Annotated in this window: 51 protein-coding genes and 1 riboswitch; of the genes, 23 read left to right on the forward strand and 28 right to left on the reverse strand. The window is 62.2% G+C overall.

The features are described 5' to 3' along the window. Together Q0R02_RS07890 and ppdK are read left to right on the forward strand one after the other, a co-directional pair. The coding region (locus Q0R02_RS07890; protein ID WP_293882195.1) for a glycine--tRNA ligase subunit beta at positions 1-727 on the forward strand (727 nt) is incomplete at its 5' end. Positions 728-788: 61 nt separating this feature from the next. After that, entirely contained in the window at positions 789-3437 is a 2649-nt protein-coding gene (gene ppdK, locus Q0R02_RS07895; RefSeq protein ID WP_293882196.1) for a pyruvate, phosphate dikinase, read from the forward strand. Here the strand turns inward: ppdK and Q0R02_RS07900 are convergent. The 8 genes from Q0R02_RS07900 to Q0R02_RS07935 form a co-directional block, all read right to left on the reverse strand. After that, positions 3430-3669, reverse strand: a complete 240-nt coding sequence (locus tag Q0R02_RS07900; protein WP_293882197.1) for a hypothetical protein — start codon at positions 3667-3669, stop codon at positions 3430-3432. The genes ppdK and Q0R02_RS07900 overlap by 8 nt on opposite strands. A gap of 67 nt (positions 3670-3736) precedes the next feature. Then, on the reverse strand, positions 3737-4735 hold the full coding sequence (locus Q0R02_RS07905; RefSeq protein ID WP_293882198.1) for a type II secretion system F family protein: 999 nt from the start codon (positions 4733-4735) through the stop codon (positions 3737-3739). A gap of 16 nt (positions 4736-4751) precedes the next feature. Then, positions 4752-5726, reverse strand: a complete 975-nt coding sequence (locus Q0R02_RS07910) for a type II secretion system F family protein (protein WP_293882199.1) — start codon at positions 5724-5726, stop codon at positions 4752-4754. 2 nt (positions 5727-5728) lie between these two features. Then, positions 5729-7030, reverse strand: a complete 1302-nt coding sequence (locus tag Q0R02_RS07915; RefSeq protein ID WP_293882200.1) for a pilus assembly protein CpaE — start codon at positions 7028-7030, stop codon at positions 5729-5731. After that, positions 7030-7668, reverse strand: coding sequence for a CpaD family pilus assembly protein (locus Q0R02_RS07920; protein WP_293882201.1), 639 nt, complete (start codon positions 7666-7668; stop codon positions 7030-7032). Before Q0R02_RS07920 ends, Q0R02_RS07915 begins: the two co-directional genes overlap by 1 nt. A gap of 23 nt (positions 7669-7691) precedes the next feature. After that, entirely contained in the window at positions 7692-9374 is a 1683-nt protein-coding gene (locus Q0R02_RS07925; RefSeq protein ID WP_293882202.1) for a type II and III secretion system protein family protein, read from the reverse strand. A 1-nt stretch (position 9375) separates the two neighbouring features. After that, complete coding sequence (gene cpaB, locus Q0R02_RS07930) at positions 9376-10389, reverse strand: Flp pilus assembly protein CpaB (RefSeq protein WP_293882204.1); 1014 nt, start codon at positions 10387-10389, stop codon at positions 9376-9378. A gap of 60 nt (positions 10390-10449) precedes the next feature. Next, positions 10450-10905 (reverse strand): prepilin peptidase, encoded by a 456-nt coding sequence (locus tag Q0R02_RS07935; protein WP_293882206.1) that lies wholly within the window; start codon positions 10903-10905, stop codon positions 10450-10452. Positions 10906-10953: 48 nt separating this feature from the next. On the opposite strand from Q0R02_RS07935, the gene Q0R02_RS07940 reads away from it, so the two are divergent. The 3 genes from Q0R02_RS07940 to Q0R02_RS07950 are packed head-to-tail and all read left to right on the forward strand — an operon-like array spanning position 10954 to position 13203. Continuing rightward, positions 10954-11886 carry an alpha/beta fold hydrolase gene (locus Q0R02_RS07940; RefSeq protein WP_293882207.1) on the forward strand — a complete coding sequence of 311 codons (933 nt, stop codon included), beginning with the start codon at positions 10954-10956 and terminating at the stop codon, positions 11884-11886. Further along, complete coding sequence (locus Q0R02_RS07945) at positions 11883-12989, forward strand: FAD-binding oxidoreductase (protein ID WP_293882208.1); 1107 nt, start codon at positions 11883-11885, stop codon at positions 12987-12989. Before Q0R02_RS07940 ends, Q0R02_RS07945 begins: the two co-directional genes overlap by 4 nt. A 43-nt stretch (positions 12990-13032) precedes the next feature. Beyond that, entirely contained in the window at positions 13033-13203 is a 171-nt protein-coding gene (locus Q0R02_RS07950) for a DUF1508 domain-containing protein (RefSeq protein WP_293882209.1), read from the forward strand. Between the two features lie 3 nt (positions 13204-13206). Here the strand turns inward: Q0R02_RS07950 and rnhA are convergent, their stop codons facing one another. Genes rnhA through ispH form a run of 3 tightly spaced genes read right to left on the reverse strand, consistent with a single transcriptional unit; the run spans position 13207 to position 15568 of the window. Then, positions 13207-13680, reverse strand: a complete 474-nt coding sequence (gene rnhA / locus Q0R02_RS07955) for a ribonuclease HI (protein ID WP_293882210.1) — start codon at positions 13678-13680, stop codon at positions 13207-13209. Next, positions 13673-14626, reverse strand: a complete 954-nt coding sequence (thrB, locus tag Q0R02_RS07960; RefSeq protein WP_293882212.1) for a homoserine kinase — start codon at positions 14624-14626, stop codon at positions 13673-13675. The genes rnhA and thrB overlap by 8 nt, the downstream gene beginning before the upstream one ends. Next, positions 14627-15568, reverse strand: a complete 942-nt coding sequence (gene ispH, locus Q0R02_RS07965; RefSeq protein ID WP_293882214.1) for a 4-hydroxy-3-methylbut-2-enyl diphosphate reductase — start codon at positions 15566-15568, stop codon at positions 14627-14629. A gap of 106 nt (positions 15569-15674) precedes the next feature. On the opposite strand from ispH, the gene Q0R02_RS07970 reads away from it, so the two are divergent. The 7 genes from Q0R02_RS07970 to dcd all read left to right on the forward strand — a co-directional run bounded on the left by Q0R02_RS07970 (position 15675) and on the right by dcd (position 22046). Continuing rightward, complete coding sequence (locus Q0R02_RS07970; RefSeq protein WP_293882216.1) at positions 15675-16319, forward strand: hypothetical protein; 645 nt, start codon at positions 15675-15677, stop codon at positions 16317-16319. Positions 16320-16383: 64 nt separating this feature from the next. Then, positions 16384-16483, forward strand: a riboswitch (glycine riboswitch). 99 nt (positions 16484-16582) lie between these two features. Beyond that, on the forward strand, positions 16583-17749 hold the full coding sequence (gene gcvT / locus Q0R02_RS07975) for a glycine cleavage system aminomethyltransferase GcvT (RefSeq protein WP_293882218.1): 1167 nt from the start codon (positions 16583-16585) through the stop codon (positions 17747-17749). Further along, positions 17746-18123 carry a glycine cleavage system protein GcvH gene (gene gcvH / locus Q0R02_RS07980; RefSeq protein WP_293882220.1) on the forward strand — a complete coding sequence of 126 codons (378 nt, stop codon included), beginning with the start codon at positions 17746-17748 and terminating at the stop codon, positions 18121-18123. Before gcvT ends, gcvH begins: the two co-directional genes overlap by 4 nt. 3 nt (positions 18124-18126) lie before the next feature. Then, positions 18127-19485 carry an aminomethyl-transferring glycine dehydrogenase subunit GcvPA gene (gene gcvPA / locus Q0R02_RS07985; protein WP_293882222.1) on the forward strand — a complete coding sequence of 453 codons (1359 nt, stop codon included), beginning with the start codon at positions 18127-18129 and terminating at the stop codon, positions 19483-19485. Beyond that, positions 19482-21041, forward strand: coding sequence for an aminomethyl-transferring glycine dehydrogenase subunit GcvPB (gcvPB, locus tag Q0R02_RS07990; protein ID WP_293882224.1), 1560 nt, complete (start codon positions 19482-19484; stop codon positions 21039-21041). Before gcvPA ends, gcvPB begins: the two co-directional genes overlap by 4 nt. Before the next feature lie 23 nt (positions 21042-21064). Beyond that, positions 21065-21418, forward strand: coding sequence for an excalibur calcium-binding domain-containing protein (locus tag Q0R02_RS07995; RefSeq protein WP_293882226.1), 354 nt, complete (start codon positions 21065-21067; stop codon positions 21416-21418). A gap of 73 nt (positions 21419-21491) precedes the next feature. Continuing rightward, positions 21492-22046: a dCTP deaminase gene (gene dcd, locus Q0R02_RS08000; RefSeq protein WP_293882228.1), complete on the forward strand. Its 555-nt coding sequence runs from the start codon at positions 21492-21494 to the stop codon at positions 22044-22046. On the opposite strand, the gene rnr is transcribed toward dcd, so the two are convergent. Further along, on the reverse strand, positions 22043-24229 hold the full coding sequence (rnr, locus tag Q0R02_RS08005) for a ribonuclease R (RefSeq protein WP_293882230.1): 2187 nt from the start codon (positions 24227-24229) through the stop codon (positions 22043-22045). The two genes, dcd and rnr, sit on opposite strands and share 4 nt — an antisense overlap. Positions 24230-24284: 55 nt before the next feature. Between rnr and glpD the strand changes: the two genes are divergently transcribed. Together glpD and glpK are read left to right on the forward strand one after the other, a co-directional pair. Further along, a complete protein-coding gene (gene glpD, locus Q0R02_RS08010; RefSeq protein ID WP_367271446.1) occupies positions 24285-25799 on the forward strand; it encodes a glycerol-3-phosphate dehydrogenase in 1515 nt (504 codons plus the stop codon). Further along, positions 25738-27201: a glycerol kinase GlpK gene (gene glpK, locus Q0R02_RS08015; protein WP_293882234.1), complete on the forward strand. Its 1464-nt coding sequence runs from the start codon at positions 25738-25740 to the stop codon at positions 27199-27201. The genes glpD and glpK overlap by 62 nt, the downstream gene beginning before the upstream one ends. A gap of 40 nt (positions 27202-27241) precedes the next feature. On the opposite strand, the gene Q0R02_RS08020 is transcribed toward glpK, so the two are convergent. Next, positions 27242-30100 (reverse strand): TonB-dependent siderophore receptor, encoded by a 2859-nt coding sequence (locus Q0R02_RS08020; RefSeq protein WP_293882282.1) that lies wholly within the window; start codon positions 30098-30100, stop codon positions 27242-27244. A 200-nt stretch (positions 30101-30300) separates the two neighbouring features. Further along, entirely contained in the window at positions 30301-31827 is a 1527-nt protein-coding gene (locus Q0R02_RS08025; protein ID WP_293882236.1) for an aminoacyl--tRNA ligase-related protein, read from the reverse strand. A 65-nt stretch (positions 31828-31892) separates the two neighbouring features. Between Q0R02_RS08025 and Q0R02_RS08030 the strand changes: the two genes are divergently transcribed. Continuing rightward, positions 31893-32801 carry a DMT family transporter gene (locus Q0R02_RS08030; RefSeq protein ID WP_293882238.1) on the forward strand — a complete coding sequence of 303 codons (909 nt, stop codon included), beginning with the start codon at positions 31893-31895 and terminating at the stop codon, positions 32799-32801. Between the two features lie 35 nt (positions 32802-32836). Continuing rightward, the gene (locus Q0R02_RS08035) at positions 32837-34711 is read left to right on the forward strand and encodes a DUF885 family protein (RefSeq protein WP_293882240.1); all 1875 of its coding nucleotides are present in this window, start codon (positions 32837-32839) and stop codon (positions 34709-34711) included. Here Q0R02_RS08035 and Q0R02_RS08040 read toward each other — a convergent pair. After that, a complete protein-coding gene (locus Q0R02_RS08040) occupies positions 34669-35100 on the reverse strand; it encodes a cytidine deaminase (RefSeq protein ID WP_293882242.1) in 432 nt (143 codons plus the stop codon). The genes Q0R02_RS08035 and Q0R02_RS08040 overlap by 43 nt on opposite strands. A gap of 1 nt (position 35101) precedes the next feature. Continuing rightward, the gene (locus tag Q0R02_RS08045) at positions 35102-35584 is read right to left on the reverse strand and encodes a UPF0262 family protein (RefSeq protein WP_293882244.1); all 483 of its coding nucleotides are present in this window, start codon (positions 35582-35584) and stop codon (positions 35102-35104) included. Between the two features lie 128 nt (positions 35585-35712). Here Q0R02_RS08045 and Q0R02_RS08050 point away from each other — a divergent pair, with 128 nt between their 5' ends. Further along, on the forward strand, positions 35713-37203 hold the full coding sequence (locus Q0R02_RS08050; RefSeq protein WP_293882246.1) for a replicative DNA helicase: 1491 nt from the start codon (positions 35713-35715) through the stop codon (positions 37201-37203). A gap of 28 nt (positions 37204-37231) precedes the next feature. On the opposite strand, the gene Q0R02_RS08055 is transcribed toward Q0R02_RS08050, so the two are convergent. The 7 genes from Q0R02_RS08055 to Q0R02_RS08085 form a co-directional block, all read right to left on the reverse strand. Next, positions 37232-37984, reverse strand: a complete 753-nt coding sequence (locus tag Q0R02_RS08055) for a phosphoadenylyl-sulfate reductase (protein WP_293882248.1) — start codon at positions 37982-37984, stop codon at positions 37232-37234. Further along, positions 37977-38420, reverse strand: a complete 444-nt coding sequence (locus tag Q0R02_RS08060) for a DUF934 domain-containing protein (RefSeq protein WP_293882250.1) — start codon at positions 38418-38420, stop codon at positions 37977-37979. Before Q0R02_RS08060 ends, Q0R02_RS08055 begins: the two co-directional genes overlap by 8 nt. Next, positions 38413-40044, reverse strand: coding sequence for a nitrite/sulfite reductase (locus Q0R02_RS08065; RefSeq protein WP_293882252.1), 1632 nt, complete (start codon positions 40042-40044; stop codon positions 38413-38415). The genes Q0R02_RS08060 and Q0R02_RS08065 overlap by 8 nt, the downstream gene beginning before the upstream one ends. Beyond that, positions 40044-40340, reverse strand: a complete 297-nt coding sequence (locus tag Q0R02_RS08070) for a DUF2849 domain-containing protein (protein ID WP_293882254.1) — start codon at positions 40338-40340, stop codon at positions 40044-40046. The genes Q0R02_RS08065 and Q0R02_RS08070 overlap by 1 nt, the downstream gene beginning before the upstream one ends. Next, positions 40340-41137 carry a uroporphyrinogen-III C-methyltransferase gene (cobA, locus tag Q0R02_RS08075; protein ID WP_293882256.1) on the reverse strand — a complete coding sequence of 266 codons (798 nt, stop codon included), beginning with the start codon at positions 41135-41137 and terminating at the stop codon, positions 40340-40342. Before cobA ends, Q0R02_RS08070 begins: the two co-directional genes overlap by 1 nt. 83 nt (positions 41138-41220) lie before the next feature. Further along, complete coding sequence (gene astD, locus Q0R02_RS08080) at positions 41221-42633, reverse strand: succinylglutamate-semialdehyde dehydrogenase (protein WP_293882258.1); 1413 nt, start codon at positions 42631-42633, stop codon at positions 41221-41223. Then, positions 42630-44039 carry a protein adenylyltransferase SelO family protein gene (locus tag Q0R02_RS08085; RefSeq protein WP_293882259.1) on the reverse strand — a complete coding sequence of 470 codons (1410 nt, stop codon included), beginning with the start codon at positions 44037-44039 and terminating at the stop codon, positions 42630-42632. Before Q0R02_RS08085 ends, astD begins: the two co-directional genes overlap by 4 nt. Before the next feature lie 38 nt (positions 44040-44077). Here Q0R02_RS08085 and Q0R02_RS08090 point away from each other — a divergent pair, with 38 nt between their 5' ends. The 4 genes from Q0R02_RS08090 to Q0R02_RS08105 all read left to right on the forward strand — a co-directional run bounded on the left by Q0R02_RS08090 (position 44078) and on the right by Q0R02_RS08105 (position 50014). Further along, positions 44078-44956, forward strand: coding sequence for an alpha/beta hydrolase (locus Q0R02_RS08090; RefSeq protein WP_293882261.1), 879 nt, complete (start codon positions 44078-44080; stop codon positions 44954-44956). Further along, a complete protein-coding gene (locus Q0R02_RS08095) occupies positions 44956-46047 on the forward strand; it encodes a glycosyltransferase (RefSeq protein ID WP_293882263.1) in 1092 nt (363 codons plus the stop codon). Before Q0R02_RS08090 ends, Q0R02_RS08095 begins: the two co-directional genes overlap by 1 nt. Positions 46048-46102: 55 nt before the next feature. After that, positions 46103-47506, forward strand: a complete 1404-nt coding sequence (locus tag Q0R02_RS08100) for a nitronate monooxygenase family protein (protein ID WP_293882265.1) — start codon at positions 46103-46105, stop codon at positions 47504-47506. A 219-nt stretch (positions 47507-47725) separates the two neighbouring features. Beyond that, positions 47726-50014 carry a TonB-dependent receptor gene (locus tag Q0R02_RS08105; protein WP_293882267.1) on the forward strand — a complete coding sequence of 763 codons (2289 nt, stop codon included), beginning with the start codon at positions 47726-47728 and terminating at the stop codon, positions 50012-50014. Between the two features lie 172 nt (positions 50015-50186). Here the strand turns inward: Q0R02_RS08105 and Q0R02_RS08110 are convergent, their stop codons facing one another. Next, positions 50187-51434: an ammonium transporter gene (locus tag Q0R02_RS08110; protein ID WP_293882269.1), complete on the reverse strand. Its 1248-nt coding sequence runs from the start codon at positions 51432-51434 to the stop codon at positions 50187-50189. A gap of 102 nt (positions 51435-51536) precedes the next feature. Here Q0R02_RS08110 and Q0R02_RS08115 point away from each other — a divergent pair, with 102 nt between their 5' ends. Continuing rightward, positions 51537-52013: an SH3 domain-containing protein gene (locus Q0R02_RS08115; protein ID WP_293882271.1), complete on the forward strand. Its 477-nt coding sequence runs from the start codon at positions 51537-51539 to the stop codon at positions 52011-52013. Continuing rightward, on the forward strand, positions 52010-52750 hold the full coding sequence (locus Q0R02_RS08120; protein ID WP_293882273.1) for an A24 family peptidase: 741 nt from the start codon (positions 52010-52012) through the stop codon (positions 52748-52750). Before Q0R02_RS08115 ends, Q0R02_RS08120 begins: the two co-directional genes overlap by 4 nt. On the opposite strand, the gene eda is transcribed toward Q0R02_RS08120, so the two are convergent. From eda to zwf, 4 genes are read right to left on the reverse strand one after another with little or no spacing between them, the layout of a single operon-like run. After that, positions 52740-53354 (reverse strand): bifunctional 4-hydroxy-2-oxoglutarate aldolase/2-dehydro-3-deoxy-phosphogluconate aldolase, encoded by a 615-nt coding sequence (gene eda / locus Q0R02_RS08125; protein WP_293882274.1) that lies wholly within the window; start codon positions 53352-53354, stop codon positions 52740-52742. The genes Q0R02_RS08120 and eda overlap by 11 nt on opposite strands. After that, positions 53351-54319 (reverse strand): glucokinase, encoded by a 969-nt coding sequence (locus tag Q0R02_RS08130; protein WP_293882283.1) that lies wholly within the window; start codon positions 54317-54319, stop codon positions 53351-53353. Before Q0R02_RS08130 ends, eda begins: the two co-directional genes overlap by 4 nt. A gap of 2 nt (positions 54320-54321) precedes the next feature. Then, positions 54322-56133 (reverse strand): phosphogluconate dehydratase, encoded by a 1812-nt coding sequence (gene edd, locus Q0R02_RS08135; protein ID WP_293882276.1) that lies wholly within the window; start codon positions 56131-56133, stop codon positions 54322-54324. Further along, positions 56126-57577, reverse strand: a complete 1452-nt coding sequence (gene zwf, locus Q0R02_RS08140; protein ID WP_293882277.1) for a glucose-6-phosphate dehydrogenase — start codon at positions 57575-57577, stop codon at positions 56126-56128. Before zwf ends, edd begins: the two co-directional genes overlap by 8 nt. Positions 57578-57671: the final 94 nt, after the last annotated feature.

Consider the following 57671-nt stretch of genomic DNA (forward strand, 5'->3'; position numbering starts at 1 on the left):
GGCGGTGAGTTTGGCGGACAAGTTGGATAGCTTGGCTGGGTTTTATGCGATCGGTGAAAAGCCAACCGGCTCCAAAGACCCGTTTGCACTTCGGCGGGCAGCGCTTGGGATCGTAGCGCTTATTGAAAAGAACGGTCTTAGATATTCGGTTTCTGAAATTCTAAGGGTAGCTGATCGCCCATTCGCAGAAAGCGATGCCGGATCAAGCGCGTCATTCAATCAATTGCTCGATTTCACTATCGATCGCCTAAAAGTCCAACAACGCGAAGCCGGTGTTCGCCACGACCTTATCGATTCCATATTTGCCCTAGGAACCGAAGACGACCTCTTCCGCCTTCTCGCGCGCGTCAAAGCTCTGCAAGCCTTCATAACCACGGCAGAAGGCGCAAACCTACTCTCGGGCTATAAACGCGCGTCCAACATCCTGAAGAAAGAAACTTTCAGCACCGACGTAACGCTGCTGTCCTACACCCCCGAACCCGCCGAAAAGGCGCTCATCGACGCGCTCGATTCGGCGGAGCCTCTGGCGACCGCTGCCATCGCGCGCGAAGACTTCGAAGGCGCGATGTCGGCTCTTGCCAGCCTGCGCGGCCCCATCGATGCGTTCTTTGAATCCGTTACGGTCAATGACCCACAGCTCCAAAAGCGCGCCGCGCGACTTGCCCTGCTGGCGCGCATGCGCGACGCCGTCCACCGCGTCGCCGACTTTTCAAAGATTGACGGGTGATGGAAACTTTATTGCTCATCCACTGCGATTTCTGCGACTCTAAGCCCAGTAAGGACTTGCCATGACCCAATATGTTTATCGTTTCGGTGGCGGCATTTCAGAGGGCGGGCAGGACAAGACGCTGCTCGGCGGCAAGGGCGCCAACCTCGACGGGATGGCGTCGATCGGCCTGCCGGTCCCGCCCGGATTCACGATCTCGACGCCGATGTGCGAGCGATATTATGAGGAAGGGGAGGCATTTCCCGTCGAATTGAACCCGCAGGTCGCCGACGGCCTCGCTCATATCGAGGGTATCACCGGCAAGACGTTCGGCGACCCCGCCGATCCGCTGCTGGTCTCGGTCCGTTCCGGCGCGCGGGTTTCGATGCCCGGCATGATGGACACCGTCCTCAATCTGGGGCTGAACGACGTCACGGTGCAGGGCCTCGCCGCCGCCTCGGGCGACGCGCGTTTCGCCTGGGACAGCTATCGCCGCTTTATCCAGATGTATGCCGATGTCGTCCTCGGCCTGGACCATGGTGCGTTCGAGGAAGCGCTCGAAATCGCCAAGGAAGACAAGGGCTATTCGCTCGACACGCAATTGTCGGCGGAGGACTTGCAGGCGCTGGTCGCCGAATATCTGAAGCTGGTGTCCGAACTTTGGGGCAGGCCGTTCCCGCAGGATGTCCATGACCAGCTATGGGGTGCGGTCGGCGCGGTGTTCGGATCGTGGCAGTCAGAACGCGCCAAGGTCTATCGTCGCATCAACAATATTCCGCACGGCTGGGGCACTGCGGTCAACGTGCAGGCGATGGTGTTCGGCAACATGGGCGAAACCTCGGCCACCGGCGTGGCGTTCACGCGCGATCCGGCCAACGGGGAGCGCGCCTACTATGGCGAATACCTCATCAACGCGCAGGGTGAAGACGTCGTCGCCGGTATTCGCACCCCGCAATATCTGACCACCGCCGCGCGGGTCCGGGCCAATGCCAAGCCCCTGTCGATGCAGGAATCGATGCCCGAAGTGTATGCCGAACTGGCGCGCGTCTTCGACCTGCTCGAACTCCACTACCGCGACATGCAGGACATCGAATTCACGGTGGAGCGCGGCAAGCTCTGGATGCTCCAGACCCGCGCCGGAAAGCGGACCGCCCGCGCGGCGTTGAAAATCGCCGTCGACATGGCAGGCGAAGGACTGATCACGCAGGACGAAGCGGTGATGCGCGTCGAGCCTGGCGCGCTGGACCAGTTGCTCCACCCGACCCTCGATCCCAAAGCGCCGCGCGATGTGCTGGTAAAGGGTTTGCCAGCCTCGCCGGGTGCCGCGACCGGAGCCGCCGTGTTCGACAGCGACACCGCCGAACGCCTGGCGGCACTGGGTGAGCCGGTCATCCTCGTTCGCACCGAAACCTCGCCCGAGGACATCCACGGGATGCACGCGGCAAAGGGCATCCTGACCGCGCGTGGCGGCATGACCAGCCACGCCGCCGTCGTCGCCCGCGGCATGGGACGCCCTTGCGTGTCGGGCGCGGGTTCGCTTTCGATCGACGCCAAGGCAAAGGTCGCCAAGGTGGGCAGCCGCGAAGTCCGCGAGGGCGATGTCATCACGCTCGATGGTTCGTCGGGCGAAGTCATGATCGGCGCGGTCGCCACCGTGCAGCCCGAATTGTCGGGCGACTTCGGCACGCTGATGGTCTGGGCCGACGGCGCGCGCCGGATGAAGGTTCGCGCCAACGCCGAAACCCCCGCCGATGCGAAGGTCGCGCGCGACTTCGGGGCGGAGGGTGTCGGCCTGTGCCGCACCGAGCATATGTTTTTCGAAGCGAGCCGGATCACCGCCGTCCGCGAAATGATCCTTGCCGAGGATGAAGCTGGCAGGCGGGTTGCACTGGCGAAATTGCTCCCCGAACAGCGCGCAGACTTCCTCGGCATCTTCGAGGTGATGGCAGGGCTGCCGGTCACGATCCGCCTGCTCGATCCGCCGCTGCATGAATTCCTGCCAACCGCCGAAGCCGACTTTGAGGATGTCGCCAAGGCGGCGGGTGTCGCTGTCGAAGTGCTGAAACGTCGGACGGTCGAACTGCACGAATTCAACCCGATGCTCGGCCATCGCGGCTGCCGCCTCGGCGTAACCTACCCCGAAATATACGAGATGCAGGCCCGCGCCATCTTCGAGGCCGCATGCGACCTAGAGATCTCGCCGATCCCCGAAGTCATGGTCCCGCTCGTTGCCACAAAGCGGGAGCTGGAATTGATGAAGGACGTCATCGACCGCGCCGCAGAAGCCGTTTTTGCCGAACGCGGAAAGCGGATCGACTATATGGTCGGAACGATGATCGAGCTGCCACGCGCCGCCCTAATGGCCGGACAAATTGCCGAAGTCGGGCAATTTTTCAGCTTCGGCACCAATGATCTGACCCAGACGACGCTCGGTGTGTCGCGCGACGATGCCAGCCGGTTCCTGACAACCTATGTCGAAAAAGGCATCTACGCGATCGACCCGTTCGTCAGCCTCGACATTGAAGGTGTCGGCGAACTGATCGCGCTGGCAGCCGGGCGGGGCAGGGAGACGCGGCCTGATATCAAGCTGGGGATCTGTGGCGAACACGGTGGCGACCCGGCGAGCATCGCGTTCTGCGAAGGGGTCGGGCTCGACTATGTCAGCGCCTCCCCCTATCGCGTCCCGATTGCCCGCCTAGCTGCTGCTCAGGCTGCTCTGGCCACTAGATAGGGCGGTGTATGGTGCGGTCCTCGACAGGTGGAATGCGCGTGTCGCTGACCATGCCATGCTGCTGGAGATGCGCGTCATAGTCCCGGCGTAGCGCCAGATGACCGTCGCGTTCGTCTTCATAGGCGCGACGCCATTTGCCGCCGCCTGATCGGCTCATCAGTCCGAGCAGCCAGCCTGCCACCAGCACCAGGACCACGACAGCCCATTGGTTGGTCGTGAAAGGGGTCATCATGGTTCTCCTCCGTTATGAAAGGATAAACTGTCGATGACCCCGGTCGTTCCGCCGCGCCCGTAATGGGTTATTTCTGGATGAAGTTGTCCGAGATTGCGCAGGCTGCTGGTCCGAGAATGACGACGAACAACACTGGCAGGATGAACATGATCAGTGGAATGGTCATAATCGCAGGTAAGCGTGCCGCCTTTTCTTCAGCGCGCATCATGCGCTCGTTGCGGAACTCAGCGGAGAGCACCCGCAACGCGGAGGCCAGCGGCGTGCCGTATTTCTCGGTCTGGATCATCGTGGTCACGACGCCCTTCATGGCATCGAGCGGAACGCGGGATGCCAGATTGTCGAACGCCGCGCGACGGTCGGTCAGGAAACTCAGTTCGATCGCGGTCAATGCGAATTCATCACCCAGTTCGGGATAGGCGCGACCCAGTTCCTTGGCGACACGGCCGAAGGCTGCGTCGACGGTCAGGCCCGCTTCGGCGCAGATCACCAGCAGGTCGAGCGCGTCGGGCAATCCCTTGCGGATCGCGGCAGTGCGCTTGTTGACCAGGTTGTTCACATAAAGATCGGGGCCCTTGTAGCTCAGGATCAAGGCACCAGCGACAATCCCGTAGCGCTTCAGCGGGCTCCACAACGGAAATCCGCCAAGCGCATAGACATAGACGATCATGAAGCCACCAAAGACGATCGGCAGGACCATGCGCGCAAAAATCACCGCAATCGCCATGTCCTTCGAACGGATACCCGCCTGCATCAGCTTGACCTGGGCCGATTTCACCTGAGTGTCCTGCAGCACTTTCAATGACGAGAGGAACGACCGCATCCGGTCGGTCGTCTCGTTCTTTTGCGTCAGTTTTGCCCGGCGGCGCGATGTTGATGCGACGATGCCAGCCTTTAGCTGTTCACGCCGCTCGGTGAGCGCCTTGACGCGCTTCTGCATCGGGTCGCGGACGGTGGTCGCGGCATAGACGGCGAGTATCATCGCGAACGTGGCAACCGCGGCGAGGATCGTCGCCACCCAAAGGACGTCGATACCCATGAAGGTCACAGCGGGCATGGTCGGGTTCATCGCTTGGTGCCCTCGGTCAAATTTCGAAGCTGATCATTTTGGACATGATGAATGCGCCGATGCTCATCCACACGAGTCCACCGGCACCGATGGTCGTCAGTCGGGTGTCGGTAAAGAAGCCACCCATGTACATTGGGTTGATCGAATAGATCAGGCCGAAAACGATGAAGGGTAGCGCGCCGATGATATAGGCCGAAGCCTTTGATTCCGAAGACATTGCCCGGATCTTCAGCTTCATCTGGGCACGCGTGCGCAAAACGGTGGCAAGGTTCGACAGCGTCTCGGCCAGATTACCACCGGTCTCGCGCTGGATCGTCAGGCTGATGCAGAAGAATTGAAATTCGGGCGTGCCCAACCGGTCGGCGGTTTCCTGCATCGCCGCATCCATCGTCCGACCGATCTTGATCTTGTCGCTGACGTTGCGAAACTCGACGCCAACAGGACCAGGGACTTCCGATGCAACCACGCCCAGCGTTTCCGAAATCGGCAGGCCCGAACGCAATCCGCGAACGAGCAATTCGATGGCATCGGGAAATCGCTTGTTGAACAGGCCAACGCGCTTCTTGATTAGGTGGCCAACCGCAATGTGCGGAAATAGCAGTCCGCCAAACGCGCCGACGAACAGGCACAGGAATATCGGCATTCCCTTGATCTTCAGGAGCGTAGCGATGATTAGCATGATGACGACGCCAGCAGTCAGATATTTGCCCGGCGTCCAGTTCTTGCCGGTCATGTCCAGTCGCTTTTTCAACTGCGCCGGGTTTGGCAGCAGCCGGGTCGCGATACCGTCCATCTTGGTTGCACGGGTTGCTTGGATGCGACGCATCTGCGCCTCCACCACAGCCCCCGTTGAGTTGGTGTGGCGGTCGCGCATGTTGTTCAGCCGTCGAGCTTGAATTTTCTGGCCGTTCGGGCCCGAGAAGGCGAAAAAAACCAGCAGCAGTATCGCAAGCGCGCTGCCCGCAAACATCAGGAGCTGCAGGATATCCATGATTATGCGGCCTTTTGCTTGGACTTCTTGGGCAACATCGAGGTGATTCCGCTGATCTTGCCAAGCAGCGACGACTTCCGACTGGGTTTTCCGTCGGTTGTCGCAGCGGTCAGTGCCGCTTCCTCGACCGTCGCGATCAGGCGATTGGCAATCTCGAGCAGCACGGTTGCCAACCTGGTGCCCTTGCCCACCTCGGAAACCGTCTTGCCGAGCTTGGCCGCCTGCGTAGCGACCTTCATGTCGAGCGGCACGATATAGTCGAGCTTGCGTTCGATCGATGCCTCGAAATCCTTGCGGCTGATTTCGCCTGGCCCTGTCGTCGCAACCTTGTTTGCAACAACCAATATGCTCGATTGTGAGGCATTGGTCTTGAGCCATGACAAGATGCGAATGACGTCGCGGGCCGAAGCCAGCGTCAGTTCGGTGGTGATGACGGTCGCCTGAACGTCGCTCATCAAGTGCGGGTGCTGGACCAGCATGCCACGCGGCAGGTCGATGATCGTGCATTCGAACGCCGTGCGCAATTCTTCCTGAAGCTGGAAGAAGGCTGCACCGTCGGTCATCATCGGCTGGTTGATCGGTGCTTCGGCGGACAGCACGGCCAGCTTTTCATTGGCCTTTACCATCGCGCGTTCGATAAACAGTCCGTCGATGCGGCTTGGGTTTTCGATCGCATCGGTCAGCCCGCGCCCGGGTTCCAGGTCGAGCGTGAGCGCGCCGGTTCCGAAATGAACGTCCAGATCGAGCAATGCAGTCGAACGCTGGACCTTTTCACCCAGCAGCCAGGCGATTGAAGTCGCGACGGTCGAGGCACCGGCGCCGCCCCGGGCACCGATGACGGCGGCCATGACGTGCGGGCGTTCGGCGCTGGCATCGACCTGCTTGGGCGCATTGAAGACAGTCTGTGCGTGGGCAAAAGCTTCACGCAGTTGGTCGGCGCTGAATGGCTTCAGGAGATAATCCTGGATGCCGCTGGCTACCAGGTCGCGATAAAGGCGCACGTCGTTGACTTGGCCCGCCGCAATGACGACGGTGCCGGGTTCGCAAACTTCGGCCAGCGCGTTGATATCATTCAGCGGGTCGCCGCTTTCGGACAGGTCGACGAACAGAATTTGCGGGCTGGCCGAGACCGACAACGACTGGACAGCATTGCGCAGTCCACCCTTGTTGACCTTGTCGGGAGCCCAGCCGAGTTCAACGACAACCGGACGGATCTGCTCGGCTGTCAATTCGTCGCAGACGAACGCGGTAAACGGTTCGCGCAGGGCGCCGCCGTTACGCGCAGGAGACCAGGGTGCGTTCATCAGTTACCTCCGCCATTCTTGGTCGATTCTTTGGTCAGCCCGGCGGTCCCGGTCGTCGGTGCCAGGCGATAAGCCTTGATCGCCTTGGTCGAGGTCCAGGCATCAACGGTTTGTTCGCCATCGCGGCCAGCCAGTAGATCATGCGGATCGGCAACCATCGCGGCCAGGTTGGAATTGATGGCGCAACCGTAATTCGATGCCTGCTTGCCGGTGAACTGCGGTTGCGACAGGCGGCCGAAGTCCGGGCAATGCGGGACTGATGCCGTCATGCGGCTGACGATGACGCGAATGGCTCCGGGGGGAATGCTGCCCTCGGTGACCGGCGCGCGCTCTTCGACCAGCAGGCCATAGCGGGCGGTTACATTAGCCACCGCCTGGCGCGCGTAACGGTCGCCGTCGAGGGCATCGACCGAGATGCGGTCGCCGAACCGGAGCTTGATCGACTGGAACCAGCCGTCGAGCCGGTCGGCATCGCGCATGGCAAGCTGGTCGCTGCCAGGTGCGGATACGTCGAAGACATAGTCGGTGCGACTGACGACCGGCTGATGCACCGATTCCAGGCCACTGGTAGCGTCGGTCGCACAGGCCGATAGCGAGATACCGCAGGCAATGAGCGCGAGTACAGGAAGTTTACGCATGGTTTTCATCTCCGTATCTCGGGTCAATTGCCGCTGAAGCCGGGCGTGGGGGCAGCCTTGGCAGGAGCAGACCTGGTGGCAGCGGGACGTCGACTGCCGGTTGCGGCCTGCGGCGCGTAGGCCGATGGGCTGATCCCGCCCGTCGATGGTGCAGGAACCGTTACCGGTGGGGCCATCGTCGGTTTCGGGCGTTCGCCGCCCGACCGGCCGCTGAAGTCCTGGCCGAGCAGGAAATTCTGCAGGTCGGTCGGGTTTTTCAGTCCGTCCGTGGGCAGGTGAATGTCACCGGCCGAGACCGGCTTGACCAGATAAGGCGTCACGATGATCATTAGTTCGGTCTGGGCGCGACGATAGCTGGTTGAACGAAACAATGCTCCCAGGACCGGCACATCGCCCAGGCCCGGAGCCTTCTGGATCGAGTTGGCATTGTTATTCTGCAACAGGCCACCAATCATGAAGCTCTGACCCGAACCCAGCTCGACAGTGGTTTCCGTCCGGCGAGTCGTGATCGCCGGGACCGTGAAACCGTTCAAAGTGACCGATCCTTCGGTCGACAGCTGCGAAACTTCGGGACGGACGCGCATCGAAATGCGGCCATCGGCAAGAACCGTTGGCGTGAACGACAGGCTTACGCCGTATTGCTTATATTCGATCGTAACCTGGCCGAGCGTTTGTGAGACCGGGATCGGAAACTCGCCGCCTGCAAGAAAGCTGGCAGTTTCGCCCGACACTGCGGTCAGATTGGGTTCGGCGAGCATCGTGACGAGGCCATCGGTTTCGGCAAGATCGATTGCGGTGCCGACGTCAACGCCGAAAAGTTTCCCCAGGAAACCAAGTGACGTTGTGCCCGCGCCAAGGCCGAGCTTGGCGAAATCCCCAACGGTGCCGCCTTGTGTAATGAACCGACCCGTCACCGGATCGAATGGCAGCTTCAGCGAACCGGCAGGCAGGCCGTATAGCGACGATGCGTCCAACTGGGGCAGGGCGGTAGTGCTGGCGTTGCCGATCGTGCCAAACCCACGGCCCTGGGCAATACCGACGTTGAAGCCGCCCGTCGTGTCGCGTGTGATCAGGTTGACGCCGATCTGCTTGGCCAGCGAGCGGCTGACTTCGGCGATCTTGACCTGCAGATTGACCTGCAGCGGGGTTGCGGTGCGCAGTCGGCTGACGACCTCGACCTTGTCACCCAGGAAAGCCTTGACCAGACGCTCGGCCTCGGCCCCGTCTTCCGGCGCGGCCACAACGCCGGTGAGCAGCACGAGGCCGTTCATTGAGGTCGCGCGGATCGAGCCATCGGGCATCGCCAGCCGCAACATCTGATCGAGCGAATTCGCATTTTCGCCAACCCGGATGTTGGCGGAGAAAACGACGATACCTGCCTTGTTCTTGGCATAGACACTGGCCTCGCCCGCGGTCTTGCCAAAGATGTGAATCTGGCGGGCCGAACTGACATAAACGTCGGCGACACCTGCGTTCGACGTCCATACGTCGCTGACGCTAGCGGGAAGATTGTAGAGCTCGCCGCGACCGACTGACAGGACGATTTCACGCGAAGGACGCTGGGCACCCTGTGGCAGCGAGACCGATGCTGTCCGGACACCGCGCTTGGGAGCGGCAACCGATGGTGCCGAAGTCGCAAAGACGGCGGCAAGAGTCACGATTGAACTGGCGACGCGACACTGGCGAATGAAGAACTTGCGATCCATCTTAATTTCCTCCTACCGGCGCGTCAGTCACGGTATTGCCGCGGGCGACGTGGACCACTGGCCCAACCGGTTTGTCAAAATTGCTCCCCGAGCTCGTCGTTGGCGCGGGACTTGGCAAAGAGGGGGCCTGCGTCGGCACGGTCTTGCGCTGGAAGCGCGAGACGTCGGCACCGGTGACGTATGTGGAATTGGTATCGATCGGACGGGAGGCGATCTCGACCAAGAAGCGCTTGTCCTTCGGGTCGGTCCCGGCGGGCACCCTGACGGCACCCGACGCAATCGCGGCATCCAGGTCGGACGTGTTGTCGGCAATCGACCGCAACGAAAGCGAAACCTGACCGATGCTTTGTGCAACCTGGATTTTCTCGCCGATGCGTGGCGTGACTTCCAAAGTGACGGTGGCGAACGTCTTGACTTCCTTTTTGCCCTTGTCGTCTTCGGGGACGGTGCGCTGGTCGGTTGCGAGAACGCGGATATTACGGACGAAAGTTTCCGAAGCGCGCAAAGGTGGTCCGCCCGAGCCGCTGCCGCTCCCGCCATCAACTGTCTGCGTAAGCACCAGGTCGACCCGATCGCCCGGGAAGACAAAACCCGCGACGCCCGCCGATGCCGATACCGACACCGTCACAGCGCGCATGCCGGGTCCGAGTGCTGCCGCCAGGAAGCCGCGGTCGCCGGGTCGAACGGTCGACCCTTGCGTTAGTGGCTGGCCCGCCGAGATCTGGGCGCGAACGACTGTGCCGGTGAGCGAGTTGGCATCGGCAGTGCCCTTCAGGTAATAGGCGTTCTGGATCAGATCCTTCGGCCAGGGCTGAAAGCGGAAACTGTCCGGCTCGATGATCGTGCCGATCGGTAGGGCCCGTGTCGCGACCAGAACCTCGGGTCCGGTCGATACGACCGTCACCGCTTGCGCCACAGGAGCAGTACCGCGCCCGAACATGTTTTTCGCCATGACTGCGGTAATCGCTGCGATAAGCAGGGCTCCGACGAGTAGAGCGATCTTTTTAGGTTCCATGTCGGGCAACGCCTCCTTGCGTTGTGCGGGTGTTCGAGCCTCGTTATTCGAGGAAAATGGTTAAGATATCGTTTGGGAGATTTCCCAGAGGGCGGCGAAGGCGATTGCAATTCCATAAGGAATTTCAGGACGTCCTTCCGACTTCTGAATCTTGTGGCGGATCAGCATTGCGACCGTGAGCAAGCCGCCGAGGATCGCCATCACTGTCAGCAGATTGAAAAACTGGATCGGCGTGAACCACAATGCCAGCGCCGTGATCATCTTGACGTCCCCGCCGCCCATCGCACCGAGCGCGAACATCCCCGCAAAGATCGCAAAGGTGATCACCGCCTGCGCGAATACGATGGCGACGTCGGGCCACAGGTCATAACCGTTCAACAGCCACCAGAGCGGCGCCCCGACTGCTATGGCAAGGTTTAGCCAGTTCGAGATCGTGCGTGTGCGCCAGTCGCCGATTGCCGCAATGACCAGCACGACTGCCAGCGCGGTCAGCAAAATGATATGAAGTGTGCCCATTCATTAACCCTCTAGACGGAGGGCGTTGCCAAACCGTAACCGTCGCCGATGATTTTCGATCGCCGCCGGATTCCCGCTGACGCCAGCATCACAATGACACCGGGCAGGGACGGCTGGCCGCTTCGGACCTATTTTCAGCCCGCGCGGGGAACGGTGTGCGGATCGATCCTCTGGCTCGGCGGTCGGGGTGATATATTCGAAAAATATCTTGAGAGCTTCGATGCGTGGACGCAAGCCGGTCGCTCGGTCACCAGCTTCGACTGGCGCGGGCAGGGGGGATCGGGGCGCCTTGGCATCAATCCCCGCATCGGGCACGTCGACGACTTCGCGACCTGGATCGACGACCTCGCCGCGTTCTACGACGACTGGCGGCTGCGCACCCCGGGTCCGCATTTTGTCTTCGGCCATTCGATGGGCGGACACCTGCTCCTGCGCGCACTTTCCGAACGGTGTATCGATCCCGTTGCCGCTGTGTTGTCGGCACCGATGCTTGGTTTCGAAAGTGGTCCAATACCATTCGCCATGGCTGCCGCGATGGCGAGGCTGCTTGCCCGTGTCACGACAAGTCGGAACGCCGCCTGGAAAAGCAATGAGAAGCCCTCGCTACCCGGTGCATCGCGGCAGGACTATCTGACGCATGACCCGGATCGCTATGCTGATGAACTGTGGTGGAAACAGCAAAACCCGGAGCTTGTCCTGGGACCGCCAAGCTGGTCATGGCTTGCCGCCGCCTTCCGCTCGATTGCTGGATTGCGACAACCCGACGCTGTCGAGCACATTGCGGTGCCGATCCTCATCCTGGGCACAGACGGCGACCAGCTCGTTAGCCCAAGCGCAATCAGGGCATTCGCCGCGCGGCTGACCGATGCGAAGCTCGTCATGCTGGGCAAGGATGCCGCGCATGAGATACTCCGCGAACGCGACGGCCCACGCAATTGCATGCTGGCCGCAATCGCCGAATTCCTGGACGGTCGCACGTGAAATATGATTTCGCCGTGATCGGAGCCGGAATCGCCGGTGCCAGCCTGGCTGCCGAACTCGCGCCGCACGGTTCGGTCGTCCTGCTGGAGGCGGAGGCGCACGCCGGATATCATTCGACCAGCCGGTCGGCGGCGCTGTGGCATGAAACGCTGGGCGGACCCCTGATCCAGCCGCTTACGACGGCATCGTTTCCAGCACTGAACGACGGTGGCTTTTTGAAGGCACGTGGTTCGCTCAGTGTTGCCGATGTCGAGCATCTTGATTTGCTCGATCAAATGGCTGGCGACTTTGCCGGCACCGTGGCGCTCCAGCCAATGACTCGCGAGGAGATCCGCGTGCGGGTGCCGCGCGCCAGGCCGGTCCTTGCCGCCGGGCTGCTGGAACCAAGCTGTGCCGATATCGATGTCGCCGCGCTTCATGCCGCCGTGCTCGGCGGCTTTCACCGGGCGGGCGGCATTTTGGAAACCGACTTTCGGGTCGATGCCGTCACGACGTGGGCAAAGGGCTGGCGCATCGCTGCCGGCGCACGATCGATCGAGGCGGAGATCGTCGTGAACGCCGCCGGAGCATGGGCCGACGTTATCGCCGGGCTCGCGGGAGCGCGGCCGCTCAGCCTGATGCCATGCCGCCGCACGATTGCCCAGGTCCGGGTCGATGGCAGCGATGTGCCCGCCGACCTGCCAATGGTAACCGACATTGCCGGCTCCTATTACTTCAAGGCGGAGGGCCCCGATCGCCTGTGGCTGTGTCCGCAGGACGAAACGCTCGTCGAACCGGGCGATGCGGCACCCGAAGAGATCGATGTCGCAATCGCCATCGATCGTTTCGAACGCGTAACAGAATGGAAGGTGTTGGCGGTTGAACGCAAATGGGCCGGGCTGCGCACCTTCGCACCCGACCGGCTGCCAATTTACGGATTCGACCGGAGCGTTCCCGGACTTTTCTGGTGCGCGGGACAGGGCGGCGTGGGCATCCAGACATCTCCGGCGGCAGCGCGGCTATGCGCGAAGCTGCTCCTCGGGGTTCCCTCGGAGATCGACCCGACCCCATTTTCACCGAGACGGTCGGCAATTAGTATTGGCGTCGGTACTGAAACGGGTTAGCCTTTGCCCCGACGTTCTGAACAACTCTGAGACGGAGACAAACATGGCACACAAGTTCGTGATCGAGCAGAACAAGGCTGGTGAGTATGTCGCCAAGTTCAAGTATAATGCGGAAACGATTTTCTGGACCGAAGGCTATGCATCGAAAGCCGGTGCCAAGAATGCCATTGAATCGATGAAGAAAAACGGTCCGGTCGCTGAAACCGAGGACTGATCCCTAGCTTCGCGATGCGTCGATAGCGGCGTCGCTCGCCAATTTATCGGCGCGCTCATTGTCAGCGTGACCCGCATGGCCTTTGACCCAGATCCATTCGATCCGGTGGGGCTTTGTAGCGGCCAGCAACGACTGCCAGAGTTCGGCATTCTTGACCGGCTTGCGGTCAGCGGTTCGCCAGCCGTTTTTCTGCCAGCCGTGAATCCATTTGGTCAGGCCGTCCATGACATAGCGGCTGTCGGTCGAAAGCCTGACCCGACACGGCTGCGTTAAGGCGTTGAGTGCCTCGATCGCCGCTGTCATTTCCATGCGGTTGTTCGTGGTCAGCCTCTCTCCGCCAGCAAGTTCGCGCTCGCGCTGGCCCGACCGAATGATTGCGCCCCAGCCACCAGGGCCCGGATTGCCCTTGCAAGCGCCATCGGTGGCAATCTCGACGTTCGGCATTTCGGCAGCGGTCGGAACAATCTTATCAGTCATGACCGGCGTAATGGTCGAGACGTCGCAGGAAAGCGAGCGGGTCCTTGCGCGTTACCAGCGCATCTGCGGGCGTATTCAGCCAGTCCCATGCCCGCGTCAGCATGAACCGTAGGCAGGCACCCCGCGCCAACGCCGGGAAGGCGGCGCGTTCGGCGTCCGACAGTCCAAAAACTGCCTCGTATCCGTCGATGATCGCATCGCCGATCTCGGCTTGGTAGTCAGTCCCGTCGTCGCCAAAACTCCAAGCGGCGTGGGTAACGGCAACGTCCCAGGCGCGCACTTCGGTGCAGGCGAAATAGAAATCGATAAGCCCGCCGACCTCGTTCCCGCGCATCAGTACGTTGTCGGGGAACAAGTCGGCATGAACGACCGCGCTGGGCAGGTGCGTCGGCCAGGCACTATCGAGCCAGTCGAGTTCGGCCTGCACCCGCGCGCCGAGGGCGGGCGCGATGCGATTCAGATCGTCACCACATCTGGCGGCCAGTTCATGCCATCCGACAGGCCCCATCGTATTGGGCCGCTGCGGCGTAAAATCGGCCAGGGCCGCGTGCATCTGTCCCAATGCCGCACCGGTCGCGCGCGCCTGGACCGGTGTTGGATGGCTGACGGAGACCCCTGTAAGGAATTCAATCAGGCAGCCGGGGCGTCCGGCAACCCGTTGCAGTTGCGCGCCTTCGCGGTCGCGGATGGCGCGCGGTACGGGCAACCCCTTGTCCGCCAGATGATCGAGGAGCGCGAAGAAAAATGGCAGGTCCGCGGCATCCACCCGCTTTTCATACAAGGTCAGGATGAACCGCGCGCCATCGTTGCCGCCGCTTGTGTCGATCAGGAAATTGCTGTTCTCGACACCCTCGGCAATGCCCTTGGCAGACCCCAGCGTGCCGACATCGTAACGCAGCAGCAACGCTGTCATTTCCTCGGCGGAGACATGCGTGTAAACCGCCATTCAGGCGGCGAGACCGCGCGGCAGTTTGAACTCGATCGTCTCGACGGCGGCTTCGACAACCGATTCGGTGATCGCAAAGCGCTCGGACAGCTTGGCAACAACCTCCCGAACAAGGATTTCCGGGGCAGACGCGCCCGCCGTGAGCCCCAGCGATCGGGGCGTGCCAAGCCAGGCAAAGTCGATATCGGCCGCCCGCTCGATCAGGCGCGCCGGCACGCCGTTCCGTTCGGCGACCTCCACCAGGCGCAGCGAATTTGACGAATTCGGCGCGCCGATCACCAGCATGATGTCACACTGGCCCGACATGCGCTTGACGGCCTCCTGCCGGTTCGAAGTTGCGTAACAAATGTCTTCGCCGCGCGGGGCGTGGACTTGGGGGAAGCGCGCCTTCAGGGCAGCGACGATCTGGGCCGTGTCATCGACCGAAAGTGTCGTTTGGGTCAGGAATGCCAGTTGCGTCGCATCGGTGACGGCAAGCGCGGCGACGTCGTCGAGCGTTTCGACGAGCGTCATCTGTCCATCGGGAACCTGACCGAAAGTGCCGATCACTTCGGGATGGCCCCGGTGTCCGATGAACAGGATATGCTTGCCCGATGCGACCAGGCGTTCTGCTTGCCGGTGAACCTTCGATACCAGCGGGCAGGTGGCGTCGAAATACTCCAGCCCCCGTGCGTCGGCATCGGCAGGAACCGATTTCGGGACACCATGCGCTGAAAAAACGACAGGTGCACCGTCAGGAACCTCGTCCAGTTCCTCGACAAAGATCGCACCCTTGGCCTTCAGGCTCTCAACGACGTAGCGATTATGGACGATTTCGTGACGGACATAGATCGGGCTCCCGTATTTTTCGATGGCCAATTCCACGATCCTGATGGCCCGATCGACCCCGGCGCAGAAACCGCGGGGCGCAGCGATGATGAGTTCGAGGGCAGGAAGCGTCATGATGCCGCCGCCATACGCGATTGCTTGCGCACGCGAAACCCGGTTCCTATGAGGGGGGTATCGATATCCGAAGTTCCACGACCCCGGTCCAAAGGTGTGCGTTTCCTTGACGAAAAATCTGGCTTCCGTTGGCATTATCACCGCTCTCGCCCTCCTTGGCGCATGCGCCAAGACTGGTGAAATCGATTCTTCCGGCGGGATTACGGCCGCGCGGTCGGCTTGCCCAGCCGTTGCAATCCCCGCCAGCACGGGTGATGTCACACTGTTCAATCCGGTTAACAGCCGCGACGCCCGCGCGATCGACGTTGTCGCCAGCATCACCAATTTGCGCGACACCTGCGCCGATGTCGGCAGCGACGTATCCGCCGCCGCCACGTTCGAAGTGCAGGCGCGCCGGACAAGTTCGGTTGGTGCCCGCGATGTTGTGCTGCCCTATTTCGTCACCATCGTGCGCGGCGGTGATACCGTCGTGGCCAAGCGTTTAAGCCGCGTCGCGCTGCACTTCAACGAAGGACAACTCCGCACCACAGCCTCGGCAACGGGCGGTGCGCTGATCGATCGCGCGTCGGCGACACTGCCCCAGGATGTTCAGGACAAGCTGCAGCGCAAGCGCAAGGCCGCCGACGCCGATGCCTCAATCGACCCGCTGTCGCAGCCGGATGTGCGTGCGGCCGTGGCGCGGGTGAGCTTTGAAGCGCTGATCGGGTTTCAGCTGACCCCCGAACAGCTCCAGTACAACGTCACGCGCTAAAGGCGGTTGACGCGAATCGAACGGGCAAGCATTGCTTGCCCTGTCGTCCAAAGGGAAACCTTTGGGTGGCCGTGCGGGAGAGTGGCCGACCGTTGACCCGGTGCAGTCACGCCGAAGGAGCAACCACCCCGGAATCTCTCAGGCACCCGGACCGCGCGGACCAAGACAACTCTGGAAAGCGTTCCTGTAACAAGCAGGGACCACCGAAGGTGTAAGCTGGTTCGCCAGCGAAAGCTCTCAGGTTTCCGTGACAGAGGGGGTCGATGAAGTGGCTGGAAGGCCGCGCATTGGCCGTCCATCCGTCCCGTGGAGACCAGCCGTTGAGCGAAGATTACGAAATCCCGATCGAACCGCTCCCGCTCGACGCCTGGCATCGGGCAAGGGGTGCGCGCATGGTCGAGTTCGCGGGCTACCACATGCCGATCCAGTATGAAGGCATCATCGCCGAACATCTGTGGACGCGTGAGAATGCCGGGCTGTTTGATGTCAGCCACATGGGGCAATTGCTAATTTCCGGAGACGGTGCGGCAGCGGCACTGGAGGCCATCCTGCCGAGCGACATCATCGGGCTTGCGACTAACAAGATGCGCTATTCGCTGCTGTTGGATCAGGACGGCGGGATCCTCGACGACTTGATGGTCAGTACACGCGAAGAGGGTATCTACTTGGTGGTCAACGGCGCGGTAAAGCACGAGGACATCGGCCACCTCCGCGAATTCCTGCCCGACGAAATCACCATGAACCACATGGAAGACCATGCCCTGCTGGCGTTGCAGGGGCCCACAGCCGTTGATGCCCTGTCGCGGGTTGTTCCGGGCGTTGAAAACCTGTTCTTCATGGACTGCGGCGTCTTTGGTGATTTGTGGATCAGCCGTTCGGGCTACACCGGCGAGGACGGTTTCGAAATATCGGTTCCTGCCGACCGAGTCGAAGCGCTCGCCACCGAACTTTGCGACCAGCCCGAGGTGAAGCCGATTGGTTTAGGTGCGCGCGACTCGCTTCGGCTGGAGGCGGGCCTGCCGCTCTATGGCCACGATCTCGATCCCGCCACCGATCCCGTCAGTGCGGGCCTGACGTTCGCTATCCAGAAGCGCCGCCGTGAACAGGGCGGTTTTCCGGGTGCTGAAACTATCCGCCGGCACCTGTCCGAAGGTGCGCCGACCAAGCGGGTCGGCCTGGACGTCGCCGGTCGCCAATCCGCCCGCGAAGGGGCCGATATCTACGCCGGGGACACGCTCGTCGGAAAGGTCACCTCAGGCGGATTTTCGCCCAGCCTGCAATACCCGATTGCAATGGGTTATGTCAGCGCGGCCCTCTCAGAACCCGGCACGCAGCTCGAAATCGACGTCCGCGGCAAGCGCCTGTCGGCCACCGTCGCACCGATGCCGTTTGTACCCCACCGCTACCACCGCAAGGAAGTCCGCAAATGAACCGATATTTCACGACCGACCATGAATGGATCGACGTCGCCGCCGATGGCGAAACTGCGACGGTCGGCATCACCGACTATGCCCAGGGACAGCTTGGCGACATTGTGTTCGTCGAGGTTCCGGCTTCTGGAACGCGCATCGACAAGGGCGGCGAGGCTGCGGTTGTTGAATCGGTGAAGGCGGCATCGGATGTTTATGCACCTGTCTCGGGCACCATCAGCGAAGGCAATCCCGCGCTTGAGGGCGATCCGTCATTGGTCAACAGCGCTGCGGAGACAGACGGTTGGTTCTTCACCATCGTTCTGAACGACACGAGCGAACTGGACGGTTTGATGGACGAAGCCGCTTACAAAGCCTTTGTCGCGGGACTTTAATTCATGCGCTACCTGCCCCTAACCGTCTCCGACCGGAGCGCGATGCTCGCCACCATCGGCGCATCGACTATCGACGACCTGTTCATCGATGTCCCCGAGTCCGCGCGCCTTGCCGGACCGATGGCGGGTCTGCCTCTTCACGCGCCCGAACTCGCGGTTGATCGCCACCTGTCCGCATTGGCGCGCAAGAACCGTGCAGCAGGCGACGGCCCGTTCTTCCTCGGCTGCGGCGCGTACAAGCACCACGTTCCCGCGAGCGTCGATCATCTGATCCAGCGCGGCGAGTTCCTGACCGCTTACACTCCGTACCAGCCCGAAATCGCGCAAGGCACGTTGCAGGTCTTGTTCGAATTCCAGACACAGGTCGCCCGTCTGTTCGGCACCGACGTCGCTAACGCATCGATGTACGACGGCTCGACTGCTTGCTGGGAAGCCATTGTTATGGCGCGCCGTATCACGAAACGCGGCAAGGCGATCCTGTCCTCCGGCCTCCACCCCCATTATGTGAGCGTTGCGCAGACGATGGCGCGTTTCACCGGCGATGTGCTCGACACCGCGGTTCCTGCGCTGGTCGCCGAAACCGACACTGCCCGCCTGATCGACCTGATCGACGCCGAAACATCATGCGTCGTCGTCCAATACCCTGACATTCTCGGCCGGATCGACGATCTTTCAGCTCTGGTAGAAAAAGCGCACGTTAACGGCGCGTTGCTGATCGCCGTTGTGACCGAACCCGTCGCGTTGGGCGCGATCACTTCACCTGGAGAGATGGGCGCTGACATCGTCGTCGGTGAAGGCCAGTCGCTTGGCGTCGGCCTGCAATTCGGTGGCCCCTATGTCGGTCTGTTCGGCTGCAAGGACAAATACGTCCGCCAGATGCCCGGTCGCCTGTGTGGAGAGACCGTCGATGCTGAGGGCAAACGCGGCTTCGTCCTGACCCTGTCGACGCGCGAACAGCATATCCGCCGTGAGAAGGCGACGTCAAATATCTGTACGAACTCAGGGCTTTGCGCGCTGGCGTTCTCGATCCACATGACCCTGCTCGGTGAACGCGGCTTGCGTGAATTGGCGGCTCTGAACCATGAACTTGCCTGCATCGCCGCCGACCGGCTGGCGCAAATCCCCGGCGTTCGCGTGGTCAATGACAGCTTCTTCAACGAATTCACCATCGCATTGCCACAGGAAGCCCGCCCCATCGTCCGCGCGCTGGCCGATGCCGGAGTCCTGGCCGGTGTCTCACTCGGTCGCCTTTATCCGGGGGTCGAAAGCCTGAAGAACGGGCTTGTCGTCGCTGTCACCGAAACAACCACGGTCGAGGATATTGAAGCCCTTGCCACCGCCCTGACAGGAGCGCTCGCATGAATATCAACCAGAGCGGCTGGCGTCCCGAGACGCCGATGTCGGACACAAGCGAAGCCACCCAAACCTTCACCGGCAACCGCGCGTTAATGCTCGACGAAGCCTTGATCTTCGAGATCGGCGATCAACACACGACCGGCGTGGATTTTTCAGAGCGAGCAGGAGAATATCGATCCCGCCTCGGCACCCTCGCACGCAAAACTCCCATCAACCTCCCCGGCCTGTCCGAACCGGAAACCATCCGTCATTACACCCGCCTGTCGCGCCAGAATTACGGCATCGACCTCGGTTTTTTCCCGCTCGGTAGCTGCACGATGAAGCACAACCCGCGCCTGAACGAAAAAATGGCGCGGCTCCCGGGTTTTGCCGACATCCACCCGTTGCAGCCGGTCGATACCGTGCAGGGCGCGCTCGAACTAATCGACCAGCTTGCCCATTGGCTGAAGACGCTGACCGGCATGCCTGCCGTCGCCATGTCGCCAAAGGCGGGCGCGCACGGTGAACTTTGCGGCATTCTCGCGATCCGTGCCGCCCTCGAAGCCCGCGGCGACGCGCGGTCAGTCGTCCTGGTGCCCACCAGCGCGCACGGCACCAACCCCGCGACCGCCGCCTTTGCCGGTTACGCGGTCGAGGATATCCCGGCGAACCCCGATGGCCGCGTCGATGCGGCAGCCCTGAAAGCGCGCCTCGGCTCCGACGTCGCCTGTGTGATGATCACTAACCCGAATACCTGCGGGCTGTTCGAACGCGAATTGAAGGACATTGCCGACGCCGTCCACGCGGCGGGCGCGTTCGTTTATTGCGACGGCGCGAACTTCAACGCCATCGTCGGTCGCGTGCGGCCCGGCGACCTCGGCGTCGATGCCATGCACATCAACCTGCACAAGACATTCTCAACGCCCCACGGCGGCGGTGGTCCGGGTTCGGGTCCGGTGGTCTTCTCCGCCGCGCTCGCCCCCTACGCGCCGCTGCCGTTCGTCGATAAGGAGGGCGACCAGTTCGTTCTGGTCGAAGAGGAAACCGCTGGCGACCACCACGCCGGATCGTTCGGTCGCATGGTCGCCTTCCACGGCCAGATGGGCATGTTTACCCGCGCACTGACCTATATCCTCAGCCACGGCGCGGACGGGTTGCGCCAGGTCGCGGAGGACGCGGTGCTGAACGCGAACTATATTCTCCGCAGCCTGGAGGGGACGCTCGACGCGCCGTTCGCACATACCGGACCGTGTATGCACGAGGCAATCTTCTCGGACAGCGGTATGGCCGATGGCTTCAACACCATCGACATTGCCAAGGGCCTGATCGACGAAGGCTTCCATCCGATGACGGTCTATTTCCCGCTCGTCGTCCACGGGGCGATGCTGATCGAACCGACCGAAACCGAATCCAAAGCCGCGCTCGACCAGTTCATCGGCGCGCTGCGTTCGGTCGCCGAACGGGCGAGGGCAGGGGACCCGACGTTGAAGACGGCTCCGCACTTCGCGCCACGGCGGCGACTGGACGAGACGCTGGCGGCAAGGAAGCCGGTGCTGGTTTGGAAGGAGGCAACGGTAAGTTAGGAATGCACTGTTAATCTGACATCATGTCTCGCAACTACCCTAAATTCACACAGGCTCAGCGTGAACGAGGGCCATATTTTCAGGGGCAGAGAACCCTCAGCACGTCGTCAACAGGATTTGCAGTTGTCGTCTTCTTGCTCGCAGGTGTCACGTTCAGTGGAATTTTCTTTAGCGACAGAGTTCCCGGATTGAATACATCAGCCGTACAATTTTCGCGAAGCTTCGATAGAGATCATGCTCCATTGCCTGGTGCATCGTATTCAGGTTGTAACGACGCTCGTGCGGACGGAGTTGCACCGATTTATTCCGATGAGCCTGGCTACCGCTCGGATATGGATGGCGATGGGGATGGTATCGCGTGTGAACCTCATCGCTGATTGGACGGTCATTGTCGGCCCACCTAGCCGCAGCCCCAGAATCAAGGCAAAGCACCCGTCTGATGGGGAAATTATGACTATCCAATCCGACCGCTGGATCCGCGAGCAGGCCACCACCAACGGCATGATCGAGCCGTTTACGGAGAGCCAGCGCCGCGACGGCTGCATTTCCTATGGCCTGTCGTCCTATGGCTATGACGCGCGCGTGGCCGATGAGTTCAAGATTTTTACCAACGTCGATTCGGCGATCGTGGACCCGAAGAACTTCGATCCGGTGAGCTTCGTCGATCGAAAGACCGACGTCTGCATCATCCCGCCGAACAGTTTTGTCCTCGCCCGCACCGTCGAATATTTCCGCGTGCCCCGCGACGTGCTCGTCATCTGCCTCGGCAAATCGACCTATGCGCGTTGTGGCATCATTGTGAACGTGACCCCGCTGGAACCGGAGTGGGAGGGTCATGTTACTCTCGAATTCTCCAACACCACGCCGCTCCCCGCCAAGATCTACGCCAACGAAGGCGCGTGCCAGTTCCTGTTCCTGAAGGGGAATGAGCCCTGCGAAGTCAGCTATGCCGACCGTGCGGGCAAATATATGGGCCAGCGCGGGGTGACGCTTCCCAAAGTCTAGCGTTTCCGGCCTCCCTTATGCGGTATCCCCTTGGGCCGCCCACGGTGCATCGTCGTAATCCGCCCCTTCTGCTGCCGCGGCGCGGACCCACCCTCCGGCAACTCGAACCGCAAAGCCCCGCTGATCGGATTAGCCTCCGCAAGCCGCAGTTGCAGCTTCATTCCCGGCGCATATTTCACGCCCGAAACATCGCCCTCCAGCGTCTTCGCGCCCTCGTCGAACCGGAAATAATCATTCCCCAGCGTCGACACCGGCACCAGCCCATCGCCGCCGATCCCGTCGACAGTCGCGAAAAACCCGAAGTTCGACACGCCCGTTATCCGCGCGTCGACGACCTCGCCGATCCGCGTCGACAGATGGGCGGCAACGTACCGATCCACCGTCTCACGCTCGGCCAGCATGGCCCGCCGCTCGGCCTGGCTGATCGCCTCCCCCAGCACGGTCATCCGCTGCGCCTCGTCTTCGGTCAGCCCGCCGTCGCCCAGGCCGAAACTGTGCACCAGCCCGCGATGCACGATCAGGTCGGCATAGCGCCGGATCGGTGAGGTGAAATGCGCGTAGCTGCCCAGTGACAGGCCGAAATGCCCATGATTGTCCGGCCCGTAATAAGCCTGCGTCTGCGTCCGCAGCACCTGCTCCATGATCTGCGGGCGCTGCTCCGGGTCGGTTACGCGCTCCAGCAATCGGTTGAACACCGCCGGCGTCACGACCTGACCAAGCGCAAAACTCACCCCGAACGTCGCGAGATAATCCTTCAGCGCGACCAGTTTCTCACGGCCCGGAACCTCATGCACGCGGTACATCACGGGCGACTTCTTGGCTTCCAGCGCCTTGGCTGCCGCGACATTGGCCGCGATCATGAAATCCTCGATCAGCCGGTGCGCGTCCAGCCTGTCGCGCACCGCGATGCTGACGATCTGGCCCTTTTCATCGAGCACCACGCGTCGTTCCGGCAGGTCGAGCGCCAAAGGCTCGCGCTCGTCGCGCGCCTTGGCCAACAAGCCCCAAGCCGACCACAGATGTTGCAGATGTTCGGGCGCGTCGCCCCCGTCGATGGCAGCCTGCGCGTCCTCATAGGCAATGTTCGCTGCCACCCGGATCACGGCCCGCGTAAACCGCCACGCGGTCACCTTGCCCTTGGCATCGATCGTTAAATGACACGCGAGCGCGGCGCGATCCTGCCCCTGTTTCAGCGAACAAATATCCGCCGACAGTTCTTCGGGAAGCATCGGCACGACGCGGTCGGGGAAGTACACACTGTTCCCGCGTTTTTTCGCCTCACGGTCGAGCAACGATCCGGGCCGAACGTAAAACGACACATCAGCGATCGCGACGATCGCGTCGTAGCCGCCCTTGTCATTCGGGGCCGCCCACACCGCATCGTCGTGGTCGCGCGCATCGGCCGGATCGATGGCCACGATCGGCAGGTCGCGCAGATCCTCGCGGTCGCCGAGCTTGGTCTTCGACACCCGGTGCGCCTCTGCCAGCATATCATCGGTGAAATGATCGGGGATGCCATGTTTGTGGATCGCGATGAGGCTGAATGCCTTGGGCGCAAACGGATCGCCCAGAATTTCCGACACCCGCGCCACGATCTTCGGTGGACGGCCGCCCTTTTCACACAGTACCAGATCACCATCGACCGCATCGCCGATGTCCGAAATCAGGGTGTCGTTGCGCTCGCGCTTGTCGACGGGTTTCAGATAATACCGGTCACCCTCCTTGCGGACAACGCCGAGCAGCATCTCCTCCGACTTGGCGAGCTTTTTCATCGGATGCACGACATGGCCCCCGCCGCGTTCTTCGGTGCGCCCGAGAAAGCGATCGCCAATCGCCATCGCGCCCGCCTTGCTCCGCTCGATCACCCGCACGCGCGGGGGGACCACGCCATCGGCCTGCCAGTTTTCGGGCACCGACAGGACGGTATCGCCGTCTATGTCGACGACGCGAAACACCGTGACCTTCGGCAATCCGCCCATTTTATGGAAAGCCCGCCCCGGTGCGCTGTCGATCAGACCCTCGTCCGCCATGTCTTTCAACAAGGCTTTCAGAGCGATTTTCTCCGAGCCTTTCAGCCCGAAAGCGCGAGCTATCTCGCGCTTGCCCGCTGCTGTTTCGGTTGTGGTGATGAAATTCAAAATCTGGTCGCGCGTGGGCAGGCCGGGCTCGATGGGTTTGTGCATCGGGTTACGATAGGGGCTAGGCGGGGTCAGGCCAAACGGTAAAGCGTTGGGCGTGGTGTTCGATCTCCTTATCATCGGTGGCGGCATCAACGGCACCGCGATCGCGCGAGAGGCGGCGCTGAACGGCCTGTCGGTGATGCTGGTCGAACGCGACGACCTTGCCAGCCATACGTCATCGGCCTCGACCAAGCTGATCCACGGCGGGCTGAGGTATCTGGAATATTACGAATTCGGGCTGGTGCGAGAGGCTCTGCAGGAACGCGAGCGGATGTTGAGAGTGGCGCCGCATCTCATCTATCCGATGCACTTTGTATTGCCACATGAAAACGCGGTGCGACCATGGTGGCTCGTGCGTCTGGGGCTGCTGCTTTACGACAATATCGGCGGGCCGATCACCTTGCCGCATTCACGATCCTTGCGAAAAAGTGACGTTAACTATCTGCAACCGTTGAGGCGACCGAGCAGGGGGTTTGTTTATTCGGACGCCTGGGTGGATGATGCGCGGCTGGTCGTGCTGAACGCGATCGACGCCGCGCGGCATGGTGCAATGATTGTCACTCAAACCGCGATGCTCTCGGCAAGACGTGCCGCAAACATGTGGGAAGCCACGCTGTCCGATGGCCGCACGGTGCAAGCCAGCACGATGATCAACGCCGCCGGGCCATGGGTAGCGCAAGCCCTTGCCCTGACCGGAGCCAACACCAGTAGCGGGGTGCGACTGATCAAGGGCAGCCACATCGTCGTCCCCAAGATTTTCGATGGCGACCAGGCCTATATGTTGCAACAGCCCGACAAGCGCGTGGTTTTCGCTATTGCCTATGCCAATGACACCACTCTGATCGGCACGACCGACATTCCTGTCGAACGGCCCGAAGATGCGCAGACGACGCCTGATGAAATTGATTATCTCTGCCAAGCCGCCAATCATTTTTTCGTGAAACAGATCAACCCCGACGACGTGGTGCGAACGTTTTCCGGCGTCCGTCCGCTTTATGATGATGGCGCAAGCGAAGCCAAGGCCGTGACCCGCGACTATGTGCTGGAACTCGACACGGCGGGCGCACCCTTGCTGTCGGTGTTCGGCGGCAAGATCACGACCGCGCGGCATCTGGCCGAGGAAGCTGTTGGCAAACTGGCCCATGCTGTCGGCTGGCAAGTTTCCCGCGTCACGCGCAACGCCGCATTTCCCGGTGGCGATATCGGCGCATTCGCGCCCTTTCTTGCCGAAATCCGCGTCCGCTACCGCTTCCTTGGTGAAGCGCGCTCCTTGCGTATGGCGCGCGCCTATGGCTCGATGCTAGTCGATATGATCGGCGCGTCGGTCAAGCAAGCAACCGACTTGGGCGAAGACTTCGGGGCGGGGCTGACCCAGGTTGAGGTCGACTGGATGGTCAGCCATGAATGGGCGCACTCGGTCGAGGACGTGATCTGGCGGCGCAGCAAATTGGGGTTAGCGATGACGGAGGCGCAAATCGCCCGGCTTGCAAACTATCTGGTGGAGAAAAACAGTGAAATATCTGCTTGCGGTCGATCAGGGGACCACGTCGTCGCGGGCGATCCTGTTCGATAGCAACGCCAAACCCGTTGCTACCGCGCAAGAGGAGTTTCCCCAGCATTACCCGCAATCCGGTTGGGTCGAACATGATGCCGAGGAAATCTGGGCGTCAACACTGCGGGTCATGAAACAGGCGATGGCGACGGCCAATCCGTCGGCCATCGGCATTACCAACCAGCGCGAAACGGTGGTAATCTGGGACCGTGCATCGGGCAGGCCGATCCACAATGCCATCGTCTGGCAAGACCGCAGGACAGCGGATTACTGTTTGGCGTTGGCGGCCGATGGCGTGGAGCCGGAAGTTCAGGCGAAGACCGGACTGCTGCTCGATCCCTATTTCTCGGCAAGCAAGATCAAGTGGTTGCTGGACACAATTCCCGGCGCGCGTGAACAGGCGGACAGGGGCGCACTGGCGGTCGGCACGATCGACACGTTCCTGCTGTGGCGGCTGACCGGGGGCCGGGTTCATGCCACCGACTGGACGAATGCCGCGCGAACGATGCTGTATGACATTCACCATCGCCAGTGGGATGATGCGCTGTTGCGACTGTTTGACATTCCGCCCGGGTTATTGCCCGAAGTCTGCCCGAATACGCACGATTTCGGCGAAACCGACTCGGCGCTGTTTGGTCGCGCAATTCCCATTGCCGGCATGGCGGGCGACCAGCAGGCGGCGCTGGTCGGGCAGGCGTGCTTCACGCAGGGAATGGTAAAATCGACCTATGGAACGGGCTGTTTCATGCTGATGAATACTGGTACGCAAGCCGTAGCATCGTCCGCCCGGCTGCTGACGACGCCAGCATATGATATCGCCGGTGACCGTGCCTATGCACTCGAAGGGTCGATCTTTGTCGCCGGTGCGGCAGTGAGGTGGCTGCGTGACAAGATCGGCCTGATCGAGACATCGGAGGCGACCGATGCTATCGCGCGGTCCGCCCGCGATGCTCATGGTATCGTCGTGATCCCGGCTTTCGTTGGACTGGGGGCGCCGCATTGGCGACCCGACCTGCGCGGCAGCATTCACGGCGTCACACTCGACACGACGGCTGCCGACTTGGTGCGGGCGACGCTCGAAAGCATTGCTTTCCAAACGCGCGACCTGACCGATGCGATGGCAGCGGACGGATCGACCCGTCTCCCCACGATCAGGATCGATGGTGGCATGGCGAAAAACGACTGGTTCGCGCAATTCCTGGCCGATATATTGGAAACGCCGGTCGAGCGGCCCGCAAGCCATGAGACGACCGCGCTGGGCGCCGCGGTGCTAGCGGGCATCACTACCGGGGTCATCGCCGACAAGGCCGAGTTTGCCGCGAAATGGCAAAGCGATGCACGGTTCGAGGTGACCATGCCCGACGATCAGCGCGCGCGTCACCTAGGCGAATGGCAGAGCGCCCTGCAGCGGGCTTTACGCTGACGCCCCTGCCGAGTGGACAGGACCGCCAGCGCCTCGTTCTTTAGAAAATCGATGCCAGTTTCACCTTGGCACCCACGAACAGATAGCGACCGAGCGCGCTCTGTGGATAGCTTGACTCGCCGAGGTCGGGCCCACGATCGGTGAAATTGTTCACGCCACCATAGATCTGGAATCGGTCGCCGACGTCATAGCTGGCGTAGATGTCATGCTGCCAGAAATCGCGATAATAGATGTATTTTGGATCGACCAGGTTCGGATTCCCCGCAACCGCGTCCGCCGAATAGCGTCGTGTCCTGTCATACCAGTTCAGCCCATAGGTAAGGGTAAAGCCGTGATAAGCCCAGGTAACATCGACGTTTGCCTGGAACTTCGGTGAAAACTGGGTGTCGCGATCGTTGGTGATCGGAGCTCCTGGAGTGCCGATGAACTTCAACGAATGCAGATAGTTACCCACTGCCTTAATGTTGAAGGTTCCAATGTCGCTTTGTGGCTTGAACAGATAGTTGACGTTCAGGTCGAGCCCGCTCGTTGAATAGCTGGCGACATTTTGGGGCTGCACCGAAAACCCGACGATTTTGCCGGGCTGCGATCCACCATTGTTTCGTGTAATAGCGGCGCAGAAAACGTTGTTAATTGATGCCTGATCGACGCAGAGGTCCGCCAGTTCTTGTGCAGACACCGTGCTGATCGCGTTTTTCAGGCGAAGGTCGTACCAATCGGCAGAAATATTCAGGCCGGGCAGGAATCGGGGCTGGAGCACGATGCCTGCCGTCCAGGTTTTTGCCTTTTCCTGGGCAAGGTTACGGTTTCCACTAGCTGTTCCGGGGATATTCGACGAATTGGTATCGAGGAAGGTTGCTGGGTTGGCACCGAGACTGGTCAACAATACGGCACAATTGGCAGGTCGCGAAGCCTTGCCCAAATTGATCGTAGCAGGATCGCATGGATCATTAATAAAACCGAAGGTTTGGCTCGCGCCGCCGAACAATTCACCGATATTTGGTGCGCGAACTGCTTGCGAGTAGGTGCCTCGAATGCTGATGTCACGAATTGGCGCGTATTGGCCGTCAACCTTCCACGTCGTAGTTCTTCCGATCGTTGAGTAATCGGAAAAACGTATGGCCGCACCAAACTCCAAATTCTGCGCAAACCGCACGTTCCGAAGCAACGGTGCATTCAATTCTGCATAGGCTTCTTTAACGTCGTACGAACCTTTTTCCACAGAAAGCTTGTTGGAAAAGACCAGGCCCTGCTGTGCGAGAGGATCGGGAACATAATTACTCTTTTCCTTACGGTACTCTGCCCCCAAAGCGAACCCGATCGGGCCGCCGGGCAGCGAGAACAGGTCGCGGAAATCGCCGCTGATCGAGCCTGAAACAACTTGCTGTTCAATGGTTGCGCGATTTGTTGTATCGACACTGATGAATTGACGGGCCGCCGCACTCGATTGGCCTTCCCCGAACAAGTTCAGCGGTACACACTGGCCGGGAGTGAAGGTGGAACCGTTAACAGCGCGCGTCGTGAATGGCTGGTTATACTGGTAGCCCGGCGTGAAATTGATCCTGCAATCGATCAGGCCGGTGTTTGGATTAACCGCAGCGTCGAGCGCCGCGAGAAACCGATCGTTATATTGGTCGCCGATATAGTGATTTGTGACTTTGGTGCGGCCGTAGACATATGACAATTCATAATGAAAGCTCGGGGAGATTTCGCCTTTGGCGCCGACGACCCCGCGTATCGTTTCACGGGTGATGTCCTCACCACGACGACCGAGATCGAAGTTATCACGGTTGAGGAGGAATCCGCCGTTCGTAGCAGCCTGGCCTTGCAGGTTAGTTGGGATGTAAGCGTTGTCAGGCTCGACGAAGAGATAATAATCGAAGGTCGGCTGGCCGATCGAAAACGATTTGTTGTGGGCATATTTGCCCTCTGCAAACAGTGTCAGCTTGTCGCTGACATCGAAGTGAGCGATGGCGTTTATGACGTTACGACGAATTTGCGGGAGCAGATCGCTGCCGTAGTCGGACGCCAGCGTGCCCGATCCACCCTGTTGAAAGGCCGAGGGTACGGAAAGGCCGGGATCCCACGGATTTCCCCGTCCGTCATATTCAGGAAGGCCATCGAAATTGAAATCGAGTGCGCCAATACGTGAGCTGTCATAGTAACGCACGTTGTTCAAAGGTACGCGACTAAAGCCGGTAGCGTATGGAGTGCGATAAAACCCGACCGCTTGCGTACCCGACAGATAATCCCGATCCGAAGCCAATAAGCGATCGTCCTCGCCATGTTCGAAAGCCAAGGCGAAATTGCCTCGCTTGTCGGCAAAGTTCTTGCCGATCGTCAGTGCGCCGAAGCGGTTGCCGCCATCGCCGCGCGAAGAAATGCCGGCTTGCCCCCGCGCCGAAATGCCGTCGAAGTTTTTCTTCAACACGAAATTGACCACGCCACTGACTGCGTCGGCACCATAGACAGCCGACGCGCCCCCGGTCAGCACGTCTATGCGCTCGACCAGGTCCGTGGGGATCGTGTTGATATCGACCGACGCCGAGCCCGGATCACCCGAGACGTGGCGACGTCCGTCGACCAGAACCAGCGTCCGCTGCGTCCCGAAATTGCGCAGGTTTAACAAGTTGATCCCGGTCGTGCCGATGCCTGCGTTGGCACCGGCATTGTCGGCGGACGTCGAGGAGCCGAGTAGCGCAGGATAACCTGCCAAGAAATTCGTAAGGTTGGTCTGGCCGGACGACTGGATGGTGTCAGCTCCCAGCGAGACCACGGGGCTGGGCGCATCATATTCAGGACGCGGAATGCGCGTTCCGGTGACAATGATAGTGGCTTCGGACGTGTCGCCATTTTGCGCGGCTTGCGGACCTTGTTGAGCGAAAGCAGGAAATGACATCGTCGCAGACACGAATAATGTGGTTGCGAGCAACCGGTCTGAAAGCTTATTTGACACTCGACCATCCCATTTTTGTTAAGCAGGGCTGATGAGTCAGACCCTGCTGAGGTAGGAGGCTATCAAAGATTTCTTAAAGTGCGAGTTACACAATCACCGTTATTTCATTTTTACAAACTAATTGTGACAATAATATCACCACCTCAATACGTCCGGCCGATCAAGACATGCTCGACCGCTGGCTCTCCCGTGAACACACACGCCCCCGTTGGTGCCGACGCGCCAACCGGCGTGTTGCGAACGGTCAGCTTTAACGCCTTCAACTTCGCAGCCACGGCGTTCAGCGCGGGACCTGTCGGACGCGACCAGTCGGCCTCGACCCAGCCAATCACCCTGTCCTCGCCACCGGTAAAGTGCGCCTCGATGGCTGCCCAGTCATCCACCCGGACAATCGCTGCGTCGCGTCGCGCCTGGGCTTCGGCGAACAGCCCGGCCTGGATATCCTCGATCATCCCGACCACCTGCGCCACGAACGCCGCACGCGGCAGCACCGCACTCGCCAGCTTCCCCGCCGCGTCGTACAGCCGGTCGCGACGTACCAGCGACACGTTTTGCCCGGCGACATCACGCCCGCCGACCTCGACGATCAGCGGCGCGCCCTTTTTCACCCAGGCCCACCGCTTGCCTTTACCCGCCTTGGCATCGACATGAACACGCAACGGCTCGCCCAAAGCCGACAGCTTCAGCAACTCCACCCGCAACGCGCGCGCATAATCCAGCACGGCCTCGTCCTCGGGCACTTCGCGCAGCATCGGCACGATGACGATCTGGTGCGGTGCGACGGCGGGGGGCAGCCGCAGCCCGTCGTCGTCGCCGTGGACCATGATCAAGCCGCCGATCATCCGTGTCGAGACGCCCCAGCTCGTCGTCCAGGCATGGGCGAACTCGCCATCCTTGTCCTGGAACCGAATGTTCTGCGCCTTGGCGAAGTTCTGGCCGAGGAAGTGCGATGTGCCCGCCTGCAACGCCTTGCCATCCTGCATCATCGCCTCGATGCTATAGGTCGCCTCGGCCCCCGGAAACCGTTCATGCTCGGGCTTTTCTCCCGCAATGACCGGCATCGCCAGACAGGTTTCGGCGAACTCGCGATAAACCTCGAGCATCTTCAGCGTTTCCTCGACGGCGTCGTCGCGTGTGGCATGGGCGGTATGCCCTTCTTGCCACAGGAATTCGCTGGTCCGCAGGAACATCCGCGTCCGCATTTCCCAGCGGACGACGTTGGCCCACTGGTTGATCAGGACCGGCAGGTCGCGCCACGACTGCACCCAGCGTGCCATCGCCGTCCCGATCACTGTTTCGGAGGTTGGGCGCACGATGAGTGGCTCCTCCAGCTTCGCCGCAGGGTCGGGCATCAGCCCACCCTTGCCGTCGGCGATCAGCCGATGATGCGTGACGACCGCCATTTCTTTGGCAAAACCGTCGACATGGCTGGCCTCTGTCTCGAAGTAGGAAAGCGGGATGAAGATCGGGAAATAGCAATTCTCGTGCCCGGTTTCCTTGATCCGCTGATCGAGCAGTTTCTGGATGCGTTCCCAGATGCCATAGCCCCAAGGCCTGATGACCATGCAACCGCGCACACCCGAATCCTCCGCCATGTCGGCCTCGGAAATGACAGCTTGATACCAGGCGGCGAAATCGGCTTGGCGCGTGACGTTAAGGGCGTGTTTCATGGCAAAACGTCTTTGCGGAGGTGACGGGGCTTGTCCAGCCTCGTGGCGTCTCTAGAGCAGGCGCGATGACCCGAGACAGCGCAGACCGGCCCATTGCGGCCATAGGAATGCGGCTGGCTGCTACGATATGCCTGACGATCATGTTTGCGCTCGGCAAACTGGCGTCAGAGCGCGGCGTCAATCTGATCGAGCTGCTGTTCTTTCGCCAGTTCGTGATGATCCTGCCCGTCGTCGTCATCGCGGCCATGGGGCCGGGCCTGGTAACGCTGAAGACTGCCCGGCCGGGCGCGCACCTTCGCCGCGGTGCCGCCGGCTTGTCCGGCATGGCGCTGAACTTTGCCACGATTGGCCTGCTCCCACTGGCTGAGGCGCAGACGGTGTGGTTCACGACACCGTTGTTTGCGACGATGCTCGGTGCCTGGTGGCTCCGCGAATATGTCGGCCCGCATCGCTGGGGGGCCGTCGCGCTGGGGTTCGTTGGCGTCCTGATCGTGGTCCACCCGCAGACGGGGTTGCTCCACCCGCTCGGCACGGCAATCGGGCTGGCCGCCGCGTTCATGGTGGCGGTGACGTCGATCCTGATCCGCCAGATCGGCAGTACAGAGGGCCCGCTGACGACCGTGTTCTGGTTCGGCACGACAAGCGCGCTCGCGCTGTCGCTGACGTTGCCTTGGGCGCTTCAGCATCATGATCCACAGACATGGGCGTTGCTGATCGGGGTCGGGCTGACGGGGAGTTTCGGCCAGATTGCGCTGACGTCGTCGCTGCGGCTTGCGCCGGTCTCTGTGGTGGCCCCGGTCGATTATGCCAGCCTGTTCTGGACGGCTGCGCTAGGCGCGTGGCTGTTCGGCGAATGGCCGACGGTATGGACATGGGTTGGCGCGCCGTTGATCATCGGCAGCGGCCTCTACATCGTCTGGCGCGAACGCAAGCTCCGGCGGATCGCGCTTGCAGCGGCTGCGCTCGCGGCATAGCCTCCGGCGCAATAATATATCGCAGGAGATTCGCATTGGCCGATTTCATTATGACTCCCAACCGCCGCACGATCATCGCCGGTGGCACCGCCGCGGTCGGGCTGGCGGCACTGCCTGCCGTTGCAACGACGATGAAGCAGGTGCCGCGGTCCAAATTCAGAGGCGTGCTGGATACCATCGCCGACAAGGTACTCAGTTTCTCTCCCGAAACAGCAACCAGCCTCGGCGTCGATGTCGGCCCACGCGCGGGGCTGCGTGCCAGGCTGTCCGACCAGTCACCGGCCGGAAATGCCGCGTTCGCATCGGCCACCGACGCGATGATGGCACAGGTCCACACTGTCGATCGCAAAACTCTGTCACCCGCCGACCAGCTACGCTGGGATACGGTGCACTACGCCCTCGATCGCGCCAAGGAGGCCAAGCCGTTCTTCTATGCCAGCGCTGCGCAGGGGTTTTTCGGCGGCACCTCCCCTTATGTTGTCAGCCAGCAGAATGGCCAACTTACAAGCACGCCCGAGTTTCTCGATTCGCAGCACCCGATAAACTCGGCCAGCGATGCGGAGGCCTATCTGTCGCGCGTCGCCGCGTTCGCCCGTGCGCTCGATGACGAGACCGCGCAGATCAAGGACAATGCCGACCGGGGCGTGATGCCGCCCGATTTCATTGCAGCCAACGTCATCGGCCAGATCAAGGGGTTCCGCGCTACGCCGCCTGCTGAACAGAAACTGGTGACATCGATCGCGAGCCGGACCGCGGCCAAGAATATTCCCGGCGACTGGCGGGCGCGTGCGCAGAAGATGGTCGAAAGCCTGGTCTATCCGGCCGTCGATCGCCAGCTCGCGGGCTTTACCGAAGCCACCAGAAAGGCGCCGCACGATGCGGGCGTCCAGCGGCTTCCCGGCGGTGACGATTACTATCGGTGGGCTCTGCGATTGGGCACCACAACCGAAACTTCGGCGGCCGAAATCCATGCCTTGGGCCTGGCACAGAATGCCGAGTTGAAGGCGCGGATCGACGCACTCCTGAAAAAGCAGGGCATGACCAAGGGCTCGGTCGGCGAACGCGTGCAGGCGCTGAACAAGGATCCCCGCCAGCTTTATGCCGACAATGACGCGGGCCGGGCGCAGCTGATCGCATTTCTGAACGACAAGATCGCAGCCGTTCGCCCTCTGATGCCCAAGCTGTCGCATCTCGGCCTGAAGGCGGACGTCACCGTCAAGCGCGTTCCCGCCGATATTCAGGACGGCGCGGCGCTCGGCTATATGAACTTCGCCTCGCTCGATGGGAAACGCCCGGCGATTTACTACGTCAATCTGAAGTCCACGACGCTCTGGCCGAAATACCAACTTGCCACCCTGACCGCGCACGAGGGGATACCGGGGCACACTTGGCAGGGTGCCTATCTGGCCGAACACCACAGCGAAATCCCGCTGATCTCATCGCTGATTGGCTTCAACGCCTTTGTCGAGGGGTGGGCGCTGTATGCCGAACAATTGGTCGACGAAGCCGGGCTCTATGCCAACGACCCGTTCAGCGAGATCGGATATTTACAGGCTCAGCAGTTCCGTGCGTGCCGCCTGGTGGCCGACACCGGGCTTCATTCGATGCGCTGGACCCGCGAGCAGACTGTCAAATTCCTGATGGAGGAAACCGGCAAGGGCCAGGGCGCAATGACCAGTGAGACCGACCGGTATTGCGCGTCACCCGGACAAGCCTGCGGGTATAAGATGGGCCATAACGAAATCCTGCGCCTGCGTGTACAGGCGATGGCGACGCTGGGGCCACGGTTCGACTTGGCCGGGTATAACGACGCTCTGGTCAAAACCGGCGGCGTGCCCCTGGCGCTGCTGCCAACGGCGGTCGATGCCTATGTGAAGTTGAAGTCCAGGTCGGCGGGTCCAAAGGCATAGGGCAGGAGTTCCGACAGGCGGTGCGTTTCCATGGCGGACGCATCGCCCGAACTGCAATATATGGTGATATCCCGACCGCTAAGCTGCGCCGCCTCGTTCAGCATCTGGCGGCAGCGACCGCAGGGGCGCACAATCGCGGCGCCGTTCGGGACACCGCCGATGACCGCGATCTCGACGACTTTCCTTAAATTGCCGTCGCAATTCGCCTTGGCCAGCGCGACCGTTTCAGCACAGAGCGACAGGCCGTAGCTGGCGTTTTCGAAGTTGGTGCCGGTGACAACGCTGCCATCGTCGAGCAGCAAAGCCGCGCCGACCGCAAAGCGGGAATAGGGCGCATGGGCATGGACGGCGGCGTCGCGGGCCATCGCGATGAGTTGCTCGGGTGTCATCCTACCCCTTGATATGCAGCACGCAGATCAGCGTAAACAGTCGGCGCGCGGTTTCGAAGTCCACCTCGATCTTGCCCTCCAGCTTTTCCTTCAGCATCTCGGCTGCCTCGTTGTGGACCCCGCGACGGGCCATGTCGATCGTCTCGATCTGTGCGGGCGACGACTGTTTTACCGCCTGGAAATAACTGTCGCAGATCGCGAAATACTCGCGGATCGGTCGCCGAAATCGCGCCATGCCGAGGATGATCGCCTCTAGCGCGGTGCCGTCCTCACGCGCGATCTCCATGCCGAGCCGCCCCTCTTCGACCGATAGTTTCAGCCGGTAGGGACCTGCATAGCCGTCGGCGTGCGCGCGCAGCGGGCGGAACAGATTACCCTCCAGCAGGTCGAAGATTGCGATCCGGCGTTCTTGCTCGATATCGCCCGAACGCCAGGCGATCGTCTTTTCGTCGAGCTGAATGTCGATAATGCGCGGGTCGGCCATGGCCGCCTTTACGGGCAAGCGGCTCGGCAAATCAATCGATGCAGCTTTGTCGGACGTGATCGCACTATGCTGGGGATAACTGCGAAACCGCGCTTGGAGCCTGCCGCTGGGGCGCGCATGAGTGTGGCATGGCTGATCCGATCCGACTCGTTCCCACGCCCCCTCCCGCTGGCGGCGGCCCCGAGCTGCCCCATAATGTGGAGGCGGAGGCGGCGTTGCTGGGCGCGTTGATGATCGACAATCGCATTGCGGAGGATGTGCAGGGGCGGTTGCGTCCCGAACATTTCTTCGAGCCGGTTCATGGTCGTGTGTACGAGGCAATCCTGCGCCAGATCGATCGCAACATGATCGCCAATCCGGTGACATTGCGCCCCATGTTCGAAGCCGATGAGACGATGCGCGAACTTGGTGGCCCCGCCTATCTGGCGCAACTGACCGGCAACAGCGCCGCCATCATCGGTGCCCGCGATTTTGCGACGCAGGTCTATGACCTCGCCCTGTTGCGCGCGCTGGTCACCGTCGGGCGCGAGATGGTCGATGGCGCGCTCGACACGTCAGAGGAGATCAATCCCAAAGGCCAGATCGAAGCCGCCGAAGTTGCGCTGTACCGGGTGGCCGAGGAAGGCGGCGGCGAAGGTAGTGTAAAGACGTTCGGGCAGGCGATGAAAGTCGCGGTCGAAATGGCTGAAAAGGCACTTAATTCGGGCGGGGGCCTGTCGGGTATCACGACCGGATTGCAGACCGTGAATGCGAAGATCGGTGGCCTGCATCACTCCGACCTGCTGATCCTTGCCGGTCGTCCCGGCATGGGCAAGACCGCGCTTGCAACCAACATTGCCTTCAACACCGCGCAACGCTGGGTGCAGGACGAGAACGACGGTATTCCGCCGGAGAAATCGATTGGTGCCAAGGTCGCCTTTTTCAGTTTGGAAATGTCGTCCGACCAGTTGGCGACGCGTATCCTTGCCGAAAACTCCGGGTTGAGTTCCGAAGCGTTGCGAATGGGCAAGATCGGCCAGTCCGATTTCCGCAACCTCGCACGCGCCGCCGCCGAACTTGAGACGCTACCGCTGTTTATCGACGACACGCCCGGCCTGACGATCGCTGCGCTGCGGACCCGCGCGCGCCGGTTGAAACGGCGGCATGGCATCGGCCTGATTGTGGTCGATTACCTCCAGTTGTTGCAGGGGTCGGGGCGGTCGTCGAACGACAATCGCGTCCAGGAAATCTCCGAAATTTCGCGCGGGCTAAAGACGCTGGCCAAGGAACTGAATGTCCCAGTGCTGGCGCTGTCGCAATTGAGCCGTGCGGTCGAACAGCGCGAGGACAAGCGACCCCAGCTTTCCGATCTTCGCGAGTCGGGATCGATCGAGCAGGACGCTGACATCGTTCTGTTCGTGTACCGCGAAGAATATTACCACGGCCACCGCGAACCCGCCGACCATGACAGCGACGCCCATCGTGCGTGGTTTGCCGAAGGGGAAAAGATTTTCGGAACCGCCGAAATGATCGTCGCCAAGCAGCGCCACGGCTCGACGGGCAAGGTCAATCTCAAGTTCGAAGCCAAGATTACCAAGTTTAGCGACCTGGCCGACCCGGCGTATTACGGGTCGAATTAAGCCATAACAGGAGCGATTGGCGCTTAGCTCAAAAAATCGGGTCATCCACTTCGGGCGTGTGGATGCCGCATTCGACCTTGTCCCACCCGCGCCAGCGACCCGCACGGGGGTCTTCGCCGACCTGGACCTTCGACGTGCAGGGCGCGCAACCGATCGACAAATACCCCTGTGCCTCCAACGGGTGACGCGGCAGCTTATGCTCATCGAAATAGGCGTCCAGCCGCGCCTTGTTCCAATCGGCGAGCGGATTGATCTTCAGCCGGCCTTCATCGGCCTCGAAGCGGGGCAGGGCGGTGCGCGTCCCCGACTGAAACCCCTTGCGGCCCGAAATCCACGCATCGAAACCGTTCAGCGCACGCCGCAGCGGTTCAACCTTGCGCAGGTCGCAGCAGCCATCGGGATCATAGTTCCACCGCAGTCCGGTCGCATCCTTCTGCGCCAGCAGATACGGGTCGGGCCGATAGACGCGCATGTCCACGAACCCCAGCCGTTCGGCCAGCTCGTCGCGATAGGCCAGCGTCTCGCCGAACATTTTCTGAGTGTTGACAAAGATCAGCGGCACGGTCCGGTCGATCTGCGCGACCATGTGGAGCAGCACCGCGCTTTCGGCACCAAACGACGATACCAGCGCGATGTCCTCGAACGGCTTTTCGGCAAAGACACCGCGCAACATCTCGGTTGTCTCGACACCCGCCCAGCGTTCATCCATCGCGCGCGCCGTTTCGGGCGTGAACCTGGGAGCGGTGTCGATGACATCGATTTGGCGGACAGCCTTAGCCATGACGTATTTTCCAGACCGGCGTCCGGCCGTCGGCGGCGCGCTGATAAACCTGTGGATAGCGCGAAAGGACCGTGGCGACGACGGTCGGGTCCAATGGCTTTGCGGGCGCAAAACTGTCGAACCCGCAGCGTCGCATATAGGCGATCTGATCGACCAGAACGTCGCCCTCGGCCCGCAATTCCCCGACATAGCCGGCCTCACGCAAGATTCGGGCGGTCGAATAGCCCCGGCCATCGCGGAACGTCGGAAAGGCGACCTCGACCAACGCGACGCGGTCCAGAAAGGGCAACAGGTCGCGGACGTCCTCACCCGGCACGACGCGGACGGCGTTGGCATTCGACTGGTCGGCAATGAATGCGGCCAGCGTCACTGGCGGTTCGTCTTGCGCCTGATCATCGCGGAAGCGTGGCCACTGGCCTTGCGCCGAATTATCCATAGATCGCCTCCTTGAACGGTTCCATGCCCACGCGGCGATAGGTGTCGATGAAGCGCTCGCCGTCGGTACGCACCGCGACATATTTGTCGGTCACGCGCTCGACGGCATCGACGATCCCGTCCTCGGAAAAGCCCGGGCCGGTGATCTTGCCGATCGACACGTCCTCGGCACCCGATCCACCCAGCGACAGCTGATAATTCTCGACGCCTTTCCGATCGACACCCAGGATGCCGATATGCCCGGCATGGTGATGCCCGCAGGCGTTGATGCAGCCCGAAATCTTCAGCTTCAGCTCGCCCAGGTCACGCTGGCGCTCCATATTGGCAAAGCGGGTCTGGATTTTCTGCGCCACCGGTATCGATCGCGCGTTGGCCAGGCTGCAATAATCCAGCCCCGGGCAGGCGATGATGTCGCTGACCAGGTCGAGGTTCGCCGTCGCCAGGTCGGCGGCGACCAGCGCCTGCCACACGGCATACAGATCGCGCTTGGCGACATGGGGCAAGACGATGTTCTGCGCGTGGGTCACACGCAATTCGTCGAAGCCATATTGCTCGGCAATCGCGGCCATCGCGTCGATCTGGTCCGCCGATGCATCGCCCGGGATACCGCCGATCGGCTTCAGGCTGATGTTGGCGATCGCATAGCCCGGCTGTTTGTGCTTGGCGACATTCTGCGACACCCAGACACGAAAGCCCGGGTCGGCCTGTTCGATATCATCGGGCAGCCCGACCTCGAACGCAGGCGGCGCAAAGAATGCCGCCACGCGGTCGAACTCGGCCTTTGGCGGGTCGAGGCCAAGCGTCTTGACGTGCGCGAATTCCACATCGACCTGGCGGCGATACTCGTCGGCACCGATCTCGTGAATCAGGATCTTGATGCGCGCCTTATAGATATTGTCGCGTCTCCCGTGGCGATTATAGACGCGCAGACAGGCCTCGACATAGCTCAGCAGGTCGTCGGCCACCACGAAGTCGCAGATTTCGGGCGCGATCATCGGCGTCCGGCCCATGCCGCCACCGACGAAGACCCGCCCACCAAGCACACCATCGCGCGTCGTCAATTCGATGCCGATGTCGTGCAGGCGCATCGCCGCCCGATCCTCGCTGCTCGCGACCACGGCAATCTTGAACTTGCGTGGCAGGTAACTGAATTCAGGGTGGAAACTGCTCCACTGGCGCAGCACCTCGGCCCAAACGCGCGGGTCGGTGACCTCGTCCGCCGCAGCACCGGCATATTGGTCCGAACTGATGTTGCGAATGCAATTTCCGCTGGTCTGGATCGCGTGCATCTCGACCGTCGCCAGATCGGCGAGGATGTCGGGCGTCTCGTCCAGCTTGATCCAGTTATACTGGATGTTCTGGCGGGTCGTGAAATGCCCGTAACCGCGGTCGTACTTGCGCGCGATATGGCCCAGCATCCGCATCTGCCGCCCGTCGAGCGTCCCATAAGGCACCGCAACGCGCAGCATATAGGCATGGAGTTGCAGGTACAGGCCATTCATCAACCGCAGCGGCTTGAACTGGTCCTCGGTGATGTCACCGGCAATCCGACGCGCCACCTGATCGCGAAAATCCGCCACGCGGGCATCGACGAGCGCCTGGTCGTAAGTGTCGTATTTGTACATCAGATTATCCAGGATCCGGCGGTTGGGTCGGCGGGTTTCAGGGTCAGGTCGGGACGCACCGTGGGCCCAAGTGCGCGCACACGATCCTTGATATGGGCTGGGCGCGGCCCTTCCGAAGTGGCCACCGCTTCGATGATATAACCAGCGTTAACGCGACGTGCGTCTTCCTCCGCCGACAGGATCGCGGCACCGTCTTCACCAACATCGCCCGCCTCCTCGACATGGCGCGACCAGCCAGTGCCGGTCCACCAGATTACGTCGCCGGTCTTTAGGTCATTGCCGGTCACCAACTTCATCAAACTTCAGTCCCCATCGTTTCTGCCTGAGCCGCAAAGGCCGCCAGCTTGTTCGTCGCATCCGACAGCATCACGACCTCGCCGATCACCAGGATCGCCGGGCTGATGACCTGCTCGCGCTCGACCAGATCGCCCAGATCGGCAAGCAGCGTCCGCATCGCACGCGATCCAGGCAATGTCCCGCGCTCCAGCACCGCCACCGCGATTCCGGGAGAAACACCCTCCAGCATCAGCTTGTCGGCAATCGCCCGCGCGCAGGTCACGCCCATATAGATGACCAGGGTCCGACCGTGCCCCGCCAGACCCGCCCAGCTCTGTTCCGCCAGGTCCTTGCAGGTGCCCGCCACAAAGCTGACCGCGCTCGACCAGTCGCGATGGGTCAGCGGCAGCATTGCTTCGGCGGCGCAACCCAATGCCGCCGATACGCCGGGAATAACCTCGACCCGCAGGCCAGCGGCGCGGACCGCCTCGACCTCCTCGCCGCCCCGCCCGAATACGAACGGGTCGCCACCCTTCAGCCGCACGACGATCGCACCGGTCTTTACGTGGGCGACGATCAGCGCGTTGATTGCGTCCTGTGGCAGGGTATGGCGGTCGCGCTTCTTGGCAACGCTGATGCGCTGGGCATCGGGGCGGACATGATCGAAAACGCGTTCGTCGATCAGGCCGTCATGGACGACGACATCGGCCTCGTTCAGCGCGGCGACGGCCTTCATGGTCAGCAGGCCGGGATCGCCCGGGCCAGCACCGACAAGGATGACGCGCCCACGCGCTTCGGGATCGAGGAGGGAAACCATGGACTGAACATGGCCCCGCGCGTGGGGAACCTCAACCCAGCGATTGTTGTGCGTGTGTTAGCGCAGCTTTGGCGCTCTGTCGCCTATGCCTCGCGCAGTCCGATGTTGATCGACCCGCGCGCGTTTTCCTCTTCGGCGGACGCGACCGGGTAGGCACAATAATCGGCGGCGTAATAGGCACTTGGCCGATGATTACCCGACAGGCCGATCCCACCGAAAGGGGCCCGCGATGACGCCCCGTTGGTCGGCTTGTTCCAGTTGACGATCCCCGCGCGCGCATTGGCCCAGAACTGATCGTAGAGTTCGGGGCTGCCCCCGATCAGCGATGCTGCCAGTCCGAAGCGCGTGTTGTTGGCCTCTGCCAGCGCCGCGTCGAAATCAGAAACACGGATGACCTGCAGCAGCGGGCCGAACAGCTCCATGTCGGGGCGGTCGGCAATATCGGTCACGTCGATCATCGCTGGCGTCAGGAAGGGGCGCCCGGCAATCGGGCGCTCCATCTGCATCATGGGACGACCACCCTTCATCAGCAGCGCGAGGAAGCTTTCCTGCAATCCGTCGGCGGCTTCATTGTCGATCACCGGACCCATGAACGGGGCAGGGCTGCTGTGCGGCTCACCAACGATCAGCCGGGCCGAGATCCGCTTGATCTGTTCGAGGAGGGGTTCGTGAAACCCGTCGCGGACGATCAACCGGCGGGCGGCGGTGCAGCGTTGGCCTGCACTCAGAAAAGCTGACTGCACGACGATGGTCGCGGCGGCATACAGGTCGGGCGCGTCCCAGACGATGATCGGGTTGTTGCCGCCCATTTCCAGCGCCAGCATCTTCTGCGGGGAATCGGCAAACTGGCGGTTCAGGATCAGGCCGGTCTGCGCCGATCCGGTAAACAGCAACCCGTCGATCTCGGGATGCGCGCCCAGCGCCTTGCCCTCGGCCGGACCGCCGACGACCAGGCGGATGACCCCGGTCGGTATTCCCGCCAGATGGAAACATTCGACCAGCATCCGGCCTGTCGCAACGGTCTTTTCCGACGGCTTGAACACCACGGTATTGCCCGCGATCAGTGCGGGCACGATGTGACCGTTGGGTAAGTGCGCGGGGAAATTATACGGCCCCAGCACCGCAAGCACGCCGTGCGACTTGTGCCGCAGCGCCTGACGACCGTTCATCTCGCCATCGACACGGCGTTGCGCCGTGCGTTCGTTGTAGGCGTCCGACGAAATCTCGACCTTGGCGATGACCGATTCGATCTCGGTCTTGGCCTCCCACAATGGCTTGCCGGTCTCGCGCGCGATCAGGTCGGAGAATGCCGCGCCTTTGCTGCGCACGACGTTGGCAAAGCGCCGCAACAATTCGACGCGGACGGCCACGGGCTTCGATGCCCATTCTGGCCAGGCCGCGCGGGCATAGCCCACCTCATCATCGACATTGCTGACCGGACCGCGCCACACGACGGCACCGGTCGCGGGTTCGGTCGATACGATTTCGGTACTCATACCATGTCTTTAGCGCGTCGAGAGCGATTTGCCAGCGCCGCACCCATCCGGCGAATGGCGACGGCTTTCGCGTCCAGCGGCGACCAGTCGTCGCCATCGGCAATCGGTTGCCAGATCGCCTCGACCTCCTCGATCGCCATGCCGCACGGGGCCGCATCGGACCAATAATGGTCGGCCAGGTCGAGCGCCGATGCAAAGGGAGCCACAGCGTCGCGAAAGGCGGCGAAATGATCGGCGGCATAGTCACCATGTCCCGCGCGCAGATCGCCGCCCGCCCAGTCGAAAAAGAAACGGTCGATGTTGACCCGGCTGGCAATCAGTCCAGCCTCCATCGCCTGCACCAGCCCGATATTTTCATCGTCATCGCGCGCGGCCACGCCCAGCCGCCACAGCATCGCGGCGACCAGCGCGGTGCGATAGGCGGGGGCAAAACCATCGACCGCCGCCGCCAGCGGTTCTACTTCGGCAATCGTATTCAGCGCGATCGCCAGTTGCACGACGTTCCAGTGGATCGCTTCTGCCTGGCGCCCGAACGCATAGAGACCGGCTGAATCGAAATAGGCTGCGGTGAAACCGGGATCAAAGGTTTGCGCGAACCGCCACGGCCCGTAATCGAAACTTTCCGCGGTGATGTTGATGTTGTCGGTGTTCAGCACGCCATGGACGAACCCCGCCGCCATATAGCTTGCCGCCAGCCGCGCCGCTTTCCCGGCCACCAGCGCCAGCAGGCGGGCAGGGGCGTCCGCGCCCGCATCCTCGCCATAATAATGTTTCAGCGCATAAGCGACCAGCCGGTGCAGCGCGTCGTGCTGGCCCAGCGTGGCCAGTCGCTGGAAACTGCCGATGCGGATATGCCCGTGGCTCAGGCGCACCATCACCGCAGACCGGGTCGGCGATGGCTCGTCGCCCCGATGCAGTTCCAGCCCCGTCTCGATCAGCGAGAACGTCCGCGACGTCTCGACCCCCAGCGCCTCCAGCATTTCGGTCGCCAGGATTTCGCGCACGCCACCTTTCAGGGTCAGCCCGCCGTCACCGAACCGACTATAGGGCGTCGTCCCCGACCCCTTGGTGCCGAGGTCCATGATCCGCCCCGCACCGTCGCGCATCTGGGCAAACAGGAATCCGCGACCGTCGCCGATGTCGGGGTTGTAGTTGCGAAACTGGTGGCCGTGATAGCGCAGCGCCAGTGGCTCGGGCAGGCTCCCGGTGAGCGGCTCGAACCGCCCGAAATGCGCGATCCATTCGCTGTCGCTGAGGCCAGCCAGTCCGACCGTGGCGGCGGCCATGTCGTTGCGCCAGCGCACGATATGTTCGGGAAATTCGGCGGCGCGAACCGGATCGCCGATAAACTCTGCGATCTCTGTGATGATATGTTCAGGGTGGAAAGCTTGCGCTGGGTCGGCCATGACACCGGTATGGCCGCTTTGGGTCGGGGCAATCAACAATGACTTTTACGGGGACATTTACAGACGGTTATTGGTGGTCGAACGACAGCCTGCGCCTCCACTATCGCGATTATGCCGGTCCATCGGAGGCTGCCGCGAACCGGCCCGTCGTCATCTGCCTGCCCGGACTAACCCGCAACGCGCGCGATTTCGATGGGCTTGCCGAACGGCTTGCCGGACAGTGGCGCGTGCTGGCGGTCGAGTTTCGGGGCCGCGGCGAAAGTGCCTATGCCAAGGACGCGATGACTTATGTCCCGCTGACCTATGTTCAGGACGTCGAGGCTTTGCTGACCGCCCTCGGTCTCACGCGTGTCATCCTGATCGGCACGTCGCTGGGCGGCATCGTCGCGATGATCCTGGCGTCGATGGATCGCGAACGGATTGCGGGCGTCGTCCTGAACGACATCGGCCCGGTGATCGAGCCGCGCGGGCTGGAACGGATTCGCGGCTATGTCGGCCGGACCGGGCCGTGGCCGACCTGGCTCCATGCCGCGCGCTGGCTGGCCGAAAACAACGCGACGTCCTATCCGAATTATGGAATGCCCGACTGGCTGGTGATGGCCAAGCGACTGTTCCGGCTGACGTCCGCCGGGCGGATCGTGGCCGACTATGACAAAAAGATTTCCGAACCATTCCGTCTTGCCGGGGGCGAAGCGGGGCAGGACCTGTGGCCTGTCATCGCGGGCATGGCGACCATCCCCACGCTCATCATCCACGGCGCATTGTCCGATGTTTTGAGCGAGGCAACGACGCAGGCGATGGTTGCCCGGATGCCACTGGCCAAATATGTCGATGTCGCAGGCGTGGGCCATGCCCCCACGCTCGACGAACCCGAAGCCGGGGCCGCGATCGACACTTTCCTGTCCCCGCTCGCCTGATGCGCAGAATTCTTCATTGCCACTCGACCTTCGACGCGGGTGGCAAGGAGGCGCGCGCGGTGCGCCTGATGAACGCGTTCGGCGACCAGTTCGATCATGTGATCCTGACCGCGACGCCCGGTGCGCTGGGCGCGCGCACCCTGATCGATCCCGGTGTCCGTGCCGATTTCCCAACCGATGCCCCGTCGCTGATCGGCAAGCCCGGCCCCCGCCGCTACCACCGTCTGGCCGACTATATGCGCGGATTCGATCTGATCCTGACGTATAATTGGGGCGCGATGGACGCCGTCATGGCGCACCGCGTGTTCGACAATTTGCCTCCGCTGATCCACCATGAAGACGGTTTCAACGCCGATGAAGCGGTCCGCCTGAAGACCCGCCGCAATTTTTTCCGCCGCCTCGCGCTACCGACCGCCCGCGCGCTGGTCGTGCCCTCGCAGACTTTGGAAGCCGTGGCGCGGGGCGTGTGGCACATCACGCCCGTCCGGATTGCCAATGGCATCGACGTGGCGGCCTATGCGCGCCCGACCGTCGCGATTCCCGGCCTTGCGCGATTGCCCGGAGAGATTGTCGTCGGCACGCTCGCGGGGTTGCGCCCGGTCAAGAATTTGCTCCGTCTCGTCCGCGCTGCCGCTACTATTCCCAATGTCCGTCTCGTCATCGTGGGGGAGGGGCCGGAACGCGCCGCCATCCTTGCCGAAGCGGCGCGCACCGGCATGGCCGACCGTCTCGTCCTGCCGGGGTTCATGCCGCGCCCGCACGACTATATCGGCCATTTCGACCTGTTCGCCCTGTCCTCCGACAGCGAACAATTCCCGATCTCGCTGATCGAGGCGATGGCGGCGGGCCTGCCCTGCCTGGCGACCGACGTCGGCGATGTCGCGACCATCGTGGCCACTGCCAACCGTCACTTTGTCATGCCTGCCGAAGACAGGGCTTTCGCAGCGGGGCTGGCCGCCTTGTGCGGCGACGCCGCAATCCGGCGGTTGCTTGGCGAGGCGAACCGGGCCAAGGCGCTCGCGGAATATGATGAGCGGATCATGATCGGGCGCTATCGCATGCTTTATGAAGCCGCATTTCGCGATTCTTGAAGCAATTACACATCGGTCTTCGTATATGTGGATGCGGTGCATTAGGAGCTGAAGTTTGTTCAAGGGTGTAAAGCCGATCGTTTACCGCGGTCGCGAAGTCTGGCCGTTGATCGAGGGTGGCAAGGGCGTTTCGGCGACCAACCACATGAGTTCGGGCGCATGGGCGCAGGCGGGCGGCATCGGCACGGTCAGCGCGGTCAACGCCGACAGCTACGATCCGACCGGCAAGATCGTGCCGCAGGTTTATTCGGCGCGCACCCGCGTCGAACGCCACCAGGAATTGATCCAATATGCCATCGACGGGGCCGTCGAACAGGTCAAGCTGGCTTATGATATGTCGTCGGGCAAGGGCGCGATCAACATCAACGTGCTGTGGGAAATGGGCGGCGCACAACCGATCCTCCATGGCGTTCTGGAACGGACCAAGGGCATGGTTGCCGGCGTGACCTGCGGTGCCGGAATGCCCTATAAACTCAGCGAGATCGCCTCATCCTACGGGGTCTCCTATCTGCCGATCGTCAGCTCTGCCCGCGCGTTTCGCGCGCTGTGGAAGCGCGCCTATTCAAAGGCTGCGGAGTATCTGTCGGCGGTCGTCTATGAGGATCCCTGGCTGGCGGGCGGCCACAATGGCCTGTCGAATGCCGAAGACCCCAAAAAGCCCGAGGACCCCTATCCACGCGTGAAGGCACTTCGCGACACCATGCGAGAGGGGGGCATATCCGACGAAACGCCCATCGTCATGGCGGGCGGGGTGTGGGCGCTGAAGGACTGGAACGACTGGCTCGACAATCCCGAGCTTGGCCAGATCGCCTTTCAATTCGGCACGCGCCCGCTGCTCACGCAGGAAAGCCCGATCCCGCAAGGGTGGAAGGACCGGCTGATGACGCTGGAGGAGGGCGACATCCTGCTTCACCGCTTTTCACCCACCGGCTTTTATTCAAGCGCGGTCCGCAACCCGTTCCTGCGCAACCTGGAACACCGCAGCGAGCGCCAGATCGCCTTCTCCGGCGAATCGGTCGGCGACCACACGCACCAGCTTGACGTTGGTGTGAAGGGCAAGCATTTCTGGGTCACGCGTGGCGACCTGATGCGCGCCCGCGAATGGTATGGTCTGGGCTATACCGACGCATTGAAGACCCCCGACAACACGCTGGTTTTCGTCACCCCCGCCGAAAAGGCCGCGATCCGCAAGGACCAGGCAGATTGCATGGGGTGCCTCTCTCACTGCGGTTTCTCGGCGTGGAAGGACCATGACGACTGGTCGACCGGCTACCTCGCCGATCCGCGCTCCTTCTGTATCCAGAAGACGTTGCAGGACATCGCCCACGGCGGCCCGGTCGAGGAAAACCTGATGTTCGCGGGGCATTCCGCGTTCCGGTTCAAACGTGATCCGTTCTATTCAAACGGGTTCGTGCCGACGGTGAAGCAGCTTGTCGACCGCATCCTGACCGGGGACTGACGCTCGGTCTGTTGCCTCACGGCCACAGTCCTCCAGATTGTGCGGCACTGCACCATGACGGCTGCCTTAAGTCACCAAATTGACTTATTCGTCCCCTAGCCGCGCCGCCAGCAGGATGAGAAAGTCGGATCGGGCAGCACCCGCATTCCCCCTTTGCCACCACCGCTGACACGTCATTTCGCGTCGCTTGCGGGCGTCGCAACACATCTGGGGATTTCCATGTCGAGAACATCAGTTACCCGTCCGGCTTCGTTTCTGGCCGTAGCGCTTGTTGCCTTGTCGACGGCTAATGCCGCGCACGCACAGGACGCTGTCCCGGCTCCCGAAGCATCGGACACCACGCTCGGTGACATCGTGGTGACGGCCGAACGGCGTTCCGAAAATCTGCAAAAGGTGCCGATCTCGGTCGGTGTCGTGGCCGGCGACCAGCTTCGCAGCTTCCAGGCGGGCGGCGACGACATTCTCGCGCTGTCGGGCCGCGTTCCCGGGCTTTATGCCGAAACCACGACCGGCCGCATCTTTCCGCGCTTTTATATCCGTGGCCTTGGCAACGTCGATTTCTACCTCGGCGCATCGCAGCCGGTGTCGATCATCCAGGACGATGTCGTGCTGGAACACGTCGTCCTGAAATCCAATCCCGTCTTTGACATGGCCCAGGTCGAAGTGTTGCGCGGACCACAGGGTTCGCTGTTCGGGCGCAACACGACGGCAGGCATCATCAAGTTCGACAGCATCAGGCCCAGCCAGCAATGGGGCGGCCGTGCGTCGGCTTCCTATGGCAGCTACAACACCGCCACCTTCGACGGCGGTTTCGGCGGTCCCATCGTCGAGGACAAACTGTCGTTTCGCATCTCGGGGCTGTATCAGCACCGCGACGACTGGGTCGACAACACCTACACCGGCGTCAGCCAGGACGGCACCGTCGCTCCCCGCAAGAACGCGCTCGGCGGCTTCACCGACCGGAACGTCCGCGTCCAGCTGTTGCTGACGCCCAATGAACAGCTGTCCATGCTGACCTCGTTCCACGCGCGCGATTATGACGGCACGTCGACGATCTTTCACCGGGCCGCACTGAAAAAGGGTTCGAACGACATCTCGGCCGAACCCCGCGACAGTATTGCGTTGGACGAAGGCAACGACAATCCGCAGTCGTACAAAACCTATGGTGCATCGGAAAAGATCGCCTTCGATTTCGGGCCGGTCACGCTGACCTCGATCTCTGCCTATGAAACGACCAAGGGGTTCAGCCGGGGCGATACCGACGGTGGTGCCGCGAGCAATTTCGGAGGCACCGGTTTTGGCCAGTCGCAGGGCAACATTCGCGATCTCGACCAGCTCACGCAGGAAGTTCGCCTGTCGAGCAACGGTGACACCCGTTTCAAATATCAGGTCGGCGCGATGTATTTCGATCAGCACGACCGCACTGAATTCTACCAGCGCACCTATTTCCTGACGACCGCCGCGAACAACCCGAACAACTTCGTCCGGCTGCGCGACATCAACACCAGCTGGGCGTTCTTCGGACAGGCCAGCCTGGAGGTCGTGCCCGGCCTGACGATCACCGCCGGTGGCCGTTATACCAAGGACACCAAGAAGACCCGGCTGGTAAAGGCCGTCGGCGAGCCCGCGGGTGGCCCGTTCGCCGACCGTCCGTTCGTGCGCCTGTCGGACAAGCAGCCCAGCTGGGACGTCAGTGCCTTGTACGAACTGTCGCCAGAGGTGAGCCTGTATGCCCGCGTCGCGCGCGGCTTTCGCGGACCGACGATCCAGGGCCGTTCGGCGGTGTTCAACGCGCCGTTCTCGACCGCCAATTCGGAAACCATCGTGTCGTATGAAGGCGGCATCAAGACCAATCTGTTCGACAACCGGGTGCGCTTCAACCTCTCGGGCTTTGGCTACCGCGTCAAGAACATCCAGCTGAACGGCAACGATACCAATGGCAACGGCGTCCTGTTCAACGCCGCCAAGGCCGATGCCTATGGACTGGAGGCCGAACTCGACACCCGGCCAATTCCGAACCTGACGTTGTCGGCGGGCCTCAGCCTGTTGCATACAGAAATCAAGGATCCGAACGCACTGGCGCAGGTGTGCCAGCTGAACGGCGTCGTCGTCTGCACCGTGCAGAACCCGACCGTCGCCATCGGCACCAACAATTTCGCGCGTATCGACGGCAACCCGCTGCCCAATGCTCCGAAATACACCGCCAACATCTCGGCGCGCTACGACGTGCCGCTGGGCAATGGCAGCGCGATCTTCGCGGCAACCGACTGGAACATCCAGGGTTATACCAACTTCGTCCTGTACCGCACTGCCGAGTTCAACTCGAAGGGCGATTTCGAAGGCGGGCTGAAAATCGGCTACACCGCCGCAGAAGGCAAATACGAGATCGCGGCCTTCGCGCGCAACATCACCAAGGAAAAGAACCTGAAGGGCGTCATCGAGAATTACATGGCCGCAGTCTTCAACGAACCACGCATCATCGGGGTGTCGATCTCCGGCAAGATGTGATCCTGGGACCGGTGCGGGGTATTCGCCCCGCTCCGGCCCCGCTTGAAATCAGGACCCGATCAATAACCCGTCACCCCGGCGCAGGCCGGGGCCTCTACGGATTTCCGATAGGGCGGTTAACTACCCAACAGCCGTATAGCCCCCCGGCCTACGCCGGGGTGACGGCCCCCCCCTATTCAAACCTACCAGCCACCCGCATCGGCGCGATCATCGACACCATCAGCGCCGCGATGGCGGTCACGACCGCGCTCCACAGGATAACGACCAGCACGCCCACCCCTTGCGCCACCGTCTGCGTCAACAGGCCGACGCCTTCATCAAAGCCGGGGCCTCCGAAAATCGGCGATACGAACAGGGGAAAGGCGACCGCGCCGACAATGCCGCCGCACCCGCTCGCAACAAAGGCGCTGGCGGTTGTCCCGACATTCAACTGACGCACCAGCACCGATCCGGCCCATGCGGCCAATGCTCCGCCCACGCCCAGCGCCATCGCGCCCGCCGGTCCGACAAATGCCGCGCCAGTGCTGATCGCCGCCAGTCCGGCGATGGCGGCCGTCGCCACCCCGTCGTCTCCGCCCGGACTTTCTCGCCAGCGCGCGATTGCAAAGCCCACCAGTACCGCTGCGCTGGCCGCCAACAGCCCATTCAGCATCGCGGTCGCGGCATCGTCACCGCCGCCGAACGCCGCGCCACCCAGAATGCCGATCCAGCCCACCAAAGTCAGCGCCAGCCCGGCGTGTCGCAGCGCCGGGACCGCGCCCGCGCCCGTGACCGTTACCGTGACCGCCTCCGCTGCGTCGTCGTCGATCCCGCCGCGTCCGATCAACAGCGCCGCCACCAGTGTCGCCGTGCCCGCTGCGACCTGCACGACCAGCCCGCCACCGAAATCCAGCACGCCCAGGTCGCTGAGCCACCCGCCGCCCCAGATCCAGTGAGCGACGGGGGCATAGACGATCAGGCTCCAGACCGCGACGAAGCCGCCCAGCCAGCCGATCCGTGCGCGATGGGCGATCGATGAAACCATAATCCCGACCGCAAACAGGGCGACGGTCAGTTGATACAGGGCAAAAACAATGTCCGAAATGGTCAGGTCGGCGTGCATTTCGGCCATGTTCGCCAGCATCGCATTGTCGGCACCACCGATGATCGAGCCGCCCTCGCTGAACGCAAGACTATAGCCGAGGGCCGCGAAGACGAGCGTCGCAATCGCCGCCGACAGCACTATCGCGGGGCCGTGTACGCCGTCGCGACGACCATGCAACAGCGCGAGGCCGGGCAGGGCGGCAATCAGTCCCAATGCAGAGGCTGCCAGCACCCACGCGCTGTCGCCGCTGTCGGCCACCACGATCGGCTGGGCCTGCGCCACAGTCGCCAATGAAATGCCGAGCGTCGTCAGCGCGTAACGGGAAAGTGTGGTCATCGTGACCAACCTAAACATGGCGGGTTAAGGCTTCAACTACGGCAATCGATCGGGTGCCAGGTCGGGGCAATTGACGCGGGCGGTCCGACACGCCAATCGATCATGATGCGCTTCACTTTCACCGCCATCATCCTTGCCGCGCTCGTCATGCCGGGCGCGGCCCTCGCCGAACGAAAGCTCCCCTATTGGGCGTCGATCAGCGCGGGAAAAGCCCGGATGCGAAGCGGTCCCGGTCGTCAATTTCCCGCAACCTGGATGTATCAGCGTGTCGGATTGCCGGTAAAAGTGCTCGAAATCTATCCGAACTGGCGAAAAATTGAGGATCCTGACGGCACTACCGGGTGGGTTCAGGGCAATTTGTTGAGCGACAATCGCACCGCGATCGTCATGGGCGGTATCCACGAGATGCGTGGCGCGGCCGATGCCTCGGCCCCGGTGGTCTGGCGCGCCGAACCCGGCGTCGTCGGCGCGCTGACGCAATGTGACCGGGGCTGGTGCCTGTTCGACGTAAAGGGCCGCACCGGCTATATTGAAATCGCCCATATCTGGGGAGCAAAGCCCGACGAACGTCTGCCGTGAGTGGGCCGATTTGGTGGGTGCTGGCTGGAACCGCGCTGGGCGCGATCCTCGGCAGTTTCATCGCGACGCTGGTGATCCGCTGGCCGCAGGGGCGGGGGACCGGGGGGCGTTCGGCTTGCGACGGCTGTGCCGTTCGCCTTCGCTGGTTCGAACTGGTGCCGCTGGCCAGTTTCCTGCTCCAGCGCGGAAAATGCCGGCACTGCGGTGCCCGAATTGCGCCCGACCATTTCTGGATCGAAGCCGTCTGTGTCGTGGTCGGCGGTGTCGCCCTCGCAGTCGCGCCGGGGTGGGAGGGGATGGCCGGTGCGTGCTTTGGTTGGATATTGGTGGCGCTGGCCGCGCTTGATCTCCGCCATTTCTGGCTCCCCGACCGCCTGACGCTGGCGCTGGCGGCAACCGGAGTTGCGGGCGGCGCGATCGGTTTTGATCCACCACTCTCCGATCGCCTGGTCGGCGGCCTCGCGGGGTTCGCGACCCTCTCCATAATTGCGTGGAGTTACAAACGGTTACGCGGACAACAGGGGATGGGGGCGGGTGACCCGAAACTGCTGGGCGCAATCGGATTGTGGCTCGGCTGGCAGGTGATGCCCTTTGTCCTGCTCGGTGCCAGCATTTTGGGTATAAACTTGGTGGTCTACCAACTACTGCGCAAACGCATCGTCACCAGCCAGACCCGCTTGCCACTCGGCGCGCTGATGGCGGTCGCGGCCTTTCCGATCTGGGTCTTCAGCCGCTGACCAATGCCGCGGCTGCCCGCGCATTGGCTTCGATCGTCGTCACGTCGAGCGGTCCCTTCGGAACGATCCAGCTGCCCCCAACGCACAGCACCGCCGCCTCCGCCAGCCACTCGGGCGCCGTCGCCAAAGTGATGCCGCCGGTGGGGCAAAAACGCACGTTGCCGAACGGTGCCGCCAGCGCGCGCAATGCCGGAAGCCCACCCGCCGCCATCGCTGGAAATAGCTTGAACCGGGTCAGCCCCATGTCGAGCCCGCGCATCAGGTCGCCCGCATTCGCGACGCCGGGCAGGAACGGCACGCCGCTCGCCACCGCCGCGCGGCCCAGCGACTCGGTCAGGCCTGGACTGACGATGAATTTCGCCCCGGCATTGATCGCTGCCTCGAGGTCGGTCGGGTTCAGGACGGTCCCCGCCCCGACGATCGCGCCCGCGACCGACGACATCGCGGCAATGACATCAAGCGCCGCCGGAGTGCGCAGCGTCACCTCCAGCACCCGGACCCCGCCCGCGACCAGCGCCTCGGCAATCGGGCGCGCTTGCGCCACGTCGTCGATGACGAGCACCGGGACAACCGGCCCATCGCGCATGATGGCTTCAACGTTCATCGGCTATGCTCCATTGCAAAGGCGGCGGCAGCGCCGAACAGCCCGGGTTGGTCGAGGGTGATCAGCTTAACGGGAATCCCCGCCATCATCGCCTGAAACCGGCCCTTTGCCACGAACCGTTCGGCAAAACCCGACGCAGGCAGATGTCCCGCAATGCGGGCACCGACTCCTCCCGCGATCACCACCGCATTTGCCCCGTGCGCCAGCGCCAGATCGCCCGCGACCGAGCCAAGTGCCATGCAGAAGCGGTCCAGTGCTGCGACGGCAAGACTGTCTGTGCCATCAAGTGCCGCTGTCCACAACGCCTTGTCGTCTTGGGCAAAGGGCGCTCGTTTTTCGATTTGGCCCAGCGCGTCGTGGATGTGCCTCAGCCCCGGACCCGACACGATCCGCTCGGTCGAGACGCGGCGCAGCTTCGCGCGTAATTCGCTAACCAGCTCGTCCTCGAAATGGTCGATAGGGGCAAAGTCGAGGTGCCCACCCTCGGTCGGGCCGACGTGATAGCGATCCTTGGTCCGCAAGACATATGCGACGCCCAATCCGGTTCCTGGGCCGACGACCGTCGTCGTTCCCAGTTCCGGCAGCGGCACGTCGGGGCCGCACAAATGGCTAAAACTGCCCGCTGACGCCTGCCCGACCGCATGACCGACGGCAGCGAAATCGTTGACGAGCGTGAAACTGTCGACGTTCAGGCGCGCCTCGATCAGCGATGGGCGGACGGTCCAGTGACTGTTGGTCAGTTGCAGCACGTCGCCCTCAACCGGCCCCGCAAATGCGATGCCTGCCGCCCGGGGGAGGGGATGCGGGATGGTTTCGCCAAAAGCCTCCCATGCGGTCTGGAAACTGGCAAATTCTGCGGTCTTGAATGTGACTGTCGAGCCCAGATCAATGACCCTGCCATCCGCCGCTTCTGCCAGGGCAAATCGCGCGTGGGTTCCACCGATGTCGACCGCGACGATCTGCATCGTCATAGCCCGGCGGCGAGTAGCATGGCCGACGCGCCCTGTTCGGCACTATCCGACCCATGGCGCATAAAGGCAAACAGTTCGCGCCCCGTGCCAACCGGCGGCGGCGGGGTCCGTGCGGCGAGGCGGCTCGACAGGTCGGCGCTGGTGGACAGCGTTCCGGCCACTGCATCGACGCGCACCACGTCGCCGTCCTGCAACTGGGCCAAGGCGCCGTTGTTTGCCGCCTCGGGCGTGACATGAATCGCTGCTGGAACCTTGCCACTGGCCCCCGACATCCGCCCGTCGGTGACGAGCGCCACCCGGAACCCGCGATCCTGCAGCACGCCGAGCGCGGGCGTGAGCTTGTGCAGTTCGGGCATGCCATTGGCTTGCGGACCCTGGAAGCGCACGACGACGACCACGTCGCGCTCCAGCTGCCCGGCCTTGAACGCCCGCAATACATCGTCCTGGTTTTCGAAAACCGCGCACGGTGCCTCGATGATCCAGCGTTCTTCCACGACGGCGCTGGTCTTGATGACGCAACGTCCCAAGTTGCCGCGCAACAGGCGCATGCCGCCGTCGGGTGCGAAGGGCGCAGCGACCGGACGCAGCATGGCATTGTCGCGGGTGACAGGGACTGGTTGCCACATCACGGCATCACCGACCAGCACGGGTTCCTGCCCATAATCGGACAGGTCCGACCGCGCCACTGTCATCACGTCGCGGTGCAACAGACCCGCTTCCAGCAATTCGTGAATGACATACGCCATGCCGCCCGCATGGTGGAAGTCGTTCACATCGCCCGATCCATTCGGATAAACGCGTGCGATCAGGGGAACCGCCGCCGATAGCGCATCGAAATCTTCCCAGTCGACGACGATCCCAGCCGCACGCGCAATCGCGGGAACGTGGATGGCGTGATTGGTCGATCCGCCCGTCGCCAGCAACCCGACTATCGCATTGACGATGGCCTTTTCATCGACGCAGCGACCGAGCGGGCGATAATCGTCGCCGTGCCAGCCAATCGCCGCGAGACGGTGAACCGCCGCCCGGGTCAGCTCACTACGCAATCGAGTGCCGGGATTGACGAACGCCGCGCCCGGCATATGCAGGCCCATGACCTCCATCATCATCTGATTGGAATTGGCGGTGCCGTAAAAGGTGCACGTCCCGGCGTCGTGATAACTGGCGGATTCGGCCTCCAGCAATTCGGCGGTGCCGACCTTGCCCTCGGCATAAAGCTGACGAATGCGCTGCTTTTCCTTGTTCGCCAGTCCCGACGGCATCGGTCCTGCCGGGATCAACAGGGCCGGCAGGTGACCGAAGCGAAGCGCGCCGATCAGCAGGCCGGGCACGATCTTGTCGCAGATGCCGAGCATCGCCACACCCTCGAACATGGCATGGCTGAGCGCGATCGCGGTTGACAGCGCGATGGTGTCGCGGCTGAACAGCGACAGGTCCATGCCCGCCTGGCCCTGCGTGACGCCGTCGCACATCGCGGGCACGCCGCCCGCCACCTGCGCGGTCGCGCCGGCTTCGCGGGCCGCAATCTTGATCGCTTCGGGGTAACGGCCATAGGGCTGATGCGCCGACAACATGTCGTTATAGGCGGTCACGATGCCGATGTTCATGGCCTCGCCGCTGCGGATGACGGCCTTGTCTTCACCCGATGCGGCAAAGCCGTGAGCGAGGTTGCCGCATGACAGGTTGGGCCGATTTGTCCCGGCCTCGCGCTGGCGATCCATCAAGTCCAGATACGCGGCCCGCGACGGACGCGACCGTGCCACCACGCGTTCGGTCACCGCTGCGACGATTTCATGCATCTCAGTCATGCCAGCTTGCTCCGTCGCGTTCAATCATGCCCATTGCCGCCGACGGACCCCAGCTTCCCGCGGTATAGGGCTTGGCCATGATACCGGCCGCGTCCCATGCCTTGTGAATCGAATCGACCCAGGTCCATGCTGCTTCGATCTCGTCGCGACGCACGAACAAGGTGGTGTCGCCCTCCAATAAGTCCAGTAGCAACCGCTCATAGGCAACCCGCCGCCGTTTTCCGGCAAAGGTGGCGGCAAGGCTGACGTCGAGCCCGACATTGGTGAGTTCGATCCCACCCCGGTCGAGCCCCGGCTCCTTGGTCATGATCTGCAGCCCGATGCCCTCGTGCGGTTGCAGCCGGATGACGAGGGCATTGGGTTCGAGCCCATTGCCGCGCGTTGCAAAGATCGAGTGGGGAACCGGCCGGAACTGGATCAGGATTTCGGAATGGCGCGTCGGCAATCGCTTGCCCGTCCGCAGATAGAACGGAACGCCACGCCAGCGCCAGTTGTCCAGATGCGCTTTTACCGCGACAAAGGTCTCGGTGTTGGACTTGCCGCCCAGCTCGTCGGCATACCCCTGTACGGGCTGCCCGTCGATCGCGCCCGATGTGTACTGGCCCTTCACGCTGAGCAGCGCCGCTTCGGAGTTGCTCAGGGGCCGCAGCGAGCGCAGCACCTTTACCTTTTCGTCGCGCACGGCCGTCGCTGTGTAACTTGCAGGCGGTTCCATCGCGACCAGCGCTAGCAGCTGCAGCATGTGGTTCTGGACCATATCCGCCAGCGCTCCGACGCCGTCGTAATAGGAAACGCGCCCCTCCAGTCCGACCGTTTCAGCAACGGTAATCTGAACATGTTCGATTGAGGCAGCGTTCCACAATGGTTCGAACATCGTATTGCCAAACCGCAAGACCAACAGGTTCTGCACTGTTTCCTTGCCAAGATAGTGATCGACACGAAAGATATTCTCCTCGTCAAACGCATGACCGACCGCTGCGTTGACTTCGCGACTTGAAATCAGGTCGTGACCAATGGGCTTTTCCATCGCGACGCGCGTTGCCGGGCCCGTCAGGCCGACCGTTTCAAGCCCGGCGACTACGGGCGCAAACAACGCTGGCGGTGTCGAGAGATAGAAGGCAATACCGCCGTCCTTGAAGGCGGCGGCCATCTCGGCGAGCTTTTGAAAGTCATCGGCATTGTCGCTGGAGACCGCACAATAGTCGATCCGCGCGATGAAGGTCGCGACTTTTTCGGCGTCGTATAGTTCGAGCGGCTTCAACGATGTTTCGACCTGGGCCCGAAAAGCCGCGGTATCGACCTTCGATCGTGCCGAACCGATGATCCTGAAACTTTCGGGCAGCAAGCCATCGCACGAAAGGTTGTAAAGCGACGGAAACAGCATCCGTTGTGCTAGGTCGCCAGTGGCCCCGAACAGTACGAATGTTTCGAACGATCGTGACATGCGGCGTAATGCTCCTTGAGGAATCACCCGGTGTTTAGCCGCGCGGGGGAGCGATGCAAGCGACCGTAACGGAAATTGAATGGATTGTGGTCGA

This window comes from Sphingomonas sp., from assembly GCF_025353885.1.
In the GTDB taxonomy this organism is placed as follows: Bacteria; Pseudomonadota; Alphaproteobacteria; order Sphingomonadales; family Sphingomonadaceae; genus Sphingomonas_O.

Bases quoted from the DNA above. Each gene is read 5' to 3' on its own strand.
- eda (WP_293882274.1), bottom strand. From the start codon at position 53,354: ATGAACGTTGAAGCCATCATGCGCGATGGGCCGGTTGTCCCGGTGCTC.
- Q0R02_RS07910 (WP_293882199.1), bottom strand. From the start codon at position 5,726: ATGGATATCCTGCAGCTCCTGATGTTTGCGGGCAGCGCGCTTGCGATA.
- Q0R02_RS07915 (WP_293882200.1), bottom strand. From the start codon at position 7,030: ATGAACGCACCCTGGTCTCCTGCGCGTAACGGCGGCGCCCTGCGCGAA.
- Q0R02_RS07940 (WP_293882207.1), top strand. From the start codon at position 10,954: ATGATTTTCGATCGCCGCCGGATTCCCGCTGACGCCAGCATCACAATG.
- gcvPB (WP_293882224.1), top strand. From the start codon at position 19,482: ATGAATATCAACCAGAGCGGCTGGCGTCCCGAGACGCCGATGTCGGAC.
- Q0R02_RS07900 (WP_293882197.1), bottom strand. From the start codon at position 3,669: ATGATGACCCCTTTCACGACCAACCAATGGGCTGTCGTGGTCCTGGTG.
- Q0R02_RS08105 (WP_293882267.1), top strand. From the start codon at position 47,726: ATGTCGAGAACATCAGTTACCCGTCCGGCTTCGTTTCTGGCCGTAGCG.
- Q0R02_RS08065 (WP_293882252.1), bottom strand. From the start codon at position 40,044: ATGTACAAATACGACACTTACGACCAGGCGCTCGTCGATGCCCGCGTG.
- Q0R02_RS08025 (WP_293882236.1), bottom strand. From the start codon at position 31,827: ATGAAACACGCCCTTAACGTCACGCGCCAAGCCGATTTCGCCGCCTGG.
- rnhA (WP_293882210.1), bottom strand. From the start codon at position 13,680: ATGACTGATAAGATTGTTCCGACCGCTGCCGAAATGCCGAACGTCGAG.
- ispH (WP_293882214.1), bottom strand. From the start codon at position 15,568: ATGACGCTTCCTGCCCTCGAACTCATCATCGCTGCGCCCCGCGGTTTC.
- Q0R02_RS08085 (WP_293882259.1), bottom strand. From the start codon at position 44,039: ATGGCCGACCCAGCGCAAGCTTTCCACCCTGAACATATCATCACAGAG.
- thrB (WP_293882212.1), bottom strand. From the start codon at position 14,626: ATGGCGGTTTACACGCATGTCTCCGCCGAGGAAATGACAGCGTTGCTG.
- Q0R02_RS08115 (WP_293882271.1), top strand. From the start codon at position 51,537: ATGATGCGCTTCACTTTCACCGCCATCATCCTTGCCGCGCTCGTCATG.
- Q0R02_RS08130 (WP_293882283.1), bottom strand. From the start codon at position 54,319: ATGCAGATCGTCGCGGTCGACATCGGTGGAACCCACGCGCGATTTGCC.
- Q0R02_RS07905 (WP_293882198.1), bottom strand. From the start codon at position 4,735: ATGAACCCGACCATGCCCGCTGTGACCTTCATGGGTATCGACGTCCTT.
- ppdK (WP_293882196.1), top strand. From the start codon at position 789: ATGACCCAATATGTTTATCGTTTCGGTGGCGGCATTTCAGAGGGCGGG.
- Q0R02_RS08050 (WP_293882246.1), top strand. From the start codon at position 35,713: ATGGCTGATCCGATCCGACTCGTTCCCACGCCCCCTCCCGCTGGCGGC.
- Q0R02_RS08045 (WP_293882244.1), bottom strand. From the start codon at position 35,584: ATGGCCGACCCGCGCATTATCGACATTCAGCTCGACGAAAAGACGATC.
- rnr (WP_293882230.1), bottom strand. From the start codon at position 24,229: ATGCACAAACCCATCGAGCCCGGCCTGCCCACGCGCGACCAGATTTTG.
- Q0R02_RS07920 (WP_293882201.1), bottom strand. From the start codon at position 7,668: ATGCGTAAACTTCCTGTACTCGCGCTCATTGCCTGCGGTATCTCGCTA.
- Q0R02_RS07995 (WP_293882226.1), top strand. From the start codon at position 21,065: ATGTCTCGCAACTACCCTAAATTCACACAGGCTCAGCGTGAACGAGGG.
- Q0R02_RS08095 (WP_293882263.1), top strand. From the start codon at position 44,956: ATGCGCAGAATTCTTCATTGCCACTCGACCTTCGACGCGGGTGGCAAG.
- Q0R02_RS08040 (WP_293882242.1), bottom strand. From the start codon at position 35,100: ATGACACCCGAGCAACTCATCGCGATGGCCCGCGACGCCGCCGTCCAT.
- gcvT (WP_293882218.1), top strand. From the start codon at position 16,583: ATGAAGTGGCTGGAAGGCCGCGCATTGGCCGTCCATCCGTCCCGTGGA.
- cpaB (WP_293882204.1), bottom strand. From the start codon at position 10,389: ATGGAACCTAAAAAGATCGCTCTACTCGTCGGAGCCCTGCTTATCGCA.
- Q0R02_RS08090 (WP_293882261.1), top strand. From the start codon at position 44,078: ATGACTTTTACGGGGACATTTACAGACGGTTATTGGTGGTCGAACGAC.
- gcvH (WP_293882220.1), top strand. From the start codon at position 17,746: ATGAACCGATATTTCACGACCGACCATGAATGGATCGACGTCGCCGCC.
- gcvPA (WP_293882222.1), top strand. From the start codon at position 18,127: ATGCGCTACCTGCCCCTAACCGTCTCCGACCGGAGCGCGATGCTCGCC.
- Q0R02_RS08020 (WP_293882282.1), bottom strand. From the start codon at position 30,100: ATGTCATTTCCTGCTTTCGCTCAACAAGGTCCGCAAGCCGCGCAAAAT.
- edd (WP_293882276.1), bottom strand. From the start codon at position 56,133: ATGACTGAGATGCATGAAATCGTCGCAGCGGTGACCGAACGCGTGGTG.
- dcd (WP_293882228.1), top strand. From the start codon at position 21,492: ATGACTATCCAATCCGACCGCTGGATCCGCGAGCAGGCCACCACCAAC.
- Q0R02_RS07950 (WP_293882209.1), top strand. From the start codon at position 13,033: ATGGCACACAAGTTCGTGATCGAGCAGAACAAGGCTGGTGAGTATGTC.
- Q0R02_RS08030 (WP_293882238.1), top strand. From the start codon at position 31,893: ATGACCCGAGACAGCGCAGACCGGCCCATTGCGGCCATAGGAATGCGG.
- Q0R02_RS07925 (WP_293882202.1), bottom strand. From the start codon at position 9,374: ATGGATCGCAAGTTCTTCATTCGCCAGTGTCGCGTCGCCAGTTCAATC.
- Q0R02_RS08055 (WP_293882248.1), bottom strand. From the start codon at position 37,984: ATGGCTAAGGCTGTCCGCCAAATCGATGTCATCGACACCGCTCCCAGG.
- cobA (WP_293882256.1), bottom strand. From the start codon at position 41,137: ATGGTTTCCCTCCTCGATCCCGAAGCGCGTGGGCGCGTCATCCTTGTC.
- zwf (WP_293882277.1), bottom strand. From the start codon at position 57,577: ATGTCACGATCGTTCGAAACATTCGTACTGTTCGGGGCCACTGGCGAC.
- astD (WP_293882258.1), bottom strand. From the start codon at position 42,633: ATGAGTACCGAAATCGTATCGACCGAACCCGCGACCGGTGCCGTCGTG.
- Q0R02_RS08110 (WP_293882269.1), bottom strand. From the start codon at position 51,434: ATGACCACACTTTCCCGTTACGCGCTGACGACGCTCGGCATTTCATTG.
- Q0R02_RS07935 (WP_293882206.1), bottom strand. From the start codon at position 10,905: ATGGGCACACTTCATATCATTTTGCTGACCGCGCTGGCAGTCGTGCTG.
- Q0R02_RS08070 (WP_293882254.1), bottom strand. From the start codon at position 40,340: ATGAAGTTGGTGACCGGCAATGACCTAAAGACCGGCGACGTAATCTGG.
- Q0R02_RS08060 (WP_293882250.1), bottom strand. From the start codon at position 38,420: ATGGATAATTCGGCGCAAGGCCAGTGGCCACGCTTCCGCGATGATCAG.